Consider the following 55,522-nt stretch of genomic DNA (forward strand, 5'->3'; position numbering starts at 1 on the left):
AGCCGCCCGCGAAGCCCAGGCCCAGCATCAGGCTGGCCACCAGGCCCTGCAGCCAGGGCCGCGAACGGCGCGGCCGTGTGGCGCGGGCCAGCGCCAGCGGCACGGGCTCGTCGAGCACACCGCGCTGCAGCGCCTGCAGGCCCAGGCGCTGGGCCTGCCAGGCCTGGACCCGGGCGGCGGCGTCGGGGTGTTGCAACAGCCAGTCCGACACCACCGGGACGAACTCGGGGTGCAACTGGCCGTCGACCCAGGCGTGCAGCTCGGCGTCGGTCACGTGGGTGGGGTTGTCGGAGGTCATGCTCGATGCGTTTTCATTTCACGATCTTCAACCGGGGTGTCCGGGTCTGAACCGGTGCACCGCCGTCCATCAGGTGGCGCAGCTGTTCGCGACCGCGCGACAGCCGCGACATCACCGTGCCCGCCGGAACGCCCAGCACCTGGGCGGCTTCTGCGTAGGGCATTTCTTCCACACACACCAGCAACACCACCTCGCGCAGCGCCGGGTTCAGCTGGCGCAGCGCCTGTTCCAGGTCCAGTCGCTCGGGCGTGTGCAGGAACGGGTCGTGGCTGGGCTCGTTGCCCTCGTCCAGTTCCACCGCCTGGCGCTCGTGCACCTGGTCGCGCACCTGGTTCAGGTACAGGTTGTGCATCAGCGAGAGCAGCCAGCCCCTCAGGCCGCTGCCGTCTTCGCGCGGGCGCCACAGCGACCACTTGTGGCAGGCCCGTTCCAGCGTGTCCTGCACCAGGTCGTCGGCACGGCTGGCATCCCCCGTGAGCAGGCGCGCATAGCGCCGCAGTCGGGGGATGTGGGTCAGCGCGCCTTCCGGGCCCAAACCTGGCCGCTTTCAGGGCTTGACGACGTGCCAGACACCGTTGAAACCGTCACCGGTCATGTCGCCGGGCTTGGTGTCCTTGACCCAGTAGTACAGCGGCTTGCCTTTGTAGGCCAGCTGTTTGCCACCGTCATCGCGCGTGACCACGCTGTAGTCGCCCGCGGGGGCGGCGTTGCCGGCCATCAGCGGCGGCCAGTTGGTGGCGCAGGGGCCGTTGCAGACGCTCTTGCCACTGCCGGCCGTGTCGCGGTCGAAGGTGTAGAGCGTCATGCCGTTGGGGCCGGTCAACATGCCGTTGGCCACCATCGGGGCACCCGCGGGTGCGGAGGCCGCAGCCGCCGGGGCCATGCCGTAGCCGGGGCGCTTCATCATGCCGTGGTGGCCGGGCCCGCCCATGCCTCGGGGGCCGGCGCAGCCCACCAGCAGGGCGGCGCCCAGCAGAAGGGTGGCAGAAGTGGAAAACAGGAGGGATCGGCGTTGCATGAGCAGGCTCCTTGAACAGAGGTTAAACAGGGACTGACATGCGGTGAACACCGCAGCGAGCCCATTTATTCCCGATGGCCCCACTGTTTTTTTGATGCCCGGGCTCAGAAGTCGGACCAGATGATCTTGCTGCCGGTGTTTTCCCAGGCTTCGTAGTGCTTCGCGTACAGGTCTTCGATGCGGTTGCGCTTGACCTTGAAGGTTGGCGTGATCACGTCGTTGTCCACCGTCCAGGCGGTGGTCACGAGCACGATGCATTGCAGCTGCTCGTGTGGGTCGAGCGTGGCGTTGATGCGCTGGAGGTGTTGCGCCAGTGAGCGTTCGAGTTCGGCGCGCGTGCCGGGATTCGCCGCGCGGGTCACCGCCTCGGCGTTGAGCATCACGATGCCCAGCGGCTGGCCCAGGTTGGCGCCGGTCACCACGCAGGCTTCCACCGCCTCGTGCTCGACCAGCTTGTCCTCGATCGGCGCGGGTGCCACGTATTTGCCCTTGCCGGTCTTGAACAGGTCTTTCACCCGGCCGGTGATGCGCAGCAGGCCCTGGGCGTCGATTTCGCCCTTGTCGCCGGTCCTGAGCCAGCCGTCCGCGGTGAAGGCCTCGCGGCTTTTCTCCGGGTCCTTGTAGTAGCCCAGCATCAGCGCCTGGCTGCGCATCTGCACCTCGCCCGTGGCCGGATCGATGCGGTGTTCGACGCCCTCGTAGACCGGCCCCACGGTGCCCTGCTGGTTCTTGCCCGGCTCGGTGATGTGCGAAAGCGCGAGGTTCTCGGTCATGCCGTAGCCCTCGTTGATGTGCAGGCCCAGCCGGCTGTACCACTGCAGCAGGGCCAGCGGCATGTGGGCGGCGCCACCGGCGGCGAACTGGCACTGGTCCAGGCCCAGCGCCTTCATCACCTTCCTGCGCACGATGCCCCCCAGGATGGGGATGCCCAGCAGCCGGTTGAGCTTGGCCGGCGGCATCTTGTGGTGCACGCCCTGCTGGAACTTGACCCACAGCCGCGGCACCGAGAAAAAGATGGTGGGGCGCGCGCGCTGCAGGTCGGCGGCGAAGGTGTCGAGCGACTCGGCGAAATACACGTGCATGCCGGTGCGCAGCCAGCCGTGTTCGACCAGCATGCGCTCGACCACGTGCGCCAGCGGCAGGTAGGACAGCATGCGGTCGTCGGCCGACATGGGGATGCGCTTGAGGCCCGAGTCGAGCGCCCAGGCGAAGTTCTCGAAGCTGTGCATCACGCCCTTCGGGCTCCCGGTGGTGCCCGAGGTGTAGATCAGCGTGGCCAGCTCGTCGCCCTGGCGCAGCGGTGTGCCCGGCAGGGGCTGGTTGCGCCCGCAGATGGCGTCCCAGCCTTCGTAGCTTTCGATCGCGTCCAGCGGCGAGAGCGGGTAGCTGATGCAGGGTAGGCCGTCGGGCACGCCGGGCTTCATGCCCTCCCAGCCGTCGAGCTTGCCGATGAAACAGGCCCGGGCTTCGCTGTGGGTCAGAATCTGGCGCACCGTCTCGGCCGCGAGCGTGGGGTACAGCGGCACCGACACATGGCCGGCCATCCAGATCGCCAGGTCGCTCATCATCCACCAGGCGCAGTTCTTCGAGAGAATGGCCACCTTGGAGCCCGGCTCCCAGCCCTGGGACTGCAGGTGTGCCGCCATGCGCCGCACCTGGTCACCGATCTGGCTCCAGGTGAAGTCCTGCACCGCACCGCTGCCCAGGGGTTGCGTGAGGGCCACGCGGTTGGGTGCGGTCTGCTCCCAGTGGTAGAGGCGTTGCAGGGACAGCAGTTCGGGCGCGACGAGGCTCATGGTTGGGGTCTCCTGTTGTTGTGGTCAAGGGCGTATCGCCTTCGGGGAAGCTACCCTGTCACAGGCGTTTGGGTCAGTGGGTTTTCCCTGCCACCGCCCAGCATGCACCGCCGCGTGCCGGGCATCGTTGATGCGGCTCAAACGGCCTGCGTGTCGACCGGCCTCAGGCCGTGAACGTGGCCGAGAGGCTGAAGCCGGGCAGGGAAAAATGGGCCGACCAGTGATCGCCCGGCTGCACCGGCCAGGCGTCGGTCCAGGTGCCGGTGGTCACCACGTCGCCGGGCATCAGGTCGGGCGCGCCCGGGCAGGCGCGCAGGGTGTTCAGGAAATGGTGCAGTGCGCGCAGCGGGCTGTCGAGCACGTTGGCGCCCTGGCCCTGTTCAACCGATTGACCTTGCCGGTCCAGCACGACGAGGGTCTGCGCCAGCAGGGCGTCGAGCTGCGCGGCGCCGACGGCCAGTTCGTGCACCGGCGTCTGGTGCCCGACCAGCAGGCGCGCGTGCAGGCTGCCGTCGGCCACCGTGTCGGCGGCCTGGAATTTCCAGTCCGGCAGGTGCGACTGCACGATCTCGAAGCCGGGTGCGACCCAGGCGATGGCATCGAACAGCTGCGCCAGCGTGGCTCCGGGCACCGGGGTGGCCCGCAGGCCGAACACGATCTCGGGCTCCAGCCGGGGCTGGCAGGTGGCCGCCAGCGAGACCGTGCCTGCGCCCTCGCAGAAGGCCAGCGTGCTGTCGTAGACCGTGCCCCAGATGGGTTCGAACACGTTGTAGCGGGGCCAGATCGTGCGGTTGGTGAAACCGACCTTGTAACCGCGGGGCACTTCGCCACGCGCCTGCCGAAGCGCGCGCACCGCCAGCGCGCGGGCGTAGGCGGTGGGCAGGTCGAAGGCGGGGTCGGCGCTGGGTGGGGCGCCCCAGAGCCGGCCCTGGTCGAGGTGGGTGAGCAGATCCTGAGGCGACATGGCGGCGGCCTGAAAACGGGGTGCTCGGCATCATAGGCTGGCGCGGCCCCCGTGTCAGGCCCTCGGGTGACCGCGTCGCGTTATGCTGGTGCCATGAGCCCGAACCCCTCCATCCAGCTTCGCGAATTCGTCACCGGTGGTGACCCCGCCGCCCAGCCCGCGGCCAGCATCATCGTGCTGCACGGCCTCGGTGCCGACGGCAGCGACTTCGTGCCGATCGCGCAGGAGCTGGACCTCAGCGCCATCGGCCCGGTGCGATTCGTGTTCCCCAACGCGCCGGTGCAGCCGGTCACCATCAACGGTGGCTACGAGATGCGCGCCTGGTACGACATCTACCCGCCGGGCGCCGACCCCGCTGTCCCGCGCCAAGAAGACGAAGCCGGGTTGCGCCTGGCCCAGACCATCGCGCAGGCCCTGATCGACCGCGAGGCCGGGCGCGGCGTGCCCGCCGAGCGCACTGTGCTGATGGGTTTTTCGCAGGGCTGCGTGGTCGCGCTCATGGCCGGTCTGCGCACGCCGCAGCGGCTGGCCGGGCTGGTGGGGCTCTCGGGCTACCTCGCCCTGGCCGATCGCACCGCATCGGAAGTGCACGCCGCCAACCGCGCCACGCCCATCTTCCTGGCCCACGGCGAAGCAGACGATGTGGTGGTCCTGGAGCGCGGCACCGCGGCGCGCGACGCACTGACCGCGCTGGGATACGCCGTGGACTGGCACAGCTACCCGATGGGGCACTCGGTCTGCGCCGAAGAGGTGGCCGACCTCAACGCTTTTTTGCTGCGGGTGCTGGCGCCGGACTGAGCGCGCCACCGCCTTGGCAGGGGGTGACTTGGCTTTTGTTTGTGAAGTCTGCATCCGGATGCAACCGCAGCGCCGCTGAAGGCCTGTTTTCGCTGCATCGGTGCACGCGGGCGCTTATGCTGGCCTCATGTACGTGCCCGATCTTTCATTGAACCAGACCCTCCCGCCACAGACCTTCGTGACCGGGCGCGACCCGGCCGCCACGCCCGTGGCCAGCCTCATCGTGCTGCACGGCCTGGGCACCACGGGCGGTGACTTCATCCCCCTGTTGCGCAGCATGAACCTGGCCGCCGTGGGTCCGGTGCGCTGCGTGTTCCCCGATGCGCCCCTGCGCACCGTGAGCTTCAACGGCAGCGACATGCACGCCTGGTACGACGCCGCGCCGTCCGACGCACCGCGCCATGCGCCGCTGCCGGCGGACGAGGCGGGCCTGCGCGCCTCGCAGAGCCTGGTTCAGGCGCTGATCGAGCAGGAAGAAGCCCAGGGCATGCCGTCCGAGCGCATCGTGCTCATGGGCTTCTCGCAAGGCGCCGTGCTCGCGGTGCACGCCGGCCTGCGCGCACCCCAGCGCCTGGCCGCGATCGTGGCACTCTCGGGCTACCTGCCCCTGGGCGCCCGCACCCTCCAGAGCGAGTCCCATCCCGCCAACCAGCGCCTGCCCATCTTCCTGGCGCATGGCGAGTACGACGAGGTGGTGCCGATTGACCGCGCCCGCGCCGCGCGCACCGTGCTGCAGGTCATGGGCCACCTGGTGGAGTGGCACAACTACCCCATGGGCCACGAGGTGAGCGACACCGAGCTGGCCGATGTGGAGGCCTGGCTGATCGGGGTTCTGAGCGTGGTCTGACTTGACCCCCCGCAGCGCTTCGCGCTACCCCCCAGGGGGCGGCACTGGCCGTCCGGCAAAGCCGGCCCGGCGGTGCCCTGGGCGGTAGCGCGAAGCGCTACGGCGTCACCGTTCAGCGATGTAGTGCGACATGTGCGCACTCTCGCCGGGCGCCAGGAACTCGCGCACCTCGGCTTCGAGCGCGTGGTCGGCCACGGTGGCGCGGGCGCGCTGGTGCAGGTAGTCGGCCCACGAGGTGACGATGAACCGTTCGACATAGCGCGAGGGTTCGCCCAGGTCCCGGTAGATGCGCCAGAAGGTGGCGCCGTCGCGTCGGCGCGGCGCCTTCATGCGGCTGATGGTGTCGAGGAAGGCCTTGTCTTCCCCCGCGCGGATGCGGTAACCCACTTCCACCGCCACCGGGCCGGCCTCTGGGCTGGGTTCGTCGTTCACAAACAGCTCGTCCCACGGGGTGCCCTGGGTCACCTCGTGCGCCTCGCCCACGCGCAGCGGGAACGGGCGCGCCAGCAGCAGGCCCGCGGCCATCAGGGCCCCGGCGGCCACCAGCGCCGTCGTGAGGCCGGCGATGTCGGACACCGCGCCCCAGAACGCCGAGCCGATGGCGAACGCACCGAGCGAGGCCACGATGTGCAACGCCACCGCGCGCGAGCGCACCCAGGGCGGGGCGCTGGCCTGGGTGGCGGTGTTGAAGGTGGACATGGCCGCCATCCAGGCCGCGCCGCCCACCGCCATGGCGGCGTACACCAGCAGCGGCACACGCACCCAGGCGGCCAGCAGCATGACGAGGGCAAACGCCACGCAGGCCGCGGCGATGATGGCGTCGAGCCCGAAGCGGCTGCGCAGGCGGCCGATCACCAGGCCCGAGGCCACCGCGCCGGTGCCCATGCAACCCATCAGCAGGCCGAAGCCCTGCGCGCCGGTGCCGAGCTGGCGCTGTGCGATCACCGGCAGCAGCGCCCACAGCGCCGAGCCGGCCGCGCTGTACGCCATCACGCGCACCAGCTGCGCCAGGATGATGCGCGAGTGCCAGGCGAAACGCAGGCCGCTCAGCGTGCCGCCCCAGAGGCGTTCGGCCGGCAGGCGCGAGGGCGGGTGCGCCTTCGGGGGCCAGCGGCGGATCGACTCCCACATCACGCCTGTGGTGAACACCGTGACCACAAACACCCAGCCCGCGCCCATCCAGGCGAACAGCAGGCCAGCCAGCGTGGGGCCGATCGCGCGCGCCGCGTTGTAGGCGATGCCGATGGCCGTGATCGCCTGTGGCCATTCGTCGCGCGGCACCGGGTCGATCACCGACGAGTTCCAGGCCGGGGTCAGTACGGCCGTGCAGCAGCCGCACACGAAGACCAGGAACAGCACCGACGCCGGCCCGCCCCAGCCGCCGAGCACCAGCCCGGCCAGCAGCACGCAGGCGACCACCTGCGCGATCAGCGCGCCCGAGATCAGGCGCCGGCGGTCGGTGGTGTCGGCCAGCACGCCCGCGGGCAGCGCCAGCAGGAACATCGGCAGGAAGACCGCCGTCTGCACCAGCGCGGCGAGGAAGGACGAACCGGTCAGCTCGACCATGAGCCAGGCCGCCGCCATGGTCTGCATGCCTGCGCCAATGAAGAAGACGGCGCCGCAAAGCCACAGCCCGCGGAAAGCGGGCTGTCGCAGGGGACTCCAGATGGAGTGGGAGGGGGTCATCGGGCCCATTGTCCCGCAGGGACTCAGGCTTCGCGCGCCGAGTCGGCCAATACCCTGGCCAGCCGGTTGTGCCGCTCCACCAGCGGCCCCAGGTCCACGGTGGTGAGCTGGCCTTCGCGAACCACCACGCGGCCATTGACCACGGTGTAAGCGGCCTGTGGGCTGGCGCAGAGCAGCAGGCTGGCCACCGGGTCGTGCACCGCGCCGCCGGCAAAGCCCAGCGCGCCCAGATCGAACAGGGCGAAGTCGGCACACATGCCCACCGCGAGGTGGCCGATGTCCTGGCGGCCCAGCACCTGGGCACCGCCGCGGGTGGCGATGTGCAGCGCGTCGCGCGCCGTCATCTCGGCCGGGCCGAGGTCGCAGCCGAAGAATGTTCGGCCATCGCGGGTTTCGGGCGGCATCAGCGCGCGGCCCACGCGCGCCAGCAGCAGGGCCTGGCGCGCTTCGTTCACCATGTGAGCCGCGTCGTTGCTGGCGCTGCCGTCCACGCCCAGGCCCACGGGCACGCCCGCGTTCAGCATGCGGCGGATGGGCGCAATGCCGGAGCTGAGACGCATGTTGCTGCAGGGGCAGTGCGCCACGCCGGTGCGGCTGGCGGCAAAGAGCGAAATGCCTTCGTCGTCCAGCTTCACGCAGTGCGCGTGCCACACGTCGTCGCCCAGCCAGCCCAGTTCCTGCGCGTACTGCGCCGGGGTCTTGTTGAACTTCTCGCGGCTGTAGGCAATGTCGTGGTCGTTTTCGGCCAGGTGGGTGTGCAGGCGCACGCCCTGGCCCTTGAAGCTGCGCGCGAGTTCGGCGCTCTGGCGCATCAGGTCGGGGCTCACCGAAAACGGCGAACACGGCGCGAGCGCGACCTGCACCATGGCGCCTCGCGCGGCGTTGTGCCAGGTTTCGATCAGGCGCTGGCTGTCTTTCAGGATCGCGTCTTCCTTCTCCACCACGCGGTCGGGTGGCAGCCCGCCTTGCGATTGCCCCACGCTCATGCTGCCGCGCGTGGCCAGGAAGCGCATGCCGATCTGCTGTGCCGCTTCGATGCTGTCTTCGAGTTGCACGCCATTGGGGTAGATGTAGAGGTGGTCGCTGCTGGTGGTGCAGCCGCTGAGCAGGAGTTCGGCCATCGCCACCTGGGTCGAGACCTGCACCATCTCGGGCGTGAGCCCGGCCCAGATCGGGTAGAGCCCGCGCAGCCAGCTGAAGAGCTCGGCGTCCTGCACACCGGGTATGGCCCGTGTGAGGCTCTGGTACATGTGGTGGTGCGTGTTCACGAGGCCGGGCGTGACAAGGTGACCACGGGCGTCGATGGTCTCACCGGCCGATTCCAGCAGCGCGCGTGGCAGCTCGGTGGTCGGACCGATCCATTCGATCACGTTGTCGCTCACGAACAGCGATGCGTCTTTCAGCTCGCGGCCTTGTGATGGGTCGGCGTGGTCGAAGGTGGCGATGCAGGTGGCGTTGTGGATCAGCAGGGTGTTCATGTCATTTCAGCCAGTAACCGGGCCTTGAATAGATCTTCTTAAGGTGGTCGATGAAAAACCGCACCTTGGCCGGCAGGTGCCTTTGCTGCGGGTACACGGCCAGGATGTCGTAGGCGGGCAGGGCGTAGTCGTCGAGCACGGTCACCAGCTCACCACGCTGCAGCTGCGCCTGTATCTCCCAGGTGCTGCGCCAGCCCAGGCCCATGCCTTCGCTCACCCAGCGATGCAGCAGCTCGCCGTCGTTGCAATCCAGGTTGCCGTCCACGCGCACTGTCACCGTCTTGCCGCCGTCCTGGAAATACCAGCCGCGTTGCTGACCCCCTTGCAAGTTGAAGGCCAGGCAGTTGTGGGTCTTCAGGTCGTCCAGCGTCTGCGGTTTGCCGTGCTTGCGGAAGTAGGCCGGTGTGCCGCAGACCACGCGCTGGTTGGTGGCGAGCTTGATCGCCACGAAGTTCGGGTCGATCACGCCGCCGATGCGCAGGCCCAGGTCGTAGCCGTCCCGCACCAGATCGACCACGCGGTCGGTCAGGTTGAATGAGAGCTTCACCGCCGGATTGGCCTTCAGGAACGCCGCCGCGTGCGGCGCCACGTGCAGCCGCCCGAAGGCCGCCGGGGCCGAGACGATCAGGTGACCGCTGGCGCTGTGTTTCTGGGCCGACACGGTGGCCTCGGCCTGCGCCCACTGCGCCAGCAGCGCGCGGCATTCGTCGAGGAAGCTCGCGCCCTGTTCGGTCAGCGCCAGCCGCCGCGTGGAGCGGTGGATCAATTGCGTGCCCAGGCGCTTCTCCAGCGCGTCGATGCGCCGCCCCATCATCACCGGGGTGATGCCCGCGTGCAGCGCGGCTGCGGCCAGGCTGCCGTGTTCCATCACCTGCACGAAGGCTTCGATCTCTTTGTAGCGGTCCATGGCGGCATGTTATCCGGGAGATTCCATACTGGGAGTATCGAATCAAATTACCTCCAGTGGCATTCTCAAAACGGACTGGGCTCCCTAGCATCGGCTGCAGTGATTCAACCCAACCGGAGACAGACATGCCGAAGATGAAGGCCGCGATGGCCGCCGTGCTCGTGATGGAAAAGGAAGGCATCACCCAGGCCTTCGGTGTGCCGGGTGCCGCCATCAACCCGCTCTACGCCCAGCTGCGCGAGCGTCAGACGATTGCCCATGTGCTGGCGCGCCATGTGGAGGGCGCCTCGCACATGGCCGAGGGCTACACGCGGGCACGCGCCGGCAACATCGGCGTGTGCATCGGCACCAGCGGCCCGGCCGGCACCGACATGATCACCGGCCTGTATTCGGCCGGCGCCGATTCGATACCGATCCTCTGTATCACCGGCCAGGCGCCGCGCGCCCGGCTCTACAAGGAAGACTTCCAGGCGGTGGACATCGAAGCCATCAGCAAGCCGGTCACCAAATGGAGCGTGACGGTGCGCGAGCCCGCGCTCGTGCCCCGCGTGTTCCAGCAGGCTTTCCATCTCATGCGCTCGGGTCGCCCGGGCCCGGTGCTGATCGACCTGCCGATCGACGTGCAGATGGCCGAGATCGAGTTCGACATCGACACCTACGAACCGCTCCCGGTCTACAAACCCGCGGCCACGCGCAAGCAAATCGAGAAGGCGCTGGACATGCTGACCGCTGCCGAGAAACCGCTGATCGTGGCCGGCGGCGGCATCATCAACGCCGATGCGTCCGAGCTGCTGGTGGAGCTGGCCGAACTCACCGGCGTGCCGGTGATCCCCACGCTCATGTCCTGGGGCACGATCCCCGACGACCACCCGCTCATGGCCGGCATGTGCGGCCTGCAGACCAGCCACCGCTACGGCAATGCGACCATGCTGGCGAGCGACTTCGTGCTCGGCATCGGCAACCGCTGGGCCAACCGCCACACCGGCTCAGTCGAGGTCTACACCCAGGGTCGCACGTTTGTGCACGTGGACATCGAACCGACCCAGATCGGCCGCGTGTTCAACCCGGATCTGGGCATCGTGTCCGACGCGAAGATCGCGCTCGAGCTCTTCGTGCAGGTGGCGCGCGAGCGCCAGGCCGCCGGGCAGCTGAAAGACTTCGGCTCCTGGGCCGTCCGCTGCGCCGAGCGCAAGAAGCTCATGCAGCGCAAGACACATTTCGACAACGTGCCCATCAAGCCGCAGCGGGTCTACGAAGAAATGAACGCCGCCTTCGGCCGCGACACGGTCTACGTGTCCACCATCGGCCTGTCGCAGATCGCCGGGGCGCAGTTCCTGCACGTCTACGGCCCGCGCCAGTGGATCAACTGCGGCCAGGCCGGCCCGCTGGGCTGGACGATTCCCGCTGCGCTCGGCGTGGCCGCGGCCGACCCGACCAAAACCGTGGTCGGCCTCTCGGGCGACTACGACTTCCAGTTCCTGGTGGAAGAACTCGCGGTCGGTGCGCAGTTCCGCATTCCCTATGTGCAGGTGCTGGTGAACAACAGCTACCTCGGCCTGATCCGCCAGAGCCAGCGCGGCTTCGACATGGACTACTGCGTGCAGCTGGCCTTTGAGAACCAGAACGTGGACGACCCCACGCTCAAGGGCTACGGCGTGGACCACCAGGCCGTCGTCGAGGGCCTGGGCTGCAAGGCGCTGCGCGTCTCCGATCCGGCCAAAATCCAGGGCGCCCTGCGCGAGGCGCAGGTGATGGCGCGCAAGTACAGTGTGCCGGTGGTCGTGGAGGTGATCCTGGAGAAAGTGACCAACATCGCCATGGGCACCGAGATCAACGCCATCAACGAGTTTGAAGACATTGAATGCCTGCACCCCGAGGGCCGCGAAGGGCTCATCGCTGCTGGATTATTGGAATGACACCCCCGCCGCGCTGCGCGCGACCCCCTCAAGGGGGCGACACTGGTCGTCCGGCAAAGCCGGCCCGTCGGTGTCTCTCGACGGGATCGCCTCATGCGGTTCAGGTCTCGCTCCGGTTTCACTGATGACTGAAAGAACAGAACATGCCACGTTTCGCCGCCAACCTCTCCATGCTCTGGAACGAGCTGCCCTTCCTCGACCGCTTCGCCGCCGCATCGAAAGCGGGCTTCAAGGCGGTGGAGTTCCTGTTCCCCTACGACCATCCAGCCGAGACCATCGCCCAGCTGTTGAAGCAGCACGGGCTGGAACTTGTGCTGCACAACCTGCCCCCCGGCGACTGGGCCGCGGGCGAACGCGGCATCGCCTGCATCCCCGGGCGCGAGGACGAGTTCCGTGCCGGCGTGGTGAAGGCCGCCGAATACGCGCCTGTGATCGGCGTGCAGCGCTGGCACTGCATGGCCGGGCTCATGCCCGCCGGCGTGAGCGAAGCGCAGGCCCGCGCCACCTGGGTGGGCAATGTGCGCTACGCCGCGGCCGAGGCGAAGAAGCTCGGCATCCCGCTGCTGATCGAGCCCATCAACACCTTCGACATGCCGGGCTACTTCGTCAACCGCCCGCGCCAGGCCATCGCGCTGATGGATGAGGTTGGCGCCGACAACGTGTTCCTGCAGTACGACATCTACCACGCGCAGCGCATGGAAGGCGAGCTGTGCAACACCATCCAGGACCTGTTGCCGCGCATTGCCCACATGCAGCTGGCCGATACGCCCGGCCGCCACGAACCGGGCACCGGCGAGATCAACTACCGCTTCCTGTTTCACTGCGTCGACGCCCTGGGCTATCGCGGCTGGATCGGCTGCGAATACAAACCCAAGGACTCATCGCCCGGCGGCACCGATCGGGGCCTGGGCTGGATGACCTGCCACGACGCGGCTGTCTGAGTCCGCGCAAAACCCCCGCACAAAGGAGACCAAGAATGACCAAGAGCGGCACCCAAGTCGGCTTCATCGGCCTGGGCATCATGGGCACGCCCATGGCGCTGAACCTCATCCAGGCCGGGCACCAGCTGTTCGTCAGCAGCCGCAGCAAGGTCCCCGCCGAGCTGGCCGAGCAGGGCGCGACCGTCTGCACCAACGCCACCGAGGTGGCCAAGCGGGCCGACATCATCATCACCATGGTGCCCGACACGCCACACGTGGAAGACGTGCTGTTCGGCGAGAACGGCGTGGCCAAGGGACTCAGCGCGGGCAAGACCGTGGTGGACATGAGTTCCATCAGCCCCATGGCCACCAAACAGTTCGCGCAGCAGATCAACGCCCTGGGCTGCGACTACCTGGACGCACCGGTCAGCGGTGGCGAGGTGGGCGCCAAGGCCGGCAGCTTGACCATCATGGTCGGCGGGCCAGAGGCAGCGTTTGAGCGCGTCAGGCCGCTGTTCGAAGCCATGGGCAAGAACATCACGCTGGTGGGCGGCAACGGCGACGGCCAGACCACCAAGGTCGCCAACCAGATCATCGTGGCGCTCAACATCGAGGCCGTGGCCGAAGCCCTGCTGTTCGCCAGCAAGGCGGGCGCCGACCCGGCCAAGGTGCGCCAGGCGCTGATGGGCGGCTTCGCGGCCAGCCGCATCCTGGAGGTGCACGGCGAGCGCATGGTCAAGCGCACGTTCAACCCGGGCTTTCGCATCGAGCTGCACCAGAAGGACCTGAACCTCGCGCTGCAGGGCGCGAAGGAGCTGGGCGTGAGCCTGCCGAACACGGCCAGCGCGGCCCAGCTGATGCAGAGTTGTGCGGCGCACGGTTGGGCGGGGCTGGACCATTCGGCGTTGTGCCGCTCGCTCGAACTCATGGCCAACCACCCGATCGCGCCCACCCCCGCCGCCTGAAGCGCCTTCGCTCCCTCCCCCGCTGGGGAAGGGCAGGGGTGGGGCCACGAGCGCCACCGTTTCGCTTCGACCGGTAGGATGGGCTGGCGGAGAGTCCCCATCCCCGCCTTCCCCCAGCGGTGGAAGGGGCAAGGCTCCCCAACGCCTACGTAACAACACGGCAGCCAGGCGCCGGTCATTTCTCTACACTTCCCGTCCATGACCGAAGCCACACCCCCCACCGTCCCCAGCCTGGCCAACCCCAGCGCCCTGCTGCGCCACCTGTACGACGTGGCGGTGCAGCGCGCCCTGCCGCTGCACAACACCGCCGCCCAGCTGCCGCCGCCGCCCAAGGGCCGCACCCTGGTGCTCGGCGCCGGCAAGGCCGGTGGCGCGATGGCGCAGGCGGTCGAAGGGCTGTGGCCCGCCGACGCCCCGCTGTCGGGCCTGGTGGTCACGCGCTACCACCACGTCCCCCCGCGCCCCGAAGGTCTGCCGCAACGCATCGAGGTGGTCGAAGCCTCGCACCCCGTTCCCGATGCCGCCGGGTTGGAAGCCGCTCAGCGCATCCTGAAACTCAGCGAGGGCCTGACCGCCGACGACCTCGTGTTGTGCCTGATCTCGGGCGGCGGTTCGTCGCTGCTCACGCTCCCCTGCGAAGGCCTCACACTCAGAGACAAGCAGCGCATCAACCGCCAGCTGCTGGAGAGCGGCGCGCACATCGGCGAGATGAACACCGTGCGCAAGCACCTGTCCGCCATCAAGGGCGGGCGCCTCGCGGCGGCCTGCGCGCCGGCGCGCGTGGTTACGCTCACCATCAGCGACGTGCCGGGTGACGACGTGAGCGTGATCGCCAGCGGCCCCACCGTGGCCGACGCGTCCACCTGCGCCGAGGCGCTGGACATCCTGCGCCGCTACGCCATCGAGGTGCCGCCCGCCGTGCGCGCGCAGCTGGAAAGCGGCGCGCTGGAAACGCCCAAACCCGGCGACCCGCGGCTGGCCGGCATTCAAACCCACCTGATCGCCACGCCCCAACAAAGCCTGGACGCCGCTGCAGATGCGGCCCGCGCCTTGGGCCTGAACGTGGTCGTGCTCAGCGACGAGATCGAAGGCGAGTCGCGCGAAGTCGGCAAGGTGCACGCCGCGCTCGCGCGCTCCACGGCGCTCGGCCGCAGCAGCTTCGCCAAACCCTGCGTCATCCTCAGCGGCGGCGAAACCACCGTCACGGTGCGCCCGCGCGCCGAAGGCCAGAAGAAAGGCCGCGGTGGCCGGGCCGGCGAGTTCTGTCTGGGTCTGGCCCAGGCGCTGGGCGGGCAGGCCGGTGTGTGGGCGCTTGCGGCCGACACCGACGGCATCGACGGCGTGGAAGACAACGCCGGCGCGCTGGTCACGCCCGACACCCTGGCCCGCGCCGCCGCGCTGGGCCTGAAGATCACGGACCACCTGGCCCGCAACGACGCCTACGGCTATTTCGAGCCGCTCGGCGATCTGGTCATCACCGGCCCCACGCACACCAACGTGAACGATTTCCGCGCCGTGCTGGTGGTCTGAGGGGCATGTCGGCGTGCACGTTTGTGCATGAAAAGTTTCTTGTTTGTGCACGATATGATGCGCGCATGCACACAGACATCCCCCTTGAGCGCCGCGATCTGATCGCCCAACGCCTGGCCCAGGGCCAGCCCGTGGTGGCCGCTGCGCTGGCCACTGAATTCCAGGTGTCGGAAGACGCCATCCGGCGCGATCTGCGCGCGCTGGCCGCCGAAGGGCGCTGCCGCCGCGTCTACGGTGGCGCGCTGCCGCCCCTGCCCGGTGCGTTGCCGATGGCGGTGCGCATGGACGCCGGCCGCGAACGCAAGGCCGCGCTGGCGCGGGCGGCGGTCGCCGTCATCGAGCCCGGCGAATTCCTCTTTCTGGACAGCGGCAGCACCAACCTGGCGCTGGCCGCCTGCCTGCCCGAGGACCATGCCCTCACCGTGGCCACCAACTCGGTGGACATCGCCGCCGCCCTGCTGCGCCGCCAGGACGTGCAGCTCATCATGGTTGGCGGCGCCGTGGACCCGCTGGTGGGCGGCTGCGTCGACGCCACCGCGGTGCTGGCCGTCGGCCAGATGAACATCCAGCGTTGCTTCCTCGGCGCCTGCGCGGTCACGGTCGAAGCCGGCATCTGCACTGTCGATGCCGGCGATGCCGCTTTCAAACGCGCCTTGCGCGCGGCCAGCCGCCGCTGTGTCGCCATGGCCACCAACGACAAGCTGGGTCTGCAGCTGCCATACCGTGTCACGCCCATCCGCGAGATCGATCACCTCGTGGTCGAACACGACGCCGACTTCCAGACCCTCAAGGCGCTGGCGAAGCAGGGCACGCAGGTGCTCAAAGCCGCCCGCCCGGCGGCGCCGGGGTAGGCCGGTGAATCGTTTCTAATAGTGGCCTGGCCGCCGGCGAAACCGCCGGACCGGCGCCAGCCCCCCGTTCGGGCCGGCAAATCCCCTGTTTTCCTCCACGCTCAGGCGCCCTGCGGGGCGCTGCGGACCGTTTTGCGCAGTTCTTTCTTCCACACCCCAACCACCGCCCTGGTGCGCCAGCTTGCGGGCTTTCTGCCCGCGGGGGCGGTTGCGCCCGGTGACGCGGCGCGGCAGGACGTGGCCGAGCGCCTGGGGCAGTGGCTCAACGTGGCCGACGCCATCAGCCTGAGTTCGGCGCACGCGGCCATCGCCGCCGCCGGGCGGCAGGCCGCCCGCACCCCCGGCCAGCAGGCCACCAGCGCCGAAACGCTTCAGGCCGAGCTGGAGCGCGTGCGCGCCGTGCTCAGCCAGTCCATCACCACACGCGACACGCGCCACCAGCCCGACCCGGACGACCTCGACACCGAGTTCGCCTTCTGCCTGCAGCGCTACCAGGACCAGCAGCGCCGCCTGGAGATGAGCGTGGACGCGCTGCGAGAACACGTGCGCCAGACCCTGGCCAAAGGCCCCCCCCGCCTAGCCCAGCTCGCTGCGCTCGACGCGGTGCTGGGCGAGATGCTTGGCGGGCGCGAGCAGCGCCTGTTGAACAACGTGCCTGCTTTTTTGAAGCTGCGGTTCACCGAACTGCGCCGCCAGCCGTTGAGCGCCGAAAACAACTGGCTGGCCACCTTCAACACCGAACTGGAGCAGACCCTGCTCGCCGAGCTGGAGCACCGCCTGCAACCGGTCGCCGGAATGATCGAAGCCATTTCCCATGAGCCCTGAAGCCACCTCCATGAACCGATCTACCAACGTTCCCCTGCTCATCGGCGCCTTCCTGCTCGGCCTCTTCGCCATCGCCTGGGTGGGCGTCGGCTTCATCGGCACCAGCAGCTGGCTCGCCCTGGGCATGACGGTGGCCATCGCCGTCGCCTACCTGGTGGGCGCACTCGAAATCCGCCGCTTCCGCAGCGCCAGCACCGGCCTGGCCCAGGCGCTCGCCCACATTCCGCAGCCGCTGAACAACCTCGCCGACTGGCTCGCCCGCGTGCCCGCGCCGCTGCAGAACGCCGTGCGCCAGCGCGTCGAAAGCGGGCGCGGCGCGCTGCCCGGCCTGTCGCTCACGCCCTACCTCATCGGTCTGCTGGTCATGCTCGGCATGCTCGGCACCTTCCTCGGCATGGTGGTCACCTTCAAGGGCGCCGTGTTCGCGCTCGAAGGCTCGGCCGATCTGGGCGCCATCCGTGGCGCGCTCGCTGCGCCCATCAAGGGCCTGGGCATTTCCTTCGGCACCTCGGTCGCGGGTGTGGCCAGCTCGGCCATGCTGGGCCTCATGTCGGCCATCGCCCGCCGCGAGCGCATGGATGTGGCCCGCGCGCTGGAACAACACACCGCCGGCGCGCTGCGCCCCTTCACCGCCGCCTTCATCGCCGCAGAGAACCGCGACCACACCTTCGCCGCCCTGCAGCGCCAGGCCGACGCGCTGCCCCAGGTCGTCACGCAGCTGCAGGCGCTGATGGAGCAGGTGGAGCGCCGCCACCAGCAGCTGGATGAACAGCTCAGCGCGCGGCAGGACCAGTTCCACCGCGAAGCCGCCGCCGCGTACACCGGCCTCGGCCAGTCGGTGGCGCAGACGCTCAACGACAGCCTGTCGTCGAGCGCCCGCGTGGCCAGCGACAGCATCAAGCCCGTGGTGGAAAACGCCATGGCCGCCATCGCACAAGAGTCCACCCGCCTGCACGAGCGCGTGAGCGCGGCGGTGCAGACGCAGCTGACCGGCCTGTCCACCCAGTTCGCCGCCACCACCGGCAGCGTGGCCGAAGGCTGGCAGTCCGCCCTGCAGAACCACGCCCGCACCAGCGAGCAACTGGTGAGCGGCCTGGGGCAGGCGCTGGATCAGTTCAACACCAGCTTCGAAGCCCGCGCCGCCCAGCTGCTGGCCAACGTGCAGCAGGCCACGGCGCAACAACACAGCGAGCAGGCCCAGGCCGAAGCGCAGAAGCTGGCCGCTTGGACCACCGCGCTGCAAGGCATGGCCAGCGGCCTGCAGGCCGAATGGCAGCAGGTGGGCGCGCACCACCTCGCGCAGCAGCAGGCCGTGTGCCAGACGCTGGAGCACACTGCCAGCGCCCTGCAGCAGAGCGCCAGCGAACAGGCCACACGCAGCATGGAGAGCGTGGCCCGCCTGCTGGCGCAAAGCGAAGCGCTGGTGTTGGCCCGCACCGAGTCGGAAGCGCAATGGACGCAACAACACGGCCAGCGCATGGATCAGCTGGCCGCCCTCTGGCGCAGCGAACTCAGCGCCCTGCGCGCGGAGGAAAGCATGCACCTGCAAGCCCTGCGCAGCGAAGAAGCCGCGCGCGGCCAGGCCGCGGTGGAGCGTCTTGCCAGCCTGCAAACCGAGCTGGCCACGCAGCTGCAAGCCCTGCGCGCCGACGAAGCGAGCCGCCAGCAGACCACCGCCGAACAAGCCGCCGCGCTGCACAGCACCATCAGCACCCAGCTGCAAACCTTGCGCACCGAAGAAGCCACCCACCTGCAGACCCTGCGCAGCGAAGAAGCCGCGCGCGGCCAGGCCGCGGTGCAGCGCCTCGGCGAGCTGCAGGTCGCCGTCACACAGCACCTCGCCACGCTCGGCACTTCGCTCGAAGCGCCCATGTCGCGCCTGCTCGAAACGGCTTCCGAAGCGCCCAAGGCAGCGGCCGAAGTCATTGGCCAACTGCGCGGCGAAATGAGCCGCCTCACCGAGCGCGACAACCTCGCCCTGCAGGAGCGCACCGAGCTGGTGGCCCACATCAGCAGCCTGCTGCAGAACGTGCAGCAGACCACCGGCGAGCAGCGCGCCGCCATCGAATCGCTGGTCGCTTCCGCCACCACCGTGCTCAACCAGACCGGCGCGCAGTTCGCGCAGACCCTGGGCGCGCAGGCGGGCCGGGCCGACGAGCAGACCGCGCAGATGGCCACCAGCGCCGCCGAACTTGCCGCGCTCGGCCAGGCCTTCCAGCAGGGCGTGGCACTGTTCAGCAGCACCAATGAAAAGCTGGTGGACGGCCTGCAGCGCGTCGAAGGCGCCATTGGCCAGCACATGGCGCGCAGCGACGAGCAGCTTGCCTACTACGTGGCGCAGGCGCGTGAGGTGATCGACCTCAGCATCAGCGCGCAGCAAGGCATCGTGGAAGACATGCGCCAGCTGCGCGCCAGCAAGCCCGTGGCCGCCAAAGCCGCCGCGCCCGCTGCACCTTCCGCGCAAGGAGCCGCGTGATGAGCGCCGCACGGCCGTTCCGAAGGCGCTCAGCCCCGCAGTGCGCAGCACGGAGGGTGGTCCGATGAGCAGCAGCGTGGACGACACCGCCATCGACGACGGCCTGGGTGAGACCGCGCCCGTCTGGGCCGTGTTTGGCGACCTCATGTCCGGCGTGGTCGGCGCGTTCGTGCTCATCCTCATCGGCGTGCTGCTGGTGCAGATGGACCTGGTGAGCAGCCTGCAGTCCGAGATCGCCAAACGCCAGCAGGAAGAAGCCCGCCGCATGGCGCTGGAAAAAGCGCTCGCCATCCCGCTGCAGAGTGGCCGCGTCACGCTCAACAACGGTCGCATCGGCATCAGCGGCAGCGTGCTGTTCGACTTCAACTCGGATGAATTGCGCCCCGAAGGCCAGCAACTGCTCAAGAGCCTGGTGCCGCCGCTGGAGGTGTACCTCGGCGAGCGCGACGAGATGCTCATGGTGAGCGGTTTCACCGACGACAAGCCCATCATCCAGGGCCCCCACCAGCGCTTCGAAGACAACCTGGAACTCTCGGCCCAGCGCGCGCTCACCGTGACCCGCACGCTCGTCAAAGAAGGCATGCCGCGCCAGCGCGTGTTCAGCGCCGCCTTCGGCGCCGAACAGCCCGTGGCCAGCAACGCCGATGAAAAGGGCAGAGCGCTCAACCGCCGCGTGGAAATGGCCCCCGTGCCCCGCGCCGCGCCCACGCCGAGCACGGCCGCGCCCGTGGCTGCCACCGCCAAGCCATGAACACCCGCGGCGATCCTGATCGTCTCCCTCCCCCTCTGGGGGAGGGCAGGGGTGGGGGCGGGCGTTCGGGTGCATCGCCGGCGCGCATCCCCCATCCCAGCCTTCCTCCAAAGGGGGAAGGAGCCAGCCCAGCGCAGCGGGCTGCACCCTCCCTTCTCGCAGCCCTCAACGCCCACATCGCCCAGGCCAGCCAGGCCGCGGCAGGTGGCCCCAAATCAAACGGCGACAAGTGGCCCGAACTGCGCAGCGCCCAGCGCTTCCGCGAAACCTGGGAGCGCCTGGGTGCCGAAGACGCCGTGGTGAAGGCCACGCACCGCGCACCCGAAAACGCCGGCCCGCTCAACTCCCACATGCTCGTGCTGCGCACCCTCGGCCTGATGCGCGAACTCTCGCCGCACTACCTGCGGCGCTTCCTCTCCCACACGGAAACCCTGCTCTGGCTGGAGCAGGCACAGGGGCAGCTCAAGGCGCCGGTGGGCAAGGGCAAGGCGGTGAAGGCGGCTCGACAGAAGAAGTGAAGACGCCGGCCATGGCGGCTCGGAAAGCCCATGGGGCTGGTGCAAGAACAAGTGGGGGCGTATCGTGTCAACCCCCGCCGTGCAGCACACAGGAGAACCCCCATGTCTTACATCGATGGTTTCGTGATCGCGGTCCCGACCGGGAAACAGCAGCAGTTCATCGCCCACGCCAACACGGTTGACAGCGCCTTCATCGATCACGGCGCGACGCGGGTGGTTGAGTGCTGGGGGGCCGATGTGCCCAAAGGCCAGACCACCGACTTCCAGGGCGCGGTGGCGGCGCAGGACGACGAGACGGTGGCGTTCTCGTGGATCGAGTGGCCCGACAAAGCCACGCGCGACGGCGTGATGGGCCGGATGGCCGAACTGGCCAAGACCGACGAGCGCTGCGACCCGGCGAAGAACCCGATGCCGTTCGACGGCAAGCGGATGATCTACGGCGGCTTCGAGCCGATCGTCGAACAAGGCGAGGCGGCCACCGACAGCTACGTCCAGGGCTTCGTCATCCCGGTGCCGACGGGCCGGCGCGAGGACTACCGGCAGGTGGCCGAAGAGGCGTGGGTGTTGTTCAAGGAATACGGTGCGCTGCGCGTGGTCGAAGCCTGGGGCGACGATGTGCCCGATGGCAAGCTCACCGACTTTCGCCGCGCCGTGAAGGCCGAGCCGGGCGAGAACATCGTGTTCTCGTTCATGGAATGGCCGTCGCGCGAAGTCTGCGACGCCGCGCAAGAAAAGATCATGAAAGACGATCGCATGAAGCCGCCCGAGGGCATGGACTGGCCGTTCGACGGCAAGCGCATGATTTTTGCCGGGTTCACCCCGGTCGTGACACTGGAGCAATGACATGAGCAACGCGAAGGGCGATTTCATCTGGTACGAATTGCTGACCACCGACGCCGACGCCGCGCAGCGCTTCTATGGCGATGTCGTCGGCTGGACGGCGAGCGACAGCGGCCAGCCGGGCATGGACTACCGCATCCTCGACGCCGGTGACGGCCAGGCGGGCGGCCTGATGCAGATCAACGAACAGATGCCCGGTGCGAAGCCGGTCTGGCTCGGCTATGTCGGGGTGCCCGACGTCGACGCCGCGGTCGCCGACTGGACCGCAGCCGGCGGCAGCGTGCAGATGCCCATGATGGACATCCCGAAGGTGGGGCGGATCGCGATGCTCGCCGATCCGGACGGCGTGCCGCTGTACGTGATGCGCGGCGCAAGCGATGAGGTCAGCACGGCCTTTCGCGTCGCCGATGCGCGCCATGTGCGCTGGAACGAAATCGCCGTGAAGGACGACAAGGCATCACTCGCGTTCTACCAGGTGCGCTTCGGCTGGACGGTGGTCGACACCATGCCGATGGGCGAGCAGGGCGACTACCACCTGCTGGCCGCCAACGGGGTCCGCATGGGCGCATTGATGCGCAGCCCGGTCGGCCAGGAACCGCGCTGGCTCTATTACTTCGGGGTCGAAGATATCGACGCGGCGGTGGAGCAGATCAAGGCGGGCGGCGGCCAGGTGCTCGATGGCCCGCACCAGATCCCTGGCGGCGAATACAGCCTCCATGCGCGCGACCCGCAAGGCGCTGCCTTCGGCCTCGTCGGCCCGCGGATAGCGCCGCGGTGACCGGGCAGCCGCTGCCGGACCCGGCGGCACGCCCGTGAAGAAACAGGCGCTCAGGGGCGAGCGGCAAGCCCGGCGCCGGCCTGAGTGGCGAGCCAGTCCTTGAAGCAAACGGTACCCAGGCGAGGGTTGGCCCCGGGCACGAGCGTGCTGTCCTGGATCTCGGCGCCGAAATAGCGTGCACCTGGCTCGGCAACGACGGTGCGGGGGTCGTGAATGGCCGTCAGGTAGGTTTGCACCAGATCGGACAACCGGAACCGTTCGGGGCCGGCCACCTCGATCACGCCGTTGACGGGTGCCGAGAGGGTCGCTTCGGCCACGGCGGCGGCGATGTCGCCGGATGCAATCGGCTGGATGCTGGCCGGCGAGAGCCTGACCGTCTTGCCGTCAGCCGCTGTGCCCGATTGCGCGATGCCGGCGACGAACTCGAAGAACTGGGTCGATTGCACGATGGTGTACGGCACGCCGCCCTGACGGATCAGCCGTTCTTGCGCGGCCTTGGCCCGGAAGTAGCCGCTTTGCTGGAGCCTGTCGGTGCCCACCACCGAGAGCGCCACGTGGTGCCCGACGCCCGCGGCCCGTTCTGCGGCCAGCAGGTTGCGGCCCGAGGTCTCGAAGAAGGCGAGCACGGCCGCGTCTTCGAACGATGGCGAGTTCGCCACATCAACGACCACCTGAGCGCCCGCCAGCGCATCGGCCAGGCCCTCGCCCGTGAGGGTGTTCACCCCCGACTGCGGTGAGGCCGCCAAGGCCTCGTGTCCACGCGCCTGGAGCAGGGCGACGAGCTTGGAACCGATCAGGCCGGTTCCTCCGATCACAATGATTTTCATGATGAGGTGTCCTGGGTTCAGTTGAGGTTGGCCTTGTCGAGGCCGAAAGCGGCGTCGTACGCCCCGGGCACGGTCTTGAAGGCCACGTTGGCGCGGTTCCATGCATTGATCGACATCACGATGAAGGTCAGGTCCGAGAGCTCCTTCTCGGAAAACTGCGTGCGCACCCGCTCATAGAGTTCGTCGGGCACACCGTGCTCCGGTATGCGGGTCAGCACCTCGGTCCAGGCGAGCGCTGCGCGCTCACGCGGAACGAACAGCGTCGACTCGCGCCAGATCGCCAGATGGTGCAGGCGCAGGGGCCGTTCGCCGTGGATCGTGGCTTGCTTGATGTGCATGTCCACACACAGGCCGCAACCGTTGAGCTGTGAGGCCCGGATCTCGACCAGGTGGCGGATGCCCTCCTCGATGGCGCTGTGGTTCAGTGCAGTGCTGAAGGCGACGAACTTTTTGAAGAATTCGGCGGACTGTTCGGCGTAGTTGATGCGTTGGGTCATGGTGAGGTTCGCTTTGATTCAGGGTTGTGAGACACACCCTGAAGACGCGCGAGCCCTGCCGGTTGTGACAAACCTCGTCAGACCGGCTTCAACGCCATCGCCATGTGGCGCAGCTTGTCCGGGTTGCGCTGAACGTGGATGCGCACGATGCGCTCACCGTCGGTCTCGAAGGATTGCACCGATTCGAGAGCCCCATCGATGAAACGCAACACGCCCCACTGCCCGTTGATGACCGCGAGCTCGACCTGCACCGCATCCTTGAAGCGCAGACGGGTCGCATAGAACAGTTGAGCAATGCGCGTGCCGCCCAGCAGGGGTTTGCCGAAACTCGGGACCTTGCCTCCACCGTCACCGATCAACTCGGCGTCCTCGCTCAACAGGGACTTCATGGCGTCGAAGCTGCCATGGGTCAGCGCTTCAGCGAACTGACTGAGCACACGCAGGTGCACCTCGGGTGCCACGGTGAAGCGGGGCCGGGCTTCGCGCAACTGGGCCTTCGCGCGGCTCACCAGCTGGCGGCAGGCCGCTTCGCTCTTGCCGATGGTGCGCGCCACCTCGTCGTAGTCCGCGTCGAACACCTCGCGCATCAGGAACGCCGCCCGGGCCTCCGGTGTCAGGCGCTCCAGCAGGGTCAGGAACGCGACGGAGAGGTCTTCCGCGCGCTCCAGCACCTGCTCGGGCGAAGGTGGTGTCTGGTCCAGGCGCGGTTCAGGCAGCCAGAAGCCCACGTAGTGCTCCCGCTGCACCTTGGCCGAGCGCAGGCGGTCGATCGCCATGCGGGTCGTGGTGGTGACCAGCCAGGCCTCGGCGTTCGCGATGGCCGAACGGTCGGCATCGTGCCAGCGCAGCCAGGCGTCCTGCACGACCTCTTCGGCCTCGGCGATGGAGCCGAGCATCCGGTAGGCAATGCCCTGCAGGCGCCGGCGTTGGCTCTGGAAGGTGTGGGTGGCGTCGTCCATGGTGGCGTCAACCTTACATGATGGTCGGATGGGCAGCGGGGTCGCAAAGCTGTTTGCTGCATCAGACGTTTGTGACCGGCGTTTTGTGACAGAAACGGATCAAACAGTTGGGCAGCGCGTTGTCACGCACGCCTTTGATTGACCAGGTTGCGGCGATGGACCGCACCTACCTCTGGCAGCGCCCCGGCTGGCCACTCCGCAGAACGTCACACCGTGGCTCAGCTGGTTTCTGGCCTGCTTGCTGCGCGCCGTGCAAGGCGTCGAGCGACTGCATGGCCAACTGACCGGTCACTCGACTGAGGCCAGCCAGACCAGGTCCCGGGAACGACTGCTCACGCCAAGGATGAACAGGTGATCCCGACCACTATGCTTAGGTCTCACTCAGGCGCGCAGGGCAATGATCAGCACCGAAGTGGCAACACACATCCCGGCGTTGCAAGCATTGACGGCAACGGACCGCGTCACCCTTTGCCCCTCCTGTTCGTAGAGCCACGCGGCCATCGTCAGGTTGGCGCCAGTCCAGGTCAGCCACGTCAACAGCGAGTGTTGCTGCGAGTCGCCACTGGACCAGATCGCCCAGATGGTGGGTAGGTACGCCACCATGCGGGCCGCGCTGAAGAGCGCAAACGACCACCCCAGCACAGCGAGGTAGCGGGCGCGAGCCGGCGCGGCGGTGGTGCCGACGGCATCGAGGCGGGCGTGCATGGCGGGCTTCCTAGCCTTGGGCCGGTCCGTGGCTGGCTTCGAGCACGGACCATTCGGCTTCCGTCTTGCGCACGGACGAAAGGCGCAGGCCTGCATGGGCGAACAACCGAGCGTACTCGCGCCTGCTGCGTTCGCGCCCGCTCAGGCTGACCAGCATGTTCAGGTCCGTGCGAGCGACATTTCGGTCGCCGGGATCGTGACCGGGGTTGTCGGGACGCAGGCGTTCGATCACCAGCAACCTGGCCTGTTGCGACATCGCTTCGGCGCAATGCGAGAGGATCCTTCGGCAAGACTCGTCATCCCAGTTGTGGAGCACGCTCTTGAGGAGGTAGAGGTCCCCGCCGACCGGGACGCCGACGAAGAAGTCACCAGCCTCGACTCGGCAGCGAGCCCACACGCCCAGGCGCTCGAGTCGCTGCTCAGCGCCTTCGAGTGCAGCAGCCTGATCGTGCAGCACGCCGCGCGCCGCGGGTGCCTGTTGCAGGACAGCACCGAGCAACTCGCCTTGACCACCGCCGACATCGACGACGCAACGGACCGAATCCAGCTCGAACAGCGGAACGAGTGCCGGCGCAGCCTGCCGGGTCAGCTCGACCATGGCGTGGTGGAAGACCGTACGCGCCTGCGCGTCGGTGGCCAGCCGCTCATAGCCGCCGACGCCATGGTGCCGCTGGGGCCAGCTGGCGCCGGTACGGACTGTCTCGGGCAGTTCGCCCAGGCGCTGCCACAGCCCACCCCCGGCGTGCAGGGCCCAGTGGTGCAAAGACCCCGGCGCCTCGCGACACAGCAGCTCGCCCACACGGGTCAGCCGCCAGCCCTGTGTGGCCACGGATTCGCACAGATCGAGGGCGGTCATGGCCAGCAACAGCCGCTGCAGCGCATCAGGGCAGCAGCCGCTGGCGGCGGCCAGGGCTGGCGTGTCTGCGGTGCCTTGCGCCATGTGTTCCGGCAGCTGCAGCACACAGGCGGTGCGAATGACCTGCGTGACCCAGGCACCGTTGATCATGGCCAACAGTTGCGCGGCATCGTCAGTTGAGCCGCGCGGCGGGCGGGTGGGCGCGAAAGTGTCCATCACGCGCGTTGCTCCTATTCGGTCTTCAGGCCGGCCGCCCGGATCAACTGCCCGAACCGGGCGTGTTCGGCTCGGATGAAGGCCGTGAACTCGGTCGGCGAGAGTTCACCGGCGTCGGCCCCGGCCTGCGCGAAGAATCGCCGCCCCTCGTCGCTGGTCGCAACCTTGTTGATCTCGCGGTTGAGGCGTTCGACGACGGGCTGTGGCGTGGCCGCCGGCGCGGCGATGCCTGTCCAACCGATGTATTCATACCCGGGTACGCCAGCCTCAGCAAGCGTGGGCACTTCCGGCCAGGCCGGAACGCGCCTAGCGCCAGAGACGGCCAGCGCGCGCAACGCGCCTGACTTGACGTGCGGCAGCAGCGGTGTCAGACCCTCGATCGCCCAGTCCACCTGCGACCCCAGCAAAGCCGTCAGCAGCGCCCCGCCACCCTTGTATGGCACGTGCACCGCCTCGATGCTGGCCATGCGCTTCAGTTCTTCGGCCGCCAGATGCGGCGGCGTGCCGTTGCCGTTGGATCCGTAGTTCATGGACCCGGGCTTGGCCCTTGCGCGTGCCAGCAGATCGGCCACCGAGGTGATCGGCGAAACCGCCGGCACCACCAGTGCCAGCTGACCGATACCGAAGCGCGCCACCGCCACGAAGTCGGCCAACGCGTCGTAGCGGGGCTTGGCGAAGAGGTGCGGATTGATGGCCGCGATGCCCTGGTGTGTGAGCAGCAGCGTGTGTCCGTCGGGAGCTGCGCGCGCCACCTGCTCGGCCGCGACGCTGCCACCGGCGGCAGCGTTGTTTTCCACCACCATGGGCTGGCCGAGCAACGGGCCGACACGATCGGCCAGCCAGCGCGCACGGATGTCGGTGACGCTGCCGGCACCGCCCGCGATCAGGCGGATCGGTCGGCTGGGCCAGTCCGCCGCCCCTGCCGGCCATGCATTCACGGCACAGCCCGCGACGACGAAGCTCAGAATTTGGCGACGATGCAGTTTCATGGGGTACTCCTTTGCCATCGAATGGGTTCACTCTATGCGGCGGATGCGTTCGCAGGAATACTCCAGGTGTTGGAGCTGCCTTCAACCCCTGGTTGAAGGCGCTGATTCGCTCATGGCGCATTGGTGGGAGCAGAGCATGGACAGACTTCGTGCGATCCGATACCTCGTTTCGGCGGCCGAGGGTGCCAGCCTTTCCGCGGCGGCACGACTGCATGGTGTCAGCGTGGCCGCGGTGGCCAAGCTGATCGGCGCGCTGGAATCCGACATGAGGGTTCAGCTGTTGGAGCGCCACGCCCACGGTGTCACACCCACGGTGGCAGGGCGCATGTTCCTGGAGGTGTGCCGTCCCGCCCTGGCACAGCTCGACGACGCCGTGGAACAGGTCACCGCGTCGTCCACCCGGGTCCAGGGCACGGTCGTCATCGGCGTGCAGCCGGTCGTCGCCCAGGAAGTGCTGACCGCGGCGTTGCCCAAGTTCTGCGCGTTGTATCCCGACATCCAGCTCGACGTGCGCTACTTCATGAACATGGCCGAGCTGCAGAACCGCAGCCTCGACGCCATCATCGTGATGGGCTGGCCGCAGCAGGTGGGCGACCTGGTCGGACGGGCTCTGGGTGCCACAACCTTCGTCGTCGTCGCTTCACCAGCTTACTGGACAGCGCATGGCATGCCGCAGCACCCGCTCGACCTCGAGCAGCACAACTGCCTGTGCATCCGCTCGAACACCGGATCCGTGATGGACTTGTGGCACTTCAGGCGCGGCGATGAACGCGTGTCGGTTGCAGCGCGTGGCTCGATCATCGTTGACAACGTGCATCGCGACATGGTGCGCGACCTGGTGCTCTCCGGCGTAGGCGTCGCTCGCCTGCTTGACTGGCATCAGCGTCCCGGGCGGGAGGTGCCTCGCGGCCTGCTGGTCCCGGCGCTGACCGACTGGGTCGTCGACGAAGTCCCGCCCGTCAATCTGCTCTACGCTCCGAGCGTCCGGCGCACACCCCGCGTGCGTGTTTTCCTGGACTGGGTCGTACAGCTCTTTGCCGAAGTCGAGCGCGAGCGCCTGCGGCCACTGCCCGCCACGGCGATGCCCCACTGGGTGAAGATGAGGCGGCTACGCGCGTCGGAGACCCGCTGAGCGCAGCATCCATCCCGCTGTCGACCGGGGCGGGTCGAATGCCAAGAACACTTGACGCACGCCCGACGTGCGCGGACGGAGTTCCGGATCAGGACGGCTCCGTATGAAATGATGCGACATGCCACTGAGTTCCGAAGACCTCCAACAAATCGCCGCGCGCACCCTGGCGCACTACGAGCAGCACGCCCAGAGCTACTGGGAAGGCACGCGCGATCACGACGTCAGCCAGAACATCGCGGCGCTGCTGAAGCACATACCCGGACCACCGCCCTTTGACCTGCTGGATTTCGGCTGCGGGCCCGGGCGCGACCTGCACACCTTCAAGGCGCTGGGCCACCGCGCCGTGGGCCTGGAGGGCGCGCCCAGCGCGGCGGCGCTGGCGCGCGTCCACAGCGGCTGCGAGGTGCTGGAGCAGAGCTTCCTGCACCTCGACCTACCCGCACAGCGCTACGACGGTGTGTTTGCCAATGCCGTGCTGTTCCATGTGCCCTCCCAAGTGCTGCCGCAGGTGCTGCGACAACTGCAGGCCTGCCTGCGGCCAGGCGGTGTGCTGTTCAGCTCCAACCCGCGCGGCGATGGCCAGGAGGGCTGGAACGGTGAGCGCTACGGCGCATTTCACGACTGGCCAACCTGGCGTGCCTTGGTGACGGCCGCCGGCTTCGACGAGTTGGAGCACTTCTACCGTCCGACGGGCCTACCGATCGAGCAACAGCCCTGGCTGGCGAGCGTGTGGCGCAAGCGCTGAGCCTTGGCGCCACGGCACTGCGCGCTGCTGATCTCGCCGCTGCAGCACCGGCCTATGACTGCTATGGTTGACCGTCTCGACGGTCGGATGCCTGGTTTGGGTCAGCTCGCGATGGGCATGGTCGTCGACCCGGTCCTTTGATCCGGTGCATTGCCAAGGACCGCTGCCGGGCTTGACCGCGAACTGGCAGTCCCGGCCAGAAGCAGACATCTAAGGGAAGGCCCCTGTGAACACTCATGAACTCGTTTTACCTTTGGATTTTCAAGACTACGCATGGGAGGTCGAGTCGAAAGGTTGGTTTGATGGAGCAGTATTGTTTCATCTGAACAATCGTTACCGACTCACGTTCTACGACTCGGTGAGACTCGGGCAAGAGATTGGGGAAGAGCTCCGCCGTCAGCCACTTTTCATCGAGCCGAACCTGCTTGTCGTCGAGTCAGTAACGGAAGCTGCTATGCGCAAAGCGGTCGACTACGCCGTTGCTGCGGGCCTCGTCAGAAACTTGGTAGCCGAGTAGGTCCTGTCGTTCTCTTCGGGTCCGGTGCCGCCTGACCTAGCCTGGCGGTCATCGGCCAGAGGCGGACGAATGGCCTTCAACACATCACACCCAATTGGCTCTCTCATCAAAGCTTTATGGACTTCCTGACCTTTGGAATATTGGTGCTCGTTTTCGGCCCACCCGCGTTCTTTCTCGCGATGTCCATTCGGCATTTCATGCCCTTGCTCCGAGGGATGAAGCACCCTTGGTGGGCTCCTCTGTTGGGCCCATTTATCTTTCTCAACGATCAGTACCTTTCACTTGACGCAATTCGGCACCGGAAGCCGTGGGCTTACTACACGGCTGCATTTGTCGGATGGGTACTTTCTTTGTTTCTGCTTGTTGAACCTATAAAAACTGCTTTAGTCCGCATGTGACCAAGGACAGTTTCGGGCCCGCTTCTGCCTGAGCTAGCATGGCGGTCATCGGCCATCAATAGCTCCTGCCCGTAGGTTAGAGCGGACGTTCAACGTTCAAGGTAACCGGCCGCCGGACGCCCGAGGGCACCTGCAAGCGCAGCTTGCAGGCGGTCCGGTTGACCGCAGGGTTAGGGCGCAGGCGCTGGCGGGACACGAGCCGGAAACTCGTAGATGAACTTGAGGAGCATCTCTGTGAAAGCGATGAGTTCTTCCGCATCTGCCTGCGACATCAGGGCAATCTCGTGAGTTGCCTCGTTGCCTTTCCTTCGAATGTGATCAACCCAACCTCGCCCATTTGGCGGAATGAAGCCAGTAGCGGCAAGGTGGTCTACATACTCGATGAACTTGAGCCCTTCCTTCGCCCCTTGCTGAACCGCAATGTTCATGAGCATCTTGCGCGAAGCGAGGACTGATGCCGTGTAGGCACCTATGCCGCAGCAGTTCCTGGCTTCCTTGTACAGGCTCGCTAGATCGGCAGGTAGATGTTCCACTTCGTTTCCCGGCACAACGCCTGGCAGTTGAAGTGATCCAGCGTAGAAATACGTCGGCTTGTCGCAGTTCGGACAGACGTAGATCCTGCGGTTTGGATCGTTGTGGTGATAGCCCTTGTCGTTTGCGACATTGAAGCCACAGTGGCCACATCGAAACTGTCGTGCACCGATGCCGCCAACGCTGTTCCAGCCACTCATCTGTCTTCCTTTCTGCGCCCTAACGTTCAGCTTGAGGGGCCGCCGGAGGGCGAAGCCCGTAGGGTACCTGCAAGCGAAGCTTGCAGGCGGTCCCCTCGAAGCGATGGTTAGCCATAGGCGTGATGAACGAGCTGTTGATAGCCGGAATCCTCAATGATGACAGGATACCGTTGTGTATCAATCATGCTGCGAAAATCAGATGAGTAGCTAGCCTCTTCATAGTGAACCTGGCAGGAGGCAGTATCGAAAAAGGCGCGCAGCTTTTCTCTAACGACGGAAAGACAGTGTTCATCGCAGCCAATGCCAAATGAAACGATGTCCATTTGGTCTGTTAGGTCGCGATACAAATTCAGCGCAAACACGTTCTTACTGTTCTTGCTTGGTTGATACACGTAGACATCACCGGTGCCAACGGGCGTTCGTTCGAAATAGGCCACGTGCAACGCCCGCAAATCTACAGTAACGCCAAGAGCATTCAACGCAGCTTTGAGCGCGGCGTTTTCGACAAAGTCATGGTCTCCGTCACCGAACCAAGTGACAAAGTCGCTCATGGATACAGCAATGCAGAAGTCGCGGGCGGGAATCGCGGACATGATGGCTAACTTTGATGTAGTTCGTGTTTCACCAGATACCCACAGTGACCACGAGATAACATGGCGCCTCAAATCTGAAAATTGTGTTTGCATTCATGAAGTTACGGCGGCATACTGGATGCATGAACAGGTATAACAGATCTGACAAAGTTCGTGAGGGTTTTGCCGCTCCTCTGCAGTCCAAACGTTTGCTGGATCAGGTTCGCGAACGAATCAGGTATTTGCACTATAGCTTGCAGACTGAGAAAGCTTATGTGTACTGGGCGCGCTTTTTCGTGCTTTGGTCCGGCAGTCAGGGTGGCATGCGGCATCCACGCGACATGGGTGTTGTCGAGGTGGAAGCCTTTCTCACCATGCTCGCTAACGAGCGACAGGTTTCACCCGCGACACACAGGCAGGCGCTCAATGCCATCCTTTTCATGTATCGGCAAGTCCTGGGTATGGAATTGCCATGGATGCAACAAATAGGTCGCCCTGCAGAGCGCAAGCGCATACCCGTGGTGTTGACCAAAGAAGAAGTCCAACGGGTGTTGTGCCTGATGACGGCCGACGAGGGTTTGCTGGCTCGCTTGCTGTATGGCACAGGTTTGCGTCTGACCGAAGGCCTTTCGCTGAGAGTGAAGGATCTCGATTTCGACCGCCACGCGATTGTGGTGCGCAGCGGCAAGGGCGACAAAGACAGGGTGGTGATGCTGCCGCGTTCGCTCGTTCCGGCATTGCACGCTCAGTTGGCGCGAGCGAAGGTGTTGTGGACCCGTGACCGCGCTGTGGGCGTGAATGGGGTTTACCTGCCACATGCGCTTGAGCGAAAGTACCCGCGCGCGGGAGAGAGCTGGGCCTGGCACTGGGTTTTGCCTTCCCCCACTTTGTCGGTGGATCCCCAGACGGGCGTGGAGCGTCGCCACCACCTGTTTCCTGAGCGCTTGTCAAAGCGGCTCAAGCAAGCATGCAGAGAAGCTGGTTTGGCGAAGCCTGTCTCGGTGCACACGCTGCGCCACAGTTTTGCAACCCACTTGCTGCAGTCGGGCACTGACATTCGCACGGTGCAGGAACTTCTTGGCCATTCGGATGTGCCCACCACGATGATTTACACGCATGTGCTCAAAGTGGCAGCCGGTGGCACGGCCAGTCCACTGGATGCCATGGCTCTGGAGGGTTGAGTGACAGGTTTCCGGAATGTGTGCGACCGTCAGCAACGGGTCGAAACCGGGCAAGCATCGACATTGATCGCTCAATGTGCAGCGGGAAACGGCAGCGCGCGCCCGTTGGGCAGTTTGGGCATCGCCGCTTGGAACAGGGGGTGTGCCAGCCAACCGCGCAGCCAGCCCTTCAGTGCCGGCAACGGCAGTCCCTCAAACCAACCCGGCTCCACCGCCGCGAACTGCCTCACGAACGGAAAGATGGCGATGTCGGCCGCGCACGGGGCATGGCCGCCCAGCTGGCCAGTGCTTTGCAGCTGCGCGTCCAGCGGCTTCAGCAGCACGTCCACCGCCTGTTCGCGGTGATGCGCCTTTGAATCCACGCCGTCGAATCGCTCGGGGTACTTGTACCGGTCCAGGTGGTGTTTGAATGCGCCGTCGCAGGCCGCCAGCAGCGCCAGGTTCGTCGCGCTTTGCGCGCGCGCCCACCAGCCATCGGCATCGCCAGTTTCCAGGAAGGCCCAGCGCATGATGTCCAGGCTCTGCTCCAGCACCTGTCCATCTGGCAGCCGCAGCACGGGCACCGTGCCCTTGGGTGAAAGGGCCAACAACTCAGCGGGTTTGTCGCGCAACACGATCTCGAACGCGTCAAACGCCACGCCCGCCTGCCCCTACGCCATGCGTGCGCGCATGGCGTAGGGGCAGCGCCTGTAGGTGTAGAGCAGCGGGGGGGCATGGGGTTGCCTGCGGTGTGCTTCGATGTGCCAGACCGACGAGGGTAGGGCAAGGCCGGCGCCTCACTTCACATACCGCCGCAAGCCCTTCACCAGCGCATCAAACGCCGCCTTGCAACGCGGGCTGTTGCGCAGGCCTTCATGCATGGCCACCCAGGTGGTCAGCTTCATGGACAGCCGCGTGGGCAGCACGCGCACCAGGTTCGGGTCGCGGCGCGCCAGCGCGGTCTGGCACACGCCGATGCCGGCGCCGGCGCGCAGCAGGGCCAGCTGGGCCAGGTCGCTGTCGCAGCGCCAGTGGAAGTTGTCGCGTTGCCAGATCGGCAGCTTGGTGGCGGCGCTGCGCAGGAACGGAGTTTCGCGGTCGAACCCGATGAGCACGTGGTGAGCCAGATCGGCCAGCGAAGCGGGCTGGCCGTGGCGTTCGAGGTAGCTGCGGTGGGCGTGCAGGCCCAGCTCCACGTCGCCCACGCGGGTGGCGAGCAGCACGTCTTGCTGGGGCGGGGTCATGCGCACGGCGATGTCCACCTCGCGGCGCACCAGGTCTTGCAGGGCGTTGCTGGTCACCAACTCGACGCGCAGTTCCGGGTGCTGCGCCTGCAGCGCAGCCAGCAGGGGCGGCAACACCTCCACGCCCATCACTTCGCTGGCGGAGATGCGCACCGTGCCGCGCACGCCTTCGCCCAGGCTGCGCGCGCTGCGTTCCAGCGAGGCCGCCATGCTGTGCATGGCTTCAGCGCCGTCGCGCAGCGTGAGCGCGGCTTCGGTGGGCAGCAGGCCGGCCTGCGAGCGCGTGAACAACGTGGTGCCCAGCGCGGCTTCGAGCAGCGCCACATGGCGGCCCACCGTGGGCTGCGTGAGGCCCAGCGCCCGCGCCGCGCCAGAGAGCGAGCCTTCTTCGAGCACCGCCAGCAACGAGCGGTACAGCTCCCATCCAATGGTCTTGTCCATAAAAAAACGTATAGCGGCTGTTCAGGATTGGGCAATTTCTTTTTGCCCGCGAAACGCCGACGATAACCCCATCACCACTTTTTCAGGAGTTTTTCATGTCGGATTCATCAACGGTCTTGGTGCTCGGTGCCAGCGGCGGCATTGGCGGGGAAATGGCTCGCCTGCTGCTGGCGCGGGGCTGGCGGGTTCGCGCCATGAAGCGCGGGCTGGGGGTGGCGCGCCGCGAGCAGGGTGGCATCGAATGGGTGGAGGGTGACGCGCTGCAGGCGGCCGACGTGATGGCCGCCGCGCAGGGCTGTTCGGTCATCGTGCACGCGGTCAACCCGCCCGGCTACCGCCGCTGGGCCGAGTGGGTGCTGCCCATGATCGACAACACCATTGCGGCCGCGCAGGCGCAGGGCGCCACGGTGGTGCTGCCGGGCACGGTCTACAACTACGGACCCGACGCGTTCCCGCTGATTGCCGAAGACGCGCCGCAGAACGCCCACACCCCCAAGGGCCGCATTCGCGTGGAACTGGAGCAGCGCCTGGCCAGCGCCGCACAGGCGGGCCGCATGAAAGCCATCGTGGTGCGCGCGGGCGATTTCTTCGGCCCCCGCGCGGGCAACAACTGGTTCAGCCAGGGCATGGTCAAGCCCGGGCGTGCGGTGCGCACCGTGAACACCCCGTCCGCTGCCGGCGTGGGCCACCAGTTCGCCTACCTGCCCGACGTGGCCCGCACCATGGCCGAGCTGCTGGACCGCCGAGACACCCTGCCTGCCTTCGCCAGCTTCCACATGGCGGGCCACTGGGACGCCACCGGCACCGCCCTCGCCGAAGCCGTGCAGCGCGCCGTGGTGCGCCGGGGCGGCGGCGCGGTGCCGGCCATCCAGCCGTTTCCATGGTGGCTGGTGCGACTGGCCTCACCCTTCGTGACCACCTTTCGCGAACTGCTGGGCATGCGCTACCTGTGGCAGCAGCCGGTGCGTCTGGACAACCGCCGGCTGCTGCAGCAACTGGGCCACGAACCGCACACCCCGCTGGACGAAGCGGTGGAGGCCACGCTGGTGGGCCTCGGCTGCCTGCCGCCGGATGGCGTGCCCATGCCGGTGCAAGGGGCGCACGCCTGAACGGAGCGGGCCCGCTCACCGCGTACCATCTCCCCATGACCCAAGACACCCAAGACCCGATCCACGAAGACCGCGTATGGAGCGACGAGCACTGGACCGCGCGCGTGATCAAGAACGAAGACGACGATGGCTGGGCGGTGGCCATGTTCCTGGACGGCCAGGTCGAGCCGGCGCTGGTCGGCCCCTGGACCATGGGCCGCAACAAGAAGGACCCCAAGCCGCTGGACACCAGTGCGTTCAACACGCTGGTGAAGACGGCCAAAGAGGTGATCCGCCGCTCCGAGCAACAGCGCTTTGCCGAGCTGAACAAGAACGTGAGCATCACGGTGGGCGGCCAGCGCATCCGCGTGGAGCTGGCCATCGTGCCCGACGAAGAGGGCGCCACCGCCACCCTGCGCGCGCTGAATGAATTCGACGAAGAGCTGGCCCTGGTGTCCGCGCCACCGAACTTCAGGCTCAACACGGCCAGCGCCGAGGCCTGGGTGGTCTCGGGTTTCGAAAAGCCGCGCTCATGATCGATGGACTCATTGCCGGCCGCCTGATGGGCGACGCCTCCCGCCGCGTGGACAAGGCGGGCCGCACCTACATCGTGGCGCGCGTGCTGGCGCGCAACAAGATGGACGAGGAGTTCATCGTCAACGTGATCGCGTTCGACGAAGCGCCCTGCGCCGCGCTGCTGGCGCTGGCCGATGGCGAGGCGCTCACGCTATCCGGCGCGCTCACGCCCAAGGTGTGGACCGACAAGCAGGGCATCGCCCGCCCGAGCCTGGACCTGATCGCCGCGCAGGTGATGACGGCCTACCACGTAAGTCGCAAGCAGGCGGCGCTGGGCGGGGCGGACGGCGAGGCGGGGTGAGGGTCAGCTGCCGGTCAACACGGGCAGGGCGGTGACGCCCGAAAAATCGCGGTCGTGTGTGACGAAAGCACTGGCGCCGGCTTCCAGCGCGGTGGCGAGTTGCAGGGCGTCGGGCAGCTTCAGCCGGTGTTGCGCACGCAGTTGCGCGGCCAGCGCCGCGATGGGTACCGACACGGGCACCACCTCGAATTGACACAAGGCCTTCTCATAGCGCTTGGCCAGCGCGGTCTGGCCGGCCTTGTGCGGGCCGGTCAGCACCTCGGCCAGCGTGACGGTGGACAGCACGATGCTGAGCGTTCCGTTTTCGGCGGCTTCAAACAGGCCGACAAACAGTTCGGCAAACTGCAGGTGCGACTCCAGCACATAGATGAATGGCGAGGTGTCTACAAACACCCTGCTGCCTGCGGGCAAGCCGCCCCAGGTGGTGGCGATGGCCGTGGTCTTTTTGCGCGGCATTCAGGCGCCGTCCCTGTCGTTCCACTCGTCTCGCAGGTTGGCGATGGTTTTGCCTGCGCTCTTTCCCCACAGGCCTTTGCCGGTACCTCGCAGCGCGAGCAGGCCAGGCTGCGGTTTGCGGGTGGCTTTGAGTTTTTCCAGGTCTTGCACCGGCACGACTGCCGCATAGGGTTTGCCGTGCTTGGTGATGACGCTGTACTCGCCCGCATGGGCTTCCGACACGATGTGGGGCAACTGGGTCCGCGCCTGTTCCAGGCCGTATAGCGTTTGCGTGCTCATGGGATTCCTTTATTCTGTACAGACTGTACATAATTTATTGATTTGGCGCAATCGATGCGAACCCGGTTTCGGCGACACTTTGTATATGAACCTCAGTGAATTGGGTATGGATGCCTGGCTCGCACCCAGCATCAGCGAACTGTCGGCGCAAGACCTGTCGGCCGCCCGGGTGACGGCGGTGGACCGGGGCCGTTACCTGGTGCGCAACGAAGCGGGCGAGGTGCCCGCCGAGTTGACGGGCAAGCTGCTGCACCTGGCCGAAAGCTCGGCCGATCTGCCTTGCGTGGGCGACTGGGTGGGCGTGCGTTACCGCGATGGCGGCACCCAGGCGAGCATCCACACGGTGCTGCCGCGGCGCTCGTTCCTGCGGCGCAAGGCCGCGGGCCGCGACGTTGAATTCCAGATGATCGCCGCCCACATCGATGCGGCGTTCATCGTGATGTCGTGCCATTTCGATTTCAACATCGCCCGGCTGGAGCGTTACCTGGTGATGGCGCACGACGGGCATATCGAGCCCGTGGTGCTGCTGACCAAGACGGACCTGATCAGCCCGGAGGTGCTGGAGCAGCTGATCGGGCAGATACGGCGGGTGGGCGTGGAGGCCCGGATCGTCTGCGTCAGCAACGTGACCGGCTCGGGCGTGGAGCAGGTGCGCGAGCTCATGACACCGGGCAAGACTTACTGCCTGCTGGGCTCATCGGGCGTGGGCAAGACGACGCTGATCAACCACCTGCTGGGCGACGGCGATCTGGAAACCCGCGAGGTCAGCCACACCGGCGAGGGCCGCCACACCACCACGCGGCGGCACCTGATCGTGCTGGCGCACGGCGCGCTGTTGATCGACATGCCCGGCATGCGCGAGCTGGGCCTGCTCGGTGCGGGCGAAGGCATCGAAGACAGCTTCGCCGACATCGCCGCGCTGGCGCGCCAGTGCCGTTTTCCCGATTGCACGCATGGCAGCGAACCGGGCTGTGCGGTGCGTGCCGCGATCGAACGGAACGAGGTCAGCGAAGCACACCTGCGCAACTACCTGAAGCTGCGCAAGGAGTCCGAGTTTCACGAGCTGTCGCTCACCGAGCGGCGCAACAAGGACCGCGCGTTCGGCCGCTTCCTACACAACTACAAGAAGCAGAAGGGCGGGCGGGACCGGGATTAGCCGCCACCGCTCAGCGCCGTTGCGGCCACAGGCGGACGGCGAGTGCCGCCAGGGCGCTGGTCGTGGCCAGCAGCACGACCGCGATCCAGCCACCGTGGGCGAGCAGCAGGCTGCCCAGTGCTGCGCCGCTGGCCATGCCGATGAACATGCCGACGAAGAGCACGGCGTTCAGGCGGCTGCGGGCGGCGGGGTCGATGCCGTAGACGATGGTCTGGTGGGCGATCAGCGTGGCCTGCGCGCCGAGATCAAAGCTGATGGCGCCCACCGCCAGCAGCAGCAACTGCGCGTGCGGTGTCAGGAGCGGCCCCAGCGCCATGGCCGCGAACGCCACCACCACCAGGCCCGCGCCCAGGCGGGTGACGCGTTCCGGTCCGTGGCGATCGGACAAGCGGCCGGCCACGGGCGCCGCCAGCGGCGCTGCCCAGGTGGAACGGCGCGTCGTGCAGCATGACGGCCAGCGTGGACCAGAAGGCGCTGAACCCCACCGAGAGCAGGCCCTGCGCCAGCGCCGCCCGGCGCAGCGGCGCGTGGCGCATCCAGAGCTGCCAGAGCGAGCCGAGCAGGGCGCCGTAGGGCAACTGGGTGGTGGGTTGGAAACGCGGCAGCGCCCGCCAGACGGCGACGCCGATGACGGCGATGCTCGCGGCGGCCAGCACGAACATCGTGCGCCAGCCGAACTGTTCGGCGACGAAGCCGCTGACCACGCGCGAGAGCAGGATGCCCAGCAGCAGCCCCGTCATGACCGTGCCCACCACCTTGCCGCGGTGCGCGTCGGGCGCGAGCGTGGCGGCGGCGGGCACGATGTCCTGGGCCAGGGTGGCCACCAGCCCGATCACCAGGCTGGCCGCCAGCAGCACCGCCATGGAGGGGGCGGCAGCCGCGGCGAGCAGGGCCGCCACCAGGGCGGCGGCCTTGAGCAGGATGATGCGGCGCCGGTCGTAGCGGTCACCCAGCGGCGCCAGCAGCAGGATGCCCAGCGCGTAGCCCAGCTGTGTGAGCGTGGGCACCAGGCCCACGGTGCTGGTCGAGGCGCCCATGTCCGCGGCCAGTTCGCCCAGCATGGGCTGGCTGTAGTAGATCGAAGCTACCGCCAGACCGGCGCCGCTGGCCAGCAGCAGCACCAGGGGTGTTGGTAGGTGCGCGGCGCGGGCGCCCGCTTCTTCCAGTGGGGCAGCGGCGAAGTTTCCATTCGATTTGTGTATGCATGTCATGGTCAATGGGTGGTGTCTCGTGTTGGTGTGGATCGAGTTTCAAGGCTTTGATGCACGGTGTGAAGGTGCAAAGGTTGAAAATCTGTCATACGATTAATGCATGACCAGAAGACCCACAACCTCGCGCGCGATCACCGCAACGCCAGCACCGCAGGTGGGCGCGGGTGACCGCCTGCAGCTGATGGCGACGTTCGTGCGCATCGTCGAGGCCGGCTCCCTGTCGGCCGCGGCGGCCCAGATGCAGTCCACCCAGCCCACGGTCAGCCGCCGCCTGCAGGCCCTGGAGCAATCACTGGGGGTGCGGCTGTTGCAGCGCTCGACGCATGCGATGCGCCTGACCGTGGACGGTGAGCGGTGTTTCGAGCGCGCCAAGGAGCTGCTGGCCAGCTGGGCCGCCTTCGAGGCCGACCTGCGCGGTGCGCAGGAAGAGCCTGAAGGGTTGTTGCGGGTGCGCGTGCCGCACGCCTTCGGCCAGGAGCAGTTCGTGGAACCGCTGGCCCGGTTTCTGCGCGAGTGCCCCCGTGTCTCGGTCGAGTGGCTGCTGCAGGACGAGGTGCGCGACTTCATCGCCGAAGGCGTGGATTGTGCGATCCAGGTGGGTGCGCCGACCGACCCGTCCGTGGTGGCGATCAAGCTCTCGGAGGTGCCCCGCATCGCGGTGGCCGCGCCGTCGGTGCTGGCCGGCGCGTCGGTGCCAAAGGCCCCCGGCGATCTGGCTGCTCTGCCCTGGCTGTCCCTGCGCACCTACTACCGCAACGAAATCGCACTCACCCACCGGGTCACCGGCCAGAACGAGCGCATCGCGCTGCGGCCGGTGATGAGCACCGACAACCTGTTCGCCCTGCGCAGTGCCGCCTTGCTGGGGCTGGGGGTCTGCGTTGGTTCGGCCTGGATGCTGGCCGACGACATCGCCCAGGGGCGGCTGGTGCATGTGGCGCCGGACTGGCATGCCGCGCCGCTGCCGGTCTACATCGCCTACCCGCACGCACGTTTCTACCCGTCGCGCCTGCTGCGCTTCGTGGCCTTGATGCGCAACGCCGTCGCGCCGGCCATTCAAGGCTGACTGATAGCGCTCAGCGCCGGATGCGGTGCCCGGTCTTGAACACCCACCACACCACGGTCAGGCAGGCCAGCATGAAGGCCAGCGTCATGCCGGTGCTCACCGCGATGTGCACGTCGGCCGCGCCGTAGAAGGCCCAGCGCAGGCCGCTGATGAGGTAGACCACCGGGTTGAACAGCGACACGGTCTGCCACAGCGGCGGCAGCATGTTGATGCTGTAGAACGCGCCGCCCAGGAAGGTGAGCGGCGTGATGACGAGCAGCGGGATCACCTGCAGTTTCTGGAAGCTGTCGGCCCACAGGCCGATGATGAAACCGAACAGGCAGAAGGTGATAGCGGTGAGGATGAGGAAACCCACCATCCACACCGGGTGCGCCACTTCGTAGGGCACGAACAGGCGCGCGGTCAGCAGGATCAGCAGGCCGAGCGTGAGGCTCTTGGTGGCCGCCGCGCCCACATAACCGAGCAGCACCTCGACCCAGTTCACCGGCGCGCTCAGCAGCTCGTAGATGGTGCCGGACCACTTGGGCATGTAGATGCCGAAGGCGGCGTTGGAAATGCTTTCGCTCAGCAGCGAGAGCATGAGCAGGCCGGGGATGATGTAGGCGCCGTAGCTGACGCCACCGATGTCGCCCATGCGCGAACCGATGGCCGAGCCGAAGACGATGAAGTACAGCGAGGTGCTGAGCACTGGCGCGATGATGCTCTGCATCCAGGTGCGCAGGGCGCGGTTCATTTCGAACTGGTAGATGGCGCGCACGCCGTGCATGTTCAAACTCATGGAGCCCCCACGCTGGTCACTTCGTGTACTGCGCTGCCCCCCGAGGGGGTGCGAGCTTGCTTGGGGCGGCCCTGCGCTGCGCTCATGTTCATGCGGTCACCTCTTTGTTTTCGTGGACCAGGCTGACGAAGATGTCTTCGAGCGAGCTTTCGCTGGAGCGCAGGTCCTTGAAGTGGATGCCTTCGGTGCCCAGCGCGGCGAGCAGCTCGGCGATGCCGGTGTCGTCTTTCTGGGCGTCGAAGCTGTAGGTGAGCGTGAGCCCGTCGGTTGACAGCGTGAGCGGCCACTGCGCCAGCGCGGCGGGCACGGTGGCCAGCGGCTGCTGCAGCGTGAGCGCGAGCTGCTTCTGGCCGAGCTGGCGCATGAGCGTGGCCTTTTCTTCCACCACGATGAGTTCGCCCTTGCGGATCACGCCGATGCGGTCGGCCATGTCTTCGGCTTCTTCGATGTAGTGCGTGGTGAGGATGATGGTGGTGCCCGCTTCACGCAGCTCGCGCACCAGGCGCCACATGTCGTGCCGCAGCTCCACGTCCACGCCCGCGCTGGGCTCGTCCAGGAACAGGATCTTGGGCTCGTGCGACAGCGCCTTGGCGATCAGCACGCGGCGCTTCATGCCGCCCGAGAGCGCGAGGATCTTGCTGTCTTTCTTGTCCCAGAGCGAGAGGTCTTTGAGGATCTTCTCGATGTAGGCGGGGTTGGGCGCCTTGCCAAACAGGCCGCGGCTGAAGCTCACGGTGGCCCACACGGTTTCGAACGAATCGGTGTGCAGTTCCTGCGGCACCAGGCCGATGGCGGCGCGGGCGGCGCGGTAGTCGCGCACGGTGTCGTGCCCGTCGGCCGTGACCGTGCCTTCGCTGGCGTTGACCATGCCGCAGATGACGCTGATGAGTGTGGTCTTGCCGGCGCCGTTGGGGCCGAGCAGGGCAAAGATTTCGCCGCGGCGGATGTCGAGGTGGACGTTTTTCAGCGCCTGGAAGCCGCCGGCGTAGGTCTTGCTGACGCCGCGAACGCTGACGATGGCGTCGGTGATGGCGACCGCGACAGGGGGTAGGGTCATGGTGTGCTGGCGGGGTAGGGGGTGGGCTGCCGCACGGGTCTGAGCCTCTGTGGGGTGGCGGCAGTTTTCTGGTAACCGCTCTTTATACCGGTACGGGAGCGGCCTTGCAGCGCCGGGGTTGAGCGTGCCCTCCCCGGAGCGGGCATTTTCCGTCCCCCGATAGGGCATCTTTCCCCGGCCCATAGGGAAGCCCTCGTATGGGGAAAAAAGCGTGCTCTCTATAGATTCAAAGGCACCCCCCGGGGTCCTCTTTGAAGCCCACCAAAGCAGGCACTCCGGAGCTCTTGCGATGGCCCGCCACGCCGTCTTGCGCGCGGCCCAGGCCCATCGCGACCTTCCTCTCCAGGAGTTCGCTCATGCTTCGACGCCAGTTTTTCGCGGGCTCTGCCGCGGCCCTCGCCACCACCTTCACGGGATTCACCCTTCCCGCCCATGCGGCGCTGGCACCGCCGGTCATCAACGTGGTGGCCACCGTCAAGGCCTTGCGCATCCCGAGCGGTCCGTGGGCCGGTGGCTATGAAATCGCACCGGCCGGTCGGCTCAACTGGTATTTCACCAACCTGGGCCTGCTGCCGGTCGTGCAACTGCTGAATGCGGCCGACCGCGAGCTCTACATCCGTTCCTACCTCGACCTCTACCTCAAGACGGTGCGGGCCGACGGAACGATCGAGGATGTGGATTTCACCTCAGGCCTGAGCACGAGCGGCGCCTACGCCATGGTGCCTTCCGACTCGGACGATTCGTACGCCGCCACCCTGCTGACCCTCGCGGTGAAGTACCTGCGTGCCAGCAAGAACTGGGTCTGGTGGGACGCGAACAAGGCGAAGCTGAAATTCATCGCCTACCGCAACCTGGCGGTGATGGTCAAACCCGACGGCTACACCAGCGTGTTCCAGGCGCCACGCAACCAGAGCAACAGCATCGGCTACCTCATGGACAACTGCGAGGTCTACCGGGGCCTGCGCGATTTTGCTGCGATGTTGCGCGAACGCGGTGAGCCGAGCGAAGCCACCTACTACGACTCGTTTGCCACCGGCATCACCAACGGCATTCTCAAGATCGGCTTTGACAACGCGCGCGGCGGCTTCGCGGTGGGCGACCACACCCCGCTGGCCGAGACCAGCTTCTACCCCGGCACCACCTGCCAGGTGTTCCCGCAGGCTTTTGGCGTGAGCGAACTGGCGCCGTACTTCGACCGCGGTTTCCAGTTCCTGGAGACCTACTCCCCCGGCTGGGCCGATGGGCGCTACGACCCGTACCCCTGGGCGGTGCTGGGCTTGGTCGCGGCCAAGCGCGGCCGCTTCGCGCAGGCGCGCACCCAGAAGACCCTGATCGAGCAGATGTTTGTCGACAACCGGGCGCTCGTCACCATCAACGAACTGGGTTTCTACCAGCGCACCAAGCGCTTGCTGGCCGGCCTGTCCGAGATTTGAACGGCTGCCCGTCGCCGTCTGTTGGCGCGCTGGCGCACAGACGGCGTCCGGCTCCGGTCCACACCATCGCCCGATGATCACGTCCCCGTTGCCTGCGCGAGCGCGCCATGCCCCGCCTCAAACGCTGTTCACCCAGGTGCTGGCCCACTTGCCGGAAGGCATCTGGGTCTGCGATGTGCAGAGCCACACCCTGCACCGCAACCCCGCGGCGATCGCCATCTGGGACGGTGTGCGCGACGCCGATGTGAGCCGCTTTCCCGGCTGCCTGGGCTGGTGGGCCGACACCGGCCGCCCGATCGGCGACGACGAGTGGGGCACCACGAGAGCCCTGAAGGCGGGCGAAGCGGTGCTGGACGAGCGGGTGGAGATCGAGACCACGGAGGGTGTGCGCAAGGTGCTGCTGACCTCCTACATCCCCTTGAAGGGCGGTGGTGGTGCGCGCCCGGGTTGCCTGGTGCTCATCAAGGACATCACCGCCTTGCACCGCACCGAGCACCGGCTCCACGGTGCCGAGATGTCCCTGCGCGCGCTGTCGCAGCGGCTGCTGCAGGTGCAGGAAGCCGAACGCCAGCGCATCGCGCAGGAGCTGCACGACGACATTGGCCAGGTGGTTGCGGCGATGCGGCTGCACCTGGCGCACATGGCCGAGATGGCCGGCGACGGACCGATGGCCGGGATCGCCACCAATGTGCTGCAGATGTCGGACCAGCTCGGCTCGCGCGTGCGTCAGATCGGTCTGGGCCTGCGCCCGCTGGAACTGGACGACTTCGGCGTCATGGCCGCGCTGCGCAGCCTGGTGGCCTCGCTGGGCCGGCTGCCGGCGCTGGTGGTGCGGCTGCAGGCCGAGGGCGCGGAGTTGCGCTACCCGCCTGCGGTGGAGACGGCGGCCTTCCGCATCGCCCAGGAAGCGCTGAGCAACGCGATGCAGCACAGCGCCTGCTCGGCCGTGCACATCCGGGTGACCATGGCGCCCGGGCTGCTGCAGCTCACCGTGACCGACGATGGCGTCGGCTTCGAACCCGGACAGGCACGGGTGGCCGCCTTGCGCGACGGGCACATCGGCCTGGCCGGCATGCAGGAGCGCGCACGCCTGGCGGACGGGACCTGCGAGCTGCGCTCCGAGGCCGGGCAGGGCACCACGGTGCACGCGGTGTTCCACACCGACGGGGTGGCGCCGTGAGGGTGCTGCTGGCCGACGATCACACCCTGTTTCGCGCCGGGCTGACGGCGCTGCTGGGCGATCTGCCCGGCATGGACATCGTGGGCGAAGCGGGCGACGGCGCGGCGGCCGTGGCGCTGGCGATCGAGACCCGGCCCGACCTGGTGTTCCTCGACATCGCCATGCCGGTGATGAACGGCATCGTGGCCACCGCCCAGATCAAGGCGGCCCTGCCCGACACCCGCGTGATCGTGTTGTCCATGCACCTGAACGAGGACCACATCCGCGGCGCGCTCAGCGCGGGCGCCGACGGCTACATGGTGAAGGACGCGGCGCCGGCCGAGCTGAAGCTCGCGGTGCAGGCCATGCGGGTGGGGCAGAGCTACCTGAGCCCGGCGGCCGCCTCGCTGCTGATCCAGCAGGTGCTGCCCGCGCTCCGGCTGGCCGACCCGCTGCACGCCCTCACCGCGCGGCAATCCGACGTGCTGCGCCTGATCGCCGAAGGCATGACCTCCAAGGGCATCGCCCGGCAGCTGAAGGTATCGCCCAAGACCATCGACATCCACCGCACCCAGCTGATGCAGCGCCTGGACATCCACGACATCGCCGGGCTCACGCGGTTTGCGGTGCGCGTGGGCCTGGTGGGCTCGGGCTAAGACCTCTTCTGACCAGCGGCCTTGTGCCCGGCGGGGGCGTGAATCTATACTGTTATTTTGTACAGTATTGAAGCATGACCACCGTCCACATTCCCGTGCAGGCCATCAAAGGCCGTGGTGTGGCCCACCGCCAGCCGCACCGCTTCGAGCGCGACCAGCGCGCCGCGTTCGACGACGGCTGGGGCACGCTGGCCGAAGCCACGGCCGCGGGCGAAGAAGCCGCCGCGCCTGCCACGCAGGTCACGTTCGAAGACGCGCGCAGCGCCATCACCCACAACGACTCGCCCGACATCGGATTCACCCTCGGGCTCAACCCGTACCGCGGCTGCGAACACGGCTGCCTCTACTGCTACGCCCGGCCGACGCACAGCTACCTCAACCTCTCGCCGGGGCTGGATTTTGAAACGAAGATCATCGCCAAGCGCAACATCGCCGCCGTGTTGCGCAGCGAGCTGCTGCGCCCGGCCTACGCGCCCGACCTGCTGGCCATCGGTACCGTGACCGATGCCTACCAGCCGGTGGAGCGTGAGCTGCGGCTGACGCGCGCCGTGCTGGAGCTGCTGCACACCGCGCACCACCCGCTGGCGATGGTGACCAAGGGCAGCGGCGTGGAGCGCGACATCGACCTGCTCGCGCCCATGGGCGCGCAGCGCCTGGCCGCGGTGTACGTGACCATCACCACGCTGGACGCGCAGCTCGCTCGCATCCTGGAGCCGCGGGCCGCCGCGCCGCACCGGCGGCTGCGCACCATCCGCACGCTGGCCGAGGCGGGTGTGCCCACGGGCGTGAGCGTGTCGCCGCAGATTCCGTTCATCAACGACGACATGGAGCGGGTGCTCGAAGCGGCTTATGAGGCCGGTGCCCGGCGCGCCTTCTACCAGGTGCTGCGCCTGCCCTGGGAGCTGAGCGACATGTTCCGTCTGTGGCTGGAGCAACACTACCCGGACCGCGCCGCGCGCGTGATGGCGCGCATCCAGGACATGCGCGGCGGCAAGGACTACGACGCCGACTTCGCCACCCGCATGAAGGGCCAGGGCATCTGGGCCGACCTGCTGCGCCAGCGCTTCGTCAAGACCTGCGACCGGCTCGGCTTCAACCGAGGACGTGAACCGCTGGACGCCAGCCTCTTCAGGCCATCGGCGCTGCGCGGCCAGGGCGATCTGTTCTGAACCGTTTTCCGTGCGGTCGGCGCGAGCCACCCAGGGCACCGCCGGACCGGCTTTGCCGGACGGCCAGTGCCGCCACCCTTGAGGGGGGTCGCGCGCAGCGCGGCGGGGGGTGCTCCGTTACCGCATGATCACGCAGCCCTCGGCATCCCACTCCACCTGGGTGATGCCGGGCTCCATGGCTTCGAGCCTGCGCCGTTCCAGCTCTTCGGGGCTGGCCTGGCCCTGGCTGGCGACCCACTGTGTGGCATGGTCCTGGCGGGCGCGCTGCTCGACACTGAAGGCGATGGCCGAAGTGATGTGGCGCACCAGCTCATCGGTCTCCCAGGGTTTGGTGAGGTAGCGGTACAGGCCGAACTGGTTCACGGCTTCCTGCGCCGTCGTGAAATCGGCCGTCCCGGTCAGGATCATGCGCACGCACCCGGGCTGGATGTCCGCCGCCAGGGCCAGGAGTTCCATGCCGCCCATGTTGGGCATGCGCAGATCGCTGACGATGACGTCAAAGCGTTGCGCGATCAGTTCCGCGAGCGCCTCCGAACCGCTGTTGCAGGTCACGATCTTCACCCCGTTGCCCAGGGGTGCGCGCAGTGCGCGGTGCAAGGCGCGGACGATGGCGGCCTCGTCATCGACGAGAAGAATGCTGCCTTGAAGTGTTGGGCTCATGGGAGGCTCCGGTCGGGTGTTTCAGGCACAGGACATGATGTCCAGCTCGCCGCTGACGCGTTCGGTCAGATCGCGCAGGTGTTGCTCGCTGATGCCCAGGTCGGACCACAGCGGGTCGGTCAAAAAGGACTCGCTGGCGCCGGGCGATGCCGCCAGGCCATGCGCCATGTGGTTGGCCAGGCGCACCAGATGGCCGGCGGTCAGTCGTTCCAGCGGCTGGACGACCAGGGGGCGGTGGTGACCGGCAATCGCATCCGGGATGCTGGCCGGGAAATTCCATTGCCTGGCCACCGCCGCGCCGACCTCGGCGTGGGACACGCCAAACACCCGGCGTTCCGCTTCGTGCATGGGCAGCGCTTCCGAGTGGCTCAGTTGCAGCGCCTGCGCCTCCAGCACCGGGCTGGTCATGGCCAGAATCAGTTTGCCCACGTCGTGCAGCAAGCCCAGCAGAAAGGCTTCACCGGTGTCCAGCGCAGCGATCCTGGCCAGTTCTCGCGCTGAAAGGGCGGTGCACAGGCTGTGGCGCCAGTAGCTGTCAAAGCAGAAGCCGTCGCAGTGCAACGACCCCAGCGTGGCCCGCAGGGAAATGGCCGCCAGCGTGCTCGCGACGGTGCGCAGTCCCAGCATCTGGACGGCGTCGCCGATGCGCGAGACCTGGCCCGGCGCCCCGTAGAACGCGGAGTTGGCCAGGCGCAGCACCCGAACGGTCAGGGCCTGGTCGCGCTCGATCGCCTCGATGCAGGTCGATGCGGGTGCCTGGTCCTGGCTCAGCACCTCGACCGCCGCGATGAAGGCGCTCGGCAGCGAGGGCAGTTCCCGGATGCACCGTGCCCATTCGGCGGGGTTCAGGAGCTCGCCAGACACCGCGGTTTCAAGCAGGTTCACGTCAGGCTCTCCGGCCCGGCCGCCGCGGCTTCCTGCAACAGCTGCACGAGCATCAGGTAACCCAGGGGTTGCTGCTGCCCGCTCAGCGGGCGGAGCCAGACCCGGGCGTTTTGACCTTCGATGGCCGTGCGCAGCCCTTCCGCCTCGGCCCGCAGCGATGGCTGCTCCAGCGCCGCCAGCATCTGCTGCATGGCCGGCGCGGGATCGCTGCCCAGGGCCGATGACCACTGGGGCCACTGCCGCACCGCCAGGCGATTGACATACGCCAGCATTCCGTCGTCGCCGATGCCGAAGACCGCCATCGGCAAGCCATCCAGGGCATCCCGGGAGGCGCCGGCCGCGTTCTGCATGGCCAGGCTGCGTTCGCTCTCATGGCGCACCAGGCTTTCGAGTCGCTGGTTGGCTGTGGCCAGTTCGCGGTTGGCCTGGCGCACCGCCTCGCCGAGGCGGCGGTTCTCGGCCGCCAGTTCGCTCTGTTCAAAGGCCTGCGACACGTGGCTCCGCAAGAGATCGTCGTCCCAGGGCTTGGTGAGGAACTTGTACACGGCGCCCTCGTTGACCGCCTCGATGATCGATTCCAGATCGGTGTAGCCGGACAAGGTCATGCGCACCGTGTGGGGATGGAGGCGTCGGGCCTCGCGCATGAAGTCGATGCCCGTCATGCCGGGCATGCGCTGGTCCGAGAGGATCACGTCCACCGTTTGCTGGGCCAGCAGCGCCAGCCCCTCGGCGCCGCTGGTGGCGGTGAACAGGTGGTAACCGTCGCGGCGGAACAGGCGCCTGAGCGACGAAAGAATCGCCTCCTCGTCGTCCACCAGCAGCAGCGTGCGCGGATGGGGGCGTGTGGTGAGCTCAGGCGGTGTGTTCATGCTCATGCTCCCACGCCGGTGGCTTGGCGTCTTTGGCCAGGGCCTGTGGTCCCGCCACCGGCAGCCAGATGCGGATGGCGGTGCCCTGCCCGACGGCGGAGCGCACCTGGATGGCGCCGCCGTGTTTCTGAATGATGGAAAACGACAGCGACATGCCCAGGCCCGTGCCCTTGCCCACGTCCTTGGTGGTGAAGAAGGGTTCGAAGATCCGCCGCCGGACTTCGGCGCTCATGCCGGAGCCGGTGTCTTCGACCTGCACCCAGACCCAGTCCTGCTCGACGCCGGACAACAGGGTGATCGTGCCCTGGTCGACGATGGCGTGCGCCGCGTTGACGATCAGGTTCATGAACACCTGGTTGAGCTGCGCCGCCAGGCACATGACCGGCGGGAGCGGCGCGAGGCGTTTGATCACCTCGGCCTTGTATTTCACCTCGTGGCGCACGACGTTGAGGGTGGACTCCAGGCCCACGTTCAGATCGGCCTCCTGCCAGTCAGAATGGTCCACGCGCGAGAAGTCCTTGAGGTCTTGGACGATCTTCTTGACGCGCCCGAGGCCGTCCGCGCATTCGTCCAGCAGCAGGGGAAGGTCCTCGCGCAGGAAATCGATCTCGACCTCTTCCCGCTTCTGTGCCAGTGCGCTGGCCAGGCTGGCGTCGGCTGGCGCCGCCAGTGCCGCATCGCAGGCTTCGCCCAGGCTGAAGAGGCTGTTCACGTACTGGCGCAGGGTGTTGAGGTTGGAGCTCACGAAGCCGATCGGGTTGTTGATCTCGTGGGCCACACCGGCGGCCAGTTGCCCGATCGACGCCATCTTGTCCTGCTGCAGCAGCTGGTTCTGCGCTTCTTCGAGCTGGTGGTTCATGGCATCGAGTTCGGTGATCCGCGCTTGCAGCTGCAGCTGGGCATCCCGGATCTCGGAACGGTCCTGCATCATCCACCAGGTGCCACGGGCGGTGTCCTTCGTGTCCGCCACGTGGCCGTCGATCTGCACCCAGATCGGGTGGCCATCCGCGTGGCGCATCCACATCTCGCTGTGGATCGGCTCGCCCTGTGAAAGCAGGGGGCCCGCGTAGCGGCCAAAGCTCGCGTGGTCACCGTCCGACAGGTAGACCGACCGAGCCGGCCTGCCGATCAGGTCGGGTCCGGCGTAGCCGAACATCTCGGCCATCGCGGGATTGACCCGCTGAATGACGCCCCCCGAGGTATAAGCCACACCGATCGGCGAGCGGGCGACGAACAGTTTGAGCTCGCGCGCCGTGACCGCCAGCTCGGCCGAGCGTTGTTTGACGATTTCTTCCAGCTCGTTGCGGTGCCGCAGCAGTTCCTCTTCCGAGTTCCGGCGCGCGGTGACGTCCTGCAGGGTTTCGATGGCGCCGATCACCTGGCCATCGGCGTCGTACAGGGGCGCCGCGGTGAAGAACAACCATTTGCCAGAGGTCCCGAAACTCGGGAAAAAGGCCTCGACCTCGACGCCCCCGGCGATGGCGGCTGAACGGTCCATGGCCACACCGTAGAACGACTGCATGGTCGCCTCGGCGACCCCGTCGACGATCATGTCCGCGAGCAAGGGACGCTGCTCCCGGTAGAACGCTTTCCAGCCGTCCCGGGTTCCGACCACCTCGTTGCGCTTGATGCCCGTCATGCGTTCGCAGGCCGTGTTCCAGTGGGTCACCCGGTGGTGCCGGTCGATCACCAGCGAGGGCACCGGGGCGCCGTCGATGATCTGCGACAGCATCTTGGTCATGCCCAGCAGACTGCCCTGGACGTGCATGACGTCGCTGAGGTCGACACAGGTCACGACCACCTTGGTCAGATCGCCGAGACAGATCCTCCGGGTATGGATCTCCACCGGGCGCTTGCCGCCATCCGGGGTGATGATCGAGCCCGATACCACGGGCGGCGCCTCGCCGTGCTCTGTACAAGCCAGCACCGCGGCCTGCAGGCGGGGGCGTGTGGTCGCGTCCACCAGATCCAGCAGCGACAGGCCCTGAAGCGCTGAAGCACTGCGCGAGCACAGTCGGCAGAAAGCGTCGTTGGCCGTCAGGATCAGCCCTTTGCCCAGCAAGGTCGCGGGCACGGCCACGGCCTGGACGATCTCCCTGGCCACGATGGCATTCGTTTTTTTTTTGTCAGGGCACGTCATCAGGCATGGACCTTCGGCGGTGCCATGAGCGGGGTGCCCCCGGGGATGGAGTCGCGTTGCACCCACAGCGTGAGGTGCACGCCTTCCTTGGTCGAAAAATTCGTCACCTGCCTGACCACGCGTTCGTCAAAGACGTAGCCCGCTGCCAGCAGGATGGCGCCTTTGGCCGACAACACGGCGCGTGCCAGCACCATGCCGGGGCGCAGGTCGCGCACATCGATCTGCACGTCGTCCTTGGCGGCAGCGGCCATGTCGACCACCACCTGGAGCAGGGTCTCGACCACCGCCGGGTCGTAGCGCGTGTCCATGCCACCGCGGAGCATGCTGTGCGCGCGCTCCGCCGAGTGGTTGATCTCGCCCATGTGGCCATGGGCCAGCTCGTCCAGGTCGCTCGCCGCCGCCACAATGCGCGCGCCCAGCACGATCTCGGCGCCCGCCAGGCCATCGGGAAACCCTTTTCCGTCCACCCGCTCGTGGTGCTGGCGCACGATCCTGGCCACGCCCTGCAGCTGCGACAGGGCCATCAGGGCGGTTTCGCCGTCGATGGTGTGGCGCCGGTAGCGCTGGTGTTCTTCCGCGGTGTAGGTGGACACCGGCTTGCCCAGCATGGTGTCGGGAAACCCGATGGTGCCGACGTCGTGCACCAGCGCGGCCAGGTGCACGTCGCGCACATCGCGGTCCGGCAGGCCCAGGCGCTTGGCGGTCTCGCGCGCGAGTTCGGCCACCCGGCGCGAGTGTCCGGGGTGGCCGCCGCGCATCTCCATCAGGCTGGAGAACACATTCACCGCGAGCACGAAAGTGTTGTCCAGGTCCGCGTAGGCCGCGTCGAGCATGCCGTTGATCTGCTCGAGTTCGGCTGTTCGCGCGGCCACCCGGGTTTCCAGGGTCTGGTTGATGTCCCGCAGCTGCTCGTTCTGCCGCTTCGTCAGCTCGGTCAGCTCGGCGTTCTTTTTTTCCAGGTCGCGCCGGCTCAGGGCCTCGCGCACCACCAGCACCAGGTCCTGGTCGTCCCAGGGCTTGGCGATGTACCGGTGAATGGCGCCCCGGTTGATGGCGGCGATCGTGGACGACATGTCGGCATAGCCCGTCAGCAGCACGCGCACGATGCTTTCGTCGTGGATCTTCACCCGTTCCAGAAAGCGCGCGCCGTCCATTTCGGGCATGCGCATGTCCGAGATCACCAGGTCCACCCGGTGGGTTTTCAGCAGCGACAGCCCCTCGGCGGCACTGGTCGCCTGCAGCGTGGCGATGCCCTGCGACCGGAAGACGCGACGCAGGGCGTTGAGGACGGAGGGTTCGTCATCGACGGTCAGCACCGTCGGAACCCCGGATGGACCTTCGACAACCTCGGCGGGCGGTGGCTCCAGAAGCGCAGTGGGGGTCATGGTGTCTCGAATCCTGGTGTGTTCAGGTTGTTTCGACACCCCCGCGGCACACTTGAGCATGCCCTTGCCCGGCGTGCGGGCTTTGAACCGCCCCGATCAGCCCTGCGGCAGCGCTCCGAGCCACGCCAGCGCGTCCACCCGCCAGTGGTGCAGCGCTTCGTAGAACCCTTCCCACACGCAGCCGTTGCAGCCGCGGCCGCAGCAGGCCGTGGGCTCGGGCGGTGGCGGGCGCAGGGCAGCGTCGAGATCCCGGTGTTGTTCGCGCAGCGCGCGGCCGCGCAGGTGGGCGATGAGCGCGCGCGCCGCGGGCAGGTCGCCGAGCGGCATGCGTGCCGGGTCCTGCGGCGTGAAGCGGGGCTGTGGCTTGCCGTCGAAGCTGCCGTGCTCGGCAAACATCGCGGCCGGACGGACCCAGAGGCCGAAATCGCCATACAGCGCGCGGTACAGCGTCATGCCTTGCAGCGTTTCGCTGCAGCGCACCGTCTCCATCACCTCGTACCAGCCGCCCTTGTAGTGGCGGTACAGGCCGGGCGGTGTCGCGTTCAGCGGGGGCAGGTCGTGGTCGATGGAGGCGGTCATGGGCGCGGGGAAACGGGGCGGGGCCCCGAGTGTGCCAAACCTGGGCGGGGCTCAGCCGCCGCTGCCGCTGCCGCTGCCGCCCAGCCGGCCCATGCGGTGGGCCAGCTCCACGGCCGACTGCACCTTGAGCTTCTCGAAGATGTTGGCGCGGTGGAATTCCACCGTGCGCTGGGTGATGCCCAGGTGGTCGGCGATGTTCTTGTTGTAGTGGCCCTGCAGCAGCTCGGTGAGCACCTCGCGCTCGCGCGCGCTCAGCGCGGCCAGCGCCTGCTGGAGCTGCAGCCGGTCCTGGGATTCGGTGTGCAGCGTCACGGCGGCCTGGCGCGCGGCCTCCACCTTGTCCACCAGCAGGTTGTTCTGGAACGGTTTTTCCAGGAAGTCCCAGGCGCCGTTCTTCACCGCCGCCACCGCCATGCTCACGTCGCCATGGCCTGTGAGAAAGAGCACCGGCCAGGGCCAGGCCAGGGCCTTGAGCTGCTCGAAGGTGGCCAGGCCCGAGAGCGGTTCCATGCGGATGTCGAGCAGCACCACACTGCAGGCGTTGGGCACCTCGCCGCTGCGCAGCGCCTGCAGGAAAGCGTCGCCCCCGGTCCAGCTGCGCGTGGGCAGGCCGCGCGAATCGAGCAGCCAGGCCAGGCCTTCACGGAAGTCCGTGTCGTCGTCGATCAGGTGAACGGTGGGGTTCATATCAGAGGTAACCACAGCGTGAATTCTGCGCCCTGCAGCTCGGCACTGCGCTCGACTTCGATGCGTCCGTGGTGCGCCTCGACGATGGAGCGGCAGATCGCCAGACCCATGCCCATGCCGCCGGGTTTGTGGCTGGCGAAGGCGTCGAAGATCGTGCCCAGCTGCTCCGGGGGCACGCCCGGGCCGCTGTCGGCCACGCGCACGCCGATCTGGCCGTCGCCGCTGACCAGGTCCACCCGCACGCGCGCCGGCGTGCGCCCGCTGCGCGGCGCCCACTCGCCGGCGTTGAGCACCAGGTTGTGCAGCGCGTTTTCGAGCAGCAGCGCGTCGGCCGGCACGGTGGGGCCGTCGCCGGGCGGCAGCTGCAGATCGAGTGTCACGCCCTCGGGCAGCGGCGCGCCCGTGGCCACGCGCGCCACGAAGGGCCGCAACGCGAGCGGCTGGCGGGTCATGTCCTGGCGGCGCGCGAAGGCGTTGACGCGCTGGATCACGCGGCCGGCCTTTTCGGCCATGCGCTCCATGCGCTCGACCACCGGCACGATCTCCTCGAAGGTGATGCGCTGCTCGCGCACACGGTTGAGCAGGCCGGTGGCAAAGCTGCTGAGCGCGCCGAGCGGCTGGTTGAGCTCGTGCGCCAGGGTGGACGCCACCTCGCCCATGGCCACCAGTCGGCCCGAGGCTTCGAGCAGCTCCTGCTGGCGCGCGGCCAGGCGCTCGACACGGCGGCGCTCGGTGATGTCCAGCGCCGAGCCGACCCAGCCCACCACCTCGCCGCTGGCCAGCGCCAGCGGGGCGCTGTGCACCAGCACGTCGAGCCGGTGGCCGTCGCGGTGTTGCAGCTGCTGCTCGGTGCCGGCCGGCGCCGCGGAGTCGCCCGCCTGGCTGCGCATCTGTTCGAACTCGTCGCCCTGGCCGGCGGGCCAGTAGGGTGGCGCGCCGTTGTGCGCGATGAGTTCCTGCGGGGTCCAGCCCACCAGGCGGCCGAAAGCGGGGTTGGCGTAGAGCAGGTGGCCGGCCTGGTCCCAGGCGCGCAGGCCCAGTGCCACCGAGCGTTCCATCGCGGTGCGCAGCGCGAGCTGGGTCTGCAGCCGCGTCTCGGCGCGCTGGCGGCGCTGGATGTCGCGCCACAGCGCCACCAGTGTCAGCAGCATGCCGGCCAGGCAGACCAGCGCTACCGCGAAGAAGGCGCGCGGCGCCAGCGGCGCCTGGTTGCCCAGCGCCTCGACCCACAGCCCCAGCTGTGCACCGGGCAGGTTGATGGGGGCGAGAAAGCGCGCGCCGCCCCCGACCGGCGCCTGCGGGGTGGTTTCGTCGTCCAGCACCAGCCGGTGGTCCTGCAGGAACCAGGCCGGGATCAGCCCGGCCAGCACCCGGTCGACCGGCACGGCGGCCACGTAGTCGCCGACAAAGCGGCCCTGTTCGAACAGCGGCACCGCCAGCCAGAGCTGTTGCGCCGGGCCATCGGCCGCGGCGAGCGGCCCGGCGTAGGCGGCGCGTTGCAGGCCGCGGGTGGTGTCGAGCATGGTGGCCAGTGCGGCGGCGTTGCCGGGTTCGCGGGCCGCGGCTTCGCGCAGGAAGGCTGGCCACAGTTCGGGGTCGGCCTGGCCGGCCGGCAGCCAGCCGTGCGCGGCCACCAGACCGGCGTCCCGCCACCAGGGGCCGCTGGGCGGCGGCGCACTGACCGGGCCGCTGGCCTGCCGGGCCTGCAGCGCCAGCACGCTCAGGTCGCCTTCAAGGCGGCGGAAGTGGAAACGCAGCGTCTGGTCCAGCCACTCGGCGTCGGC

General features: G+C 67.6%; 55 protein-coding genes and 4 pseudogenes (2 of these 59 cut by a window edge). 27 read left to right on the forward strand and 32 right to left on the reverse strand.

Going from position 1 to position 55,522, the window contains the following annotated elements:
- The 5 genes from F3K02_RS14185 to F3K02_RS14205 form a co-directional block, all read right to left on the reverse strand.
- Positions 1-298: the 5' portion of an anti-sigma factor family protein gene (locus tag F3K02_RS14185; protein WP_177136263.1), read on the reverse strand. It extends 500 nt beyond the left edge of the window; the window shows 298 of its 798 coding nt (coding positions 1-298); its start codon is at positions 296-298; its stop codon lies beyond the left edge, outside the window.
- A 13-nt stretch (positions 299-311) separates the two neighbouring features.
- Positions 312-833 carry an RNA polymerase sigma factor gene (locus tag F3K02_RS14190; protein ID WP_177136264.1) on the reverse strand — a complete coding sequence of 174 codons (522 nt, stop codon included), beginning with the start codon at positions 831-833 and terminating at the stop codon, positions 312-314.
- 12 nt (positions 834-845) lie between these two features.
- Positions 846-1,181 (reverse strand): COG4315 family predicted lipoprotein, encoded by a 336-nt coding sequence (locus tag F3K02_RS14195; protein WP_246309502.1) that lies wholly within the window; start codon positions 1,179-1,181, stop codon positions 846-848.
- A gap of 239 nt (positions 1,182-1,420) precedes the next feature.
- Positions 1,421-3,112, reverse strand: a complete 1,692-nt coding sequence (locus F3K02_RS14200; RefSeq protein ID WP_177136265.1) for an AMP-binding protein — start codon at positions 3,110-3,112, stop codon at positions 1,421-1,423.
- Positions 3,113-3,275: 163 nt separating this feature from the next.
- Positions 3,276-4,076: a 2-keto-4-pentenoate hydratase gene (locus F3K02_RS14205; RefSeq protein ID WP_177136266.1), complete on the reverse strand. Its 801-nt coding sequence runs from the start codon at positions 4,074-4,076 to the stop codon at positions 3,276-3,278.
- 93 nt (positions 4,077-4,169) lie between these two features.
- Here F3K02_RS14205 and F3K02_RS14210 point away from each other — a divergent pair, with 93 nt between their 5' ends.
- Both F3K02_RS14210 and F3K02_RS14215 read left to right on the forward strand, forming a co-directional pair.
- Entirely contained in the window at positions 4,170-4,874 is a 705-nt protein-coding gene (locus tag F3K02_RS14210; protein ID WP_177136267.1) for an alpha/beta hydrolase, read from the forward strand.
- 148 nt (positions 4,875-5,022) lie between these two features.
- The gene (locus tag F3K02_RS14215) at positions 5,023-5,721 is read left to right on the forward strand and encodes an alpha/beta hydrolase (protein ID WP_246309481.1); all 699 of its coding nucleotides are present in this window, start codon (positions 5,023-5,025) and stop codon (positions 5,719-5,721) included.
- A 105-nt stretch (positions 5,722-5,826) separates the two neighbouring features.
- Here F3K02_RS14215 and F3K02_RS14220 read toward each other — a convergent pair whose 3' ends face one another.
- The 3 genes from F3K02_RS14220 to F3K02_RS14230 are packed head-to-tail and all read right to left on the reverse strand — an operon-like array spanning position 5,827 to position 9,792.
- Positions 5,827-7,407, reverse strand: coding sequence for an MFS transporter (locus tag F3K02_RS14220; protein WP_177136269.1), 1,581 nt, complete (start codon positions 7,405-7,407; stop codon positions 5,827-5,829).
- A 23-nt stretch (positions 7,408-7,430) separates the two neighbouring features.
- On the reverse strand, positions 7,431-8,885 hold the full coding sequence (locus F3K02_RS14225) for an 8-oxoguanine deaminase (protein WP_177136270.1): 1,455 nt from the start codon (positions 8,883-8,885) through the stop codon (positions 7,431-7,433).
- Position 8,886: 1 nt separating this feature from the next.
- Positions 8,887-9,792 carry a LysR family transcriptional regulator gene (locus tag F3K02_RS14230; RefSeq protein ID WP_177136271.1) on the reverse strand — a complete coding sequence of 302 codons (906 nt, stop codon included), beginning with the start codon at positions 9,790-9,792 and terminating at the stop codon, positions 8,887-8,889.
- Positions 9,793-9,917: 125 nt separating this feature from the next.
- Between F3K02_RS14230 and gcl the strand changes: the two genes are divergently transcribed.
- The 12 genes and pseudogenes from gcl (at position 9,918) to F3K02_RS14285 (ending at position 22,162) form a co-directional block, all read left to right on the forward strand.
- Positions 9,918-11,708 (forward strand): glyoxylate carboligase, encoded by a 1,791-nt coding sequence (gene gcl / locus F3K02_RS14235; RefSeq protein WP_177136272.1) that lies wholly within the window; start codon positions 9,918-9,920, stop codon positions 11,706-11,708.
- Between the two features lie 143 nt (positions 11,709-11,851).
- Positions 11,852-12,649, forward strand: coding sequence for a 2-oxo-tetronate isomerase (gene otnI / locus F3K02_RS14240; RefSeq protein ID WP_177136273.1), 798 nt, complete (start codon positions 11,852-11,854; stop codon positions 12,647-12,649).
- Positions 12,650-12,684: 35 nt separating this feature from the next.
- Positions 12,685-13,593 (forward strand): 2-hydroxy-3-oxopropionate reductase, encoded by a 909-nt coding sequence (gene glxR / locus F3K02_RS14245; protein ID WP_177136274.1) that lies wholly within the window; start codon positions 12,685-12,687, stop codon positions 13,591-13,593.
- Between the two features lie 198 nt (positions 13,594-13,791).
- Complete coding sequence (locus tag F3K02_RS14250) at positions 13,792-15,123, forward strand: glycerate kinase type-2 family protein (RefSeq protein WP_177136275.1); 1,332 nt, start codon at positions 13,792-13,794, stop codon at positions 15,121-15,123.
- Positions 15,124-15,188: 65 nt separating this feature from the next.
- Positions 15,189-15,974: a DeoR/GlpR family DNA-binding transcription regulator gene (locus tag F3K02_RS14255; RefSeq protein ID WP_218179463.1), complete on the forward strand. Its 786-nt coding sequence runs from the start codon at positions 15,189-15,191 to the stop codon at positions 15,972-15,974.
- A gap of 132 nt (positions 15,975-16,106) precedes the next feature.
- On the forward strand, positions 16,107-16,799 hold the full coding sequence (locus F3K02_RS14260; protein ID WP_177136276.1) for a DUF3348 family protein: 693 nt from the start codon (positions 16,107-16,109) through the stop codon (positions 16,797-16,799).
- A 10-nt stretch (positions 16,800-16,809) separates the two neighbouring features.
- Positions 16,810-19,275 carry a DUF802 domain-containing protein gene (locus F3K02_RS14265; RefSeq protein ID WP_177136277.1) on the forward strand — a complete coding sequence of 822 codons (2,466 nt, stop codon included), beginning with the start codon at positions 16,810-16,812 and terminating at the stop codon, positions 19,273-19,275.
- 64 nt (positions 19,276-19,339) lie between these two features.
- Positions 19,340-20,026 carry an OmpA family protein gene (locus F3K02_RS14270; protein ID WP_177136278.1) on the forward strand — a complete coding sequence of 229 codons (687 nt, stop codon included), beginning with the start codon at positions 19,340-19,342 and terminating at the stop codon, positions 20,024-20,026.
- On the forward strand, positions 20,023-20,544 hold the full coding sequence (locus F3K02_RS14275; RefSeq protein WP_177136279.1) for a DUF2894 domain-containing protein: 522 nt from the start codon (positions 20,023-20,025) through the stop codon (positions 20,542-20,544). Before F3K02_RS14270 ends, F3K02_RS14275 begins: the two co-directional genes overlap by 4 nt.
- Positions 20,545-20,646: 102 nt before the next feature.
- A pseudogene (locus tag F3K02_RS27530) lies at positions 20,647-21,006 on the forward strand (DUF1428 domain-containing protein); the annotation flags it as partial.
- Complete coding sequence (locus F3K02_RS27305) at positions 20,998-21,387, forward strand: DUF1428 domain-containing protein (protein WP_343067094.1); 390 nt, start codon at positions 20,998-21,000, stop codon at positions 21,385-21,387. The pseudogene F3K02_RS27530 and the gene F3K02_RS27305, both read left to right, overlap by 9 nt.
- Before the next feature lies 1 nt (position 21,388).
- Entirely contained in the window at positions 21,389-22,162 is a 774-nt protein-coding gene (locus tag F3K02_RS14285) for a VOC family protein (protein WP_177136281.1), read from the forward strand.
- 50 nt (positions 22,163-22,212) lie between these two features.
- On the opposite strand, the gene F3K02_RS14290 is transcribed toward F3K02_RS14285, so the two are convergent.
- The 6 genes from F3K02_RS14290 to F3K02_RS14315 all read right to left on the reverse strand — a co-directional run bounded on the left by F3K02_RS14290 (position 22,213) and on the right by F3K02_RS14315 (position 27,211).
- Positions 22,213-22,989, reverse strand: coding sequence for an SDR family oxidoreductase (locus tag F3K02_RS14290; RefSeq protein ID WP_177136282.1), 777 nt, complete (start codon positions 22,987-22,989; stop codon positions 22,213-22,215).
- Positions 22,990-23,006: 17 nt separating this feature from the next.
- On the reverse strand, positions 23,007-23,486 hold the full coding sequence (locus F3K02_RS14295) for a carboxymuconolactone decarboxylase family protein (RefSeq protein WP_177136283.1): 480 nt from the start codon (positions 23,484-23,486) through the stop codon (positions 23,007-23,009).
- Between the two features lie 77 nt (positions 23,487-23,563).
- Positions 23,564-24,445: an RNA polymerase sigma-70 factor gene (locus F3K02_RS14300; RefSeq protein WP_177136284.1), complete on the reverse strand. Its 882-nt coding sequence runs from the start codon at positions 24,443-24,445 to the stop codon at positions 23,564-23,566.
- 381 nt (positions 24,446-24,826) lie between these two features.
- The gene (locus tag F3K02_RS14305; protein ID WP_177136285.1) at positions 24,827-25,150 is read right to left on the reverse strand and encodes a hypothetical protein; all 324 of its coding nucleotides are present in this window, start codon (positions 25,148-25,150) and stop codon (positions 24,827-24,829) included.
- A gap of 10 nt (positions 25,151-25,160) precedes the next feature.
- Positions 25,161-26,222 (reverse strand): methyltransferase, encoded by a 1,062-nt coding sequence (locus F3K02_RS14310; protein WP_177136286.1) that lies wholly within the window; start codon positions 26,220-26,222, stop codon positions 25,161-25,163.
- 14 nt (positions 26,223-26,236) lie between these two features.
- The gene (locus tag F3K02_RS14315; protein ID WP_177136287.1) at positions 26,237-27,211 is read right to left on the reverse strand and encodes a Bug family tripartite tricarboxylate transporter substrate binding protein; all 975 of its coding nucleotides are present in this window, start codon (positions 27,209-27,211) and stop codon (positions 26,237-26,239) included.
- A gap of 136 nt (positions 27,212-27,347) precedes the next feature.
- Here F3K02_RS14315 and F3K02_RS14320 point away from each other — a divergent pair, with 136 nt between their 5' ends.
- The 3 genes from F3K02_RS14320 (at position 27,348) to F3K02_RS14330 (ending at position 29,605) form a co-directional block, all read left to right on the forward strand.
- Positions 27,348-28,343, forward strand: a complete 996-nt coding sequence (locus F3K02_RS14320) for a LysR family transcriptional regulator (protein WP_177136288.1) — start codon at positions 27,348-27,350, stop codon at positions 28,341-28,343.
- A 118-nt stretch (positions 28,344-28,461) separates the two neighbouring features.
- Positions 28,462-29,088, forward strand: a complete 627-nt coding sequence (locus F3K02_RS14325) for a class I SAM-dependent methyltransferase (protein WP_177136289.1) — start codon at positions 28,462-28,464, stop codon at positions 29,086-29,088.
- Positions 29,089-29,314: 226 nt separating this feature from the next.
- Positions 29,315-29,605, forward strand: a complete 291-nt coding sequence (locus tag F3K02_RS14330) for a hypothetical protein (RefSeq protein ID WP_177136290.1) — start codon at positions 29,315-29,317, stop codon at positions 29,603-29,605.
- Positions 29,606-30,173: 568 nt separating this feature from the next.
- Here F3K02_RS14330 and F3K02_RS14335 read toward each other — a convergent pair.
- Positions 30,174-30,734, reverse strand: coding sequence for a DUF4145 domain-containing protein (locus F3K02_RS14335; RefSeq protein WP_177136291.1), 561 nt, complete (start codon positions 30,732-30,734; stop codon positions 30,174-30,176).
- Positions 30,735-30,841: 107 nt separating this feature from the next.
- Positions 30,842-31,327 carry a hypothetical protein gene (locus F3K02_RS14340; RefSeq protein ID WP_177136292.1) on the reverse strand — a complete coding sequence of 162 codons (486 nt, stop codon included), beginning with the start codon at positions 31,325-31,327 and terminating at the stop codon, positions 30,842-30,844.
- Positions 31,328-31,449: 122 nt separating this feature from the next.
- On the opposite strand from F3K02_RS14340, the gene F3K02_RS14345 reads away from it, so the two are divergent.
- Entirely contained in the window at positions 31,450-32,487 is a 1,038-nt protein-coding gene (locus F3K02_RS14345) for an integron integrase (protein ID WP_177136293.1), read from the forward strand.
- Between the two features lie 71 nt (positions 32,488-32,558).
- On the opposite strand, the pseudogene F3K02_RS14350 reads toward F3K02_RS14345, so the two are convergent.
- Both F3K02_RS14350 and F3K02_RS14355 read right to left on the reverse strand, forming a co-directional pair.
- Positions 32,559-33,158, reverse strand: a pseudogene (locus tag F3K02_RS14350) (glutathione S-transferase).
- A 105-nt stretch (positions 33,159-33,263) separates the two neighbouring features.
- Positions 33,264-34,151: a LysR family transcriptional regulator gene (locus F3K02_RS14355; RefSeq protein ID WP_177136294.1), complete on the reverse strand. Its 888-nt coding sequence runs from the start codon at positions 34,149-34,151 to the stop codon at positions 33,264-33,266.
- Positions 34,152-34,246: 95 nt separating this feature from the next.
- On the opposite strand from F3K02_RS14355, the gene F3K02_RS14360 reads away from it, so the two are divergent.
- From F3K02_RS14360 to F3K02_RS14370, 3 genes are read left to right on the forward strand one after another with little or no spacing between them, the layout of a single operon-like run.
- Positions 34,247-35,260, forward strand: coding sequence for an NAD-dependent epimerase/dehydratase family protein (locus F3K02_RS14360; RefSeq protein WP_177136295.1), 1,014 nt, complete (start codon positions 34,247-34,249; stop codon positions 35,258-35,260).
- Between the two features lie 35 nt (positions 35,261-35,295).
- Positions 35,296-35,775: a hypothetical protein gene (locus F3K02_RS14365; RefSeq protein ID WP_177136296.1), complete on the forward strand. Its 480-nt coding sequence runs from the start codon at positions 35,296-35,298 to the stop codon at positions 35,773-35,775.
- Positions 35,772-36,116, forward strand: coding sequence for a single-stranded DNA-binding protein (locus F3K02_RS14370; protein ID WP_177136297.1), 345 nt, complete (start codon positions 35,772-35,774; stop codon positions 36,114-36,116). The genes F3K02_RS14365 and F3K02_RS14370 overlap by 4 nt, the downstream gene beginning before the upstream one ends.
- 3 nt (positions 36,117-36,119) lie before the next feature.
- Here the strand turns inward: F3K02_RS14370 and F3K02_RS14375 are convergent, their stop codons facing one another.
- Positions 36,120-36,572: a type II toxin-antitoxin system VapC family toxin gene (locus tag F3K02_RS14375; RefSeq protein WP_177136298.1), complete on the reverse strand. Its 453-nt coding sequence runs from the start codon at positions 36,570-36,572 to the stop codon at positions 36,120-36,122.
- Positions 36,573-36,851, reverse strand: a complete 279-nt coding sequence (locus F3K02_RS14380; protein WP_177136299.1) for a type II toxin-antitoxin system Phd/YefM family antitoxin — start codon at positions 36,849-36,851, stop codon at positions 36,573-36,575.
- 106 nt (positions 36,852-36,957) lie between these two features.
- On the opposite strand from F3K02_RS14380, the gene rsgA reads away from it, so the two are divergent.
- Positions 36,958-38,007, forward strand: coding sequence for a ribosome small subunit-dependent GTPase A (rsgA, locus tag F3K02_RS14385; protein ID WP_218179464.1), 1,050 nt, complete (start codon positions 36,958-36,960; stop codon positions 38,005-38,007).
- 10 nt (positions 38,008-38,017) lie between these two features.
- Here the strand turns inward: rsgA and F3K02_RS14390 are convergent.
- A pseudogene (locus F3K02_RS14390) lies at positions 38,018-39,218 on the reverse strand (MFS transporter).
- Positions 39,219-39,318: 100 nt separating this feature from the next.
- Between F3K02_RS14390 and F3K02_RS14395 the strand changes: the two are divergent.
- Positions 39,319-40,281 (forward strand): LysR family transcriptional regulator, encoded by a 963-nt coding sequence (locus tag F3K02_RS14395; protein WP_177136301.1) that lies wholly within the window; start codon positions 39,319-39,321, stop codon positions 40,279-40,281.
- 10 nt (positions 40,282-40,291) lie between these two features.
- Here the strand turns inward: F3K02_RS14395 and F3K02_RS14400 are convergent, their stop codons facing one another.
- Together F3K02_RS14400 and F3K02_RS14405 are read right to left on the reverse strand one after the other, a co-directional pair.
- Complete coding sequence (locus tag F3K02_RS14400) at positions 40,292-41,059, reverse strand: ABC transporter permease (protein WP_370692111.1); 768 nt, start codon at positions 41,057-41,059, stop codon at positions 40,292-40,294.
- 88 nt (positions 41,060-41,147) lie between these two features.
- Positions 41,148-42,116: an ABC transporter ATP-binding protein gene (locus tag F3K02_RS14405; RefSeq protein ID WP_177136302.1), complete on the reverse strand. Its 969-nt coding sequence runs from the start codon at positions 42,114-42,116 to the stop codon at positions 41,148-41,150.
- 356 nt (positions 42,117-42,472) lie between these two features.
- Between F3K02_RS14405 and F3K02_RS14410 the strand changes: the two genes are divergently transcribed.
- From F3K02_RS14410 to F3K02_RS14425, 4 genes are all read left to right on the forward strand, one after another.
- Positions 42,473-43,549 carry a hypothetical protein gene (locus F3K02_RS14410; protein ID WP_177136303.1) on the forward strand — a complete coding sequence of 359 codons (1,077 nt, stop codon included), beginning with the start codon at positions 42,473-42,475 and terminating at the stop codon, positions 43,547-43,549.
- Between the two features lie 73 nt (positions 43,550-43,622).
- Complete coding sequence (locus F3K02_RS14415) at positions 43,623-44,729, forward strand: sensor histidine kinase (RefSeq protein ID WP_177136304.1); 1,107 nt, start codon at positions 43,623-43,625, stop codon at positions 44,727-44,729.
- Complete coding sequence (locus F3K02_RS14420) at positions 44,726-45,364, forward strand: response regulator (RefSeq protein ID WP_177136305.1); 639 nt, start codon at positions 44,726-44,728, stop codon at positions 45,362-45,364. The genes F3K02_RS14415 and F3K02_RS14420 overlap by 4 nt, the downstream gene beginning before the upstream one ends.
- Positions 45,365-45,438: 74 nt before the next feature.
- Positions 45,439-46,533 carry a PA0069 family radical SAM protein gene (locus F3K02_RS14425; protein WP_177136306.1) on the forward strand — a complete coding sequence of 365 codons (1,095 nt, stop codon included), beginning with the start codon at positions 45,439-45,441 and terminating at the stop codon, positions 46,531-46,533.
- A gap of 117 nt (positions 46,534-46,650) precedes the next feature.
- Here F3K02_RS14425 and F3K02_RS14430 read toward each other — a convergent pair whose 3' ends face one another.
- The 9 genes and pseudogenes from F3K02_RS14430 to F3K02_RS14470 form a co-directional block, all read right to left on the reverse strand.
- On the reverse strand, positions 46,651-47,193 hold the full coding sequence (locus F3K02_RS14430) for a response regulator (protein WP_177136307.1): 543 nt from the start codon (positions 47,191-47,193) through the stop codon (positions 46,651-46,653).
- A 21-nt stretch (positions 47,194-47,214) separates the two neighbouring features.
- Complete coding sequence (locus F3K02_RS14435) at positions 47,215-48,078, reverse strand: HDOD domain-containing protein (RefSeq protein WP_177136308.1); 864 nt, start codon at positions 48,076-48,078, stop codon at positions 47,215-47,217.
- Positions 48,075-48,947, reverse strand: a complete 873-nt coding sequence (locus F3K02_RS14440; RefSeq protein WP_246309483.1) for a response regulator — start codon at positions 48,945-48,947, stop codon at positions 48,075-48,077. The genes F3K02_RS14435 and F3K02_RS14440 overlap by 4 nt, the downstream gene beginning before the upstream one ends.
- A complete protein-coding gene (locus F3K02_RS14445; protein WP_177136310.1) occupies positions 48,931-51,051 on the reverse strand; it encodes a PAS domain S-box protein in 2,121 nt (706 codons plus the stop codon). The genes F3K02_RS14440 and F3K02_RS14445 overlap by 17 nt, the downstream gene beginning before the upstream one ends.
- A gap of 35 nt (positions 51,052-51,086) precedes the next feature.
- Positions 51,087-52,472, reverse strand: coding sequence for a response regulator c-di-GMP phosphodiesterase, NosR family (gene nosR / locus F3K02_RS14450; RefSeq protein ID WP_177136311.1), 1,386 nt, complete (start codon positions 52,470-52,472; stop codon positions 51,087-51,089).
- A 96-nt stretch (positions 52,473-52,568) separates the two neighbouring features.
- Positions 52,569-52,799: an oxidoreductase-like domain-containing protein gene (locus F3K02_RS14455; protein WP_177136402.1), complete on the reverse strand. Its 231-nt coding sequence runs from the start codon at positions 52,797-52,799 to the stop codon at positions 52,569-52,571.
- Between the two features lie 18 nt (positions 52,800-52,817).
- Positions 52,818-53,051: pseudogene (locus F3K02_RS14460) on the reverse strand (DUF1653 domain-containing protein); the annotation flags it as partial.
- Between the two features lie 51 nt (positions 53,052-53,102).
- Positions 53,103-53,738, reverse strand: coding sequence for a response regulator transcription factor (locus F3K02_RS14465; protein ID WP_177136312.1), 636 nt, complete (start codon positions 53,736-53,738; stop codon positions 53,103-53,105).
- Positions 53,735-55,522, reverse strand: the 3' portion of a protein-coding gene (locus F3K02_RS14470; RefSeq protein WP_177136313.1) for a two-component system sensor histidine kinase NtrB. 183 nt of this gene lie beyond the right edge of the window; 1,788 of the gene's 1,971 nt are visible here — the last part of the coding sequence; its start codon lies beyond the right edge, outside the window; it ends in the stop codon at positions 53,735-53,737. The genes F3K02_RS14465 and F3K02_RS14470 overlap by 4 nt, the downstream gene beginning before the upstream one ends.

The organism is Hydrogenophaga aromaticivorans (genome assembly GCF_013387465.1).
In the GTDB taxonomy this organism is placed as follows: Bacteria; Pseudomonadota; Gammaproteobacteria; order Burkholderiales; family Burkholderiaceae_C; genus Hydrogenophaga; species Hydrogenophaga aromaticivorans.

Coding starts and splice junctions, on each gene's coding strand:
- F3K02_RS14455 (WP_177136402.1), bottom strand. CDS start 52,799: ATGCCGCTCGGCGACCTGCCCGCGGCGCGCGCGCTCATCGCCCACCTG.
- F3K02_RS14195 (WP_246309502.1), bottom strand. CDS start 1,181: ATGGCCCCGGCGGCTGCGGCCTCCGCACCCGCGGGTGCCCCGATGGTG.
- F3K02_RS14295 (WP_177136283.1), bottom strand. CDS start 23,486: ATGACCCAACGCATCAACTACGCCGAACAGTCCGCCGAATTCTTCAAA.
- glxR (WP_177136274.1), top strand. CDS start 12,685: ATGACCAAGAGCGGCACCCAAGTCGGCTTCATCGGCCTGGGCATCATG.
- F3K02_RS14440 (WP_246309483.1), bottom strand. CDS start 48,947: ATGAACACACCGCCTGAGCTCACCACACGCCCCCATCCGCGCACGCTG.
- F3K02_RS14400 (WP_370692111.1), bottom strand. CDS start 41,059: ATGAGTTTGAACATGCACGGCGTGCGCGCCATCTACCAGTTCGAAATG.
- F3K02_RS14325 (WP_177136289.1), top strand. CDS start 28,462: ATGCCACTGAGTTCCGAAGACCTCCAACAAATCGCCGCGCGCACCCTG.
- F3K02_RS14370 (WP_177136297.1), top strand. CDS start 35,772: ATGATCGATGGACTCATTGCCGGCCGCCTGATGGGCGACGCCTCCCGC.
- F3K02_RS14315 (WP_177136287.1), bottom strand. CDS start 27,211: ATGAAACTGCATCGTCGCCAAATTCTGAGCTTCGTCGTCGCGGGCTGT.
- F3K02_RS14410 (WP_177136303.1), top strand. CDS start 42,473: ATGCTTCGACGCCAGTTTTTCGCGGGCTCTGCCGCGGCCCTCGCCACC.
- F3K02_RS14345 (WP_177136293.1), top strand. CDS start 31,450: ATGAACAGGTATAACAGATCTGACAAAGTTCGTGAGGGTTTTGCCGCT.
- F3K02_RS14300 (WP_177136284.1), bottom strand. CDS start 24,445: ATGGACGACGCCACCCACACCTTCCAGAGCCAACGCCGGCGCCTGCAG.
- F3K02_RS14230 (WP_177136271.1), bottom strand. CDS start 9,792: ATGGACCGCTACAAAGAGATCGAAGCCTTCGTGCAGGTGATGGAACAC.
- F3K02_RS14270 (WP_177136278.1), top strand. CDS start 19,340: ATGAGCAGCAGCGTGGACGACACCGCCATCGACGACGGCCTGGGTGAG.
- gcl (WP_177136272.1), top strand. CDS start 9,918: ATGCCGAAGATGAAGGCCGCGATGGCCGCCGTGCTCGTGATGGAAAAG.
- F3K02_RS14335 (WP_177136291.1), bottom strand. CDS start 30,734: ATGAGTGGCTGGAACAGCGTTGGCGGCATCGGTGCACGACAGTTTCGA.
- F3K02_RS14275 (WP_177136279.1), top strand. CDS start 20,023: ATGAACACCCGCGGCGATCCTGATCGTCTCCCTCCCCCTCTGGGGGAG.
- F3K02_RS14205 (WP_177136266.1), bottom strand. CDS start 4,076: ATGTCGCCTCAGGATCTGCTCACCCACCTCGACCAGGGCCGGCTCTGG.
- F3K02_RS14395 (WP_177136301.1), top strand. CDS start 39,319: ATGACCAGAAGACCCACAACCTCGCGCGCGATCACCGCAACGCCAGCA.
- nosR (WP_177136311.1), bottom strand. CDS start 52,472: ATGACCCCCACTGCGCTTCTGGAGCCACCGCCCGCCGAGGTTGTCGAA.
- F3K02_RS14225 (WP_177136270.1), bottom strand. CDS start 8,885: ATGAACACCCTGCTGATCCACAACGCCACCTGCATCGCCACCTTCGAC.
- F3K02_RS14305 (WP_177136285.1), bottom strand. CDS start 25,150: ATGCACGCCCGCCTCGATGCCGTCGGCACCACCGCCGCGCCGGCTCGC.
- F3K02_RS14290 (WP_177136282.1), bottom strand. CDS start 22,989: ATGAAAATCATTGTGATCGGAGGAACCGGCCTGATCGGTTCCAAGCTC.
- otnI (WP_177136273.1), top strand. CDS start 11,852: ATGCCACGTTTCGCCGCCAACCTCTCCATGCTCTGGAACGAGCTGCCC.
- F3K02_RS14425 (WP_177136306.1), top strand. CDS start 45,439: ATGACCACCGTCCACATTCCCGTGCAGGCCATCAAAGGCCGTGGTGTG.
- F3K02_RS14250 (WP_177136275.1), top strand. CDS start 13,792: ATGACCGAAGCCACACCCCCCACCGTCCCCAGCCTGGCCAACCCCAGC.
- F3K02_RS14355 (WP_177136294.1), bottom strand. CDS start 34,151: ATGGACAAGACCATTGGATGGGAGCTGTACCGCTCGTTGCTGGCGGTG.
- F3K02_RS14265 (WP_177136277.1), top strand. CDS start 16,810: ATGAACCGATCTACCAACGTTCCCCTGCTCATCGGCGCCTTCCTGCTC.
- F3K02_RS14430 (WP_177136307.1), bottom strand. CDS start 47,193: ATGAGCCCAACACTTCAAGGCAGCATTCTTCTCGTCGATGACGAGGCC.
- F3K02_RS14365 (WP_177136296.1), top strand. CDS start 35,296: ATGACCCAAGACACCCAAGACCCGATCCACGAAGACCGCGTATGGAGC.
- F3K02_RS14465 (WP_177136312.1), bottom strand. CDS start 53,738: ATGAACCCCACCGTTCACCTGATCGACGACGACACGGACTTCCGTGAA.
- F3K02_RS14200 (WP_177136265.1), bottom strand. CDS start 3,112: ATGAGCCTCGTCGCGCCCGAACTGCTGTCCCTGCAACGCCTCTACCAC.
- F3K02_RS14340 (WP_177136292.1), bottom strand. CDS start 31,327: ATGTCCGCGATTCCCGCCCGCGACTTCTGCATTGCTGTATCCATGAGC.
- F3K02_RS14360 (WP_177136295.1), top strand. CDS start 34,247: ATGTCGGATTCATCAACGGTCTTGGTGCTCGGTGCCAGCGGCGGCATT.
- F3K02_RS14405 (WP_177136302.1), bottom strand. CDS start 42,116: ATGACCCTACCCCCTGTCGCGGTCGCCATCACCGACGCCATCGTCAGC.
- F3K02_RS14310 (WP_177136286.1), bottom strand. CDS start 26,222: ATGGACACTTTCGCGCCCACCCGCCCGCCGCGCGGCTCAACTGACGAT.
- F3K02_RS14320 (WP_177136288.1), top strand. CDS start 27,348: ATGGACAGACTTCGTGCGATCCGATACCTCGTTTCGGCGGCCGAGGGT.
- F3K02_RS14285 (WP_177136281.1), top strand. CDS start 21,389: ATGAGCAACGCGAAGGGCGATTTCATCTGGTACGAATTGCTGACCACC.
- F3K02_RS14220 (WP_177136269.1), bottom strand. CDS start 7,407: ATGACCCCCTCCCACTCCATCTGGAGTCCCCTGCGACAGCCCGCTTTC.
- F3K02_RS14375 (WP_177136298.1), bottom strand. CDS start 36,572: ATGCCGCGCAAAAAGACCACGGCCATCGCCACCACCTGGGGCGGCTTG.
- rsgA (WP_218179464.1), top strand. CDS start 36,958: ATGGATGCCTGGCTCGCACCCAGCATCAGCGAACTGTCGGCGCAAGAC.
- F3K02_RS14210 (WP_177136267.1), top strand. CDS start 4,170: ATGAGCCCGAACCCCTCCATCCAGCTTCGCGAATTCGTCACCGGTGGT.
- F3K02_RS14415 (WP_177136304.1), top strand. CDS start 43,623: ATGATCACGTCCCCGTTGCCTGCGCGAGCGCGCCATGCCCCGCCTCAA.
- F3K02_RS14255 (WP_218179463.1), top strand. CDS start 15,189: ATGCACACAGACATCCCCCTTGAGCGCCGCGATCTGATCGCCCAACGC.
- F3K02_RS14380 (WP_177136299.1), bottom strand. CDS start 36,851: ATGAGCACGCAAACGCTATACGGCCTGGAACAGGCGCGGACCCAGTTG.